Genomic DNA, 57,671 nt, shown 5'->3' on the forward strand with positions numbered 1-57,671 from the left:
CATGGCGCAGAACCTCACCAAGACCCGCTTTGCCCGCCATCCCGGCGAAGACATGGCGCGGCGCTGGCTGATGCGCAACATCCGCGTCGAACTCAATCACGCCGACTACTGGATGCACTGGAGTCGCGCCCATGGCGTCAGTCTCGAAGATCTCCAGGCCCAGCAAGTGCCGCCGGAGCTGCATGCTCTGAGTCACTGGTGCTGGCACACCAGCTCGGCGGATTCGCTGATCGTGGCGATTGCCGCGACCAATTATGCGATCGAGGGGGCGACCGGGGAGTGGTCAGCGGTGGTCTGCTCGACCGGGGTCTACGCGGCGGCGTTCCCGGAAGAGGACCGCAAGCGCGCGATGAAGTGGTTGAAGATGCATGCCCAGTACGACGACGCTCATCCGTGGGAAGCGCTGGAAATCATCTGCACCCTGGCCGGCATGAACCCGAGCAAGGCCTTGCAGGCGGAATTGCGGCAGGCGATCTGCAAGAGTTATGACTACATGTACCTGTTCCTGGAGCGGTGCATGCAGCTTGAAACTTCGGAACGCTTGCTGGTCAACCGCGAGCGCAGGACCGTAGCCGAAAGCTGATTGAACTGTGGGAGCGAGCCTGCTCGCGAAAGCGGTGGGTCATGCAACGAATCGTTGTCTGACACTCCCTCTTCGCGAGCAGGCTCGCTCCCACAATGATTTTTAGCCGGCCATCGCCAGCCGGTTCCGCCCCTCGCGCTTTGCGACATATAACGCACTGTCGGCCCGGCGCAGCAAGCTGTCTGCCGACTCGCCCGGCAACAACGTCGAGCATCCCAGGCTCACGGTGATCTCGATCAACTGGCCATCGGCAAAATATTCCTCTGACTGCGTCGCCTGGCGCAAACGCTCGCCAACCATCGCCGCTGCTTCGCGACCGGTGTTGGACAGCAGGATCAGAAACTCTTCGCCGCCATAACGGAACACCATGTCGACATTGCGCAGTTGCGCCTTGATCGACGCGGCAATGGCTCTGAGCACGTCATCACCGGCGCCATGCCCGTGGTCATCATTGACCCGTTTGAAGTGGTCGATATCGAGCATCAGTACCGACAGCGGCTGCGCATGGCGGCGCGACATGTCGATCTCGCGCTGCAAGGTCTGCTCCATGGCTACCCGGTTGCCAGCACCGGTCAACGGGTCGCGCAAGGCACTTTGCGTCGCGGCGCGATAGAGCAGGGCGTTGCGCATCGGGTACAGCAGGCAGGACAGCAGCGACTCGAGGTCGCCCTGTTCCTTGTCGTTGAAACGCTGATTGCGGCGGAAGACCAGTTCGCCCATGTGCTCGCCTTCGTGGCTCAGAATGTAGCTGACCGAGTGGTGGCCGCGTGTGCCGAACTCCAGGCGCAAGTCGCTGGCCTGATGCACATAGCTCAGGGCGTCCAGTGGCACCAGGCGTTGGATTTCGCGGAAGAACAGGCCAAGGATGCGCTGTGGCTCAAGGCTGGTTTGCAGTTGCAGGCTCATTTGCTGACGCAATTGCGCCAGGCTGGTCGGGCGCTCGATCAGCGCCGGTAGTTGACCGAAGCCCAGGCGCTGCAATTTGGCACTGTCAAAGTCAATTGCATGGGTCTGGGAAGGAGATTTCATATGGCGTGAGCCCCTAAGCAGTAAGTCTGTCTTACAGGCTGGGTGAGAGCGGCTATGGGCTGCGCGTCGTACTGATCCATCAGTCCCGTAGGACGTTTGGCGTAAGTTTAGTCTGCCGCAAGACGATCAGTCAGCTATCGAAATCGGCGTTTGCCCCATGGCCATCACACGGCATGTTTTGAGGGAATTTAGAGCGAAAGGCGTGCCATTCGGTTCGATTTTTATTTAAAGCTTTTCGAATCAATGACTTGCTGGCGAATGCCAAGCAGCCGCGCTGGGTTATTGGCGGCTTTGTGACGGTTATGAGCGGCAATGGCTTGCCGCGACAGCATTCTGCCGCGGCAACAAATGCGACGTATGGCGCTATTGGGCGTTGAACGCCTGGCCATTAACGCCTGCGCTGTCGGGGCCCATCAGGTACAGATACACCGGCATGATCTCTTCCGGTGTCGGGTTATTCAGCGGATTTTCCCCCGGATACGCCTGCGCGCGCATGCTGGTGCGCGTGCCGCCCGGGTTGATGCTGTTGGAGCGTACCGGCGCAACGCCTTCCACTTCATCGGCCAGGGTTTGCATCAGGCCCTCGGTGGCAAATTTCGACACACCGTAAGCGCCCCAGTACGCGCGACCCTTGCGCCCGACGCTGCTGGAGGTGAACACCACCGAAGCATCCTGGGACAGCTTGAGCAACGGCAGCAGGGTGCTGGTCAGCATGAACATCGCGTTGACGTTGACCTGCATGACACGCATGAAGTTTTCGCCGGACAGTTGCTCGATCGGCGTGCGCGGGCCGATGATCGAAGCGTTGTGCAGCAGGCCGTCGAGGTGGCCGAACTCGGTTTCGATCATCGCCGCCAGCTCATCGTACTGATGGGGCAGGGCGGTCTCGAGGTTGAACGGGATCACCGCTGGTTGCGGATGACCGGCAGCCTCGATTTCGTCGTAGACCTCCGTCAGATTGGCTTCGGTCTTGCCTAGCAGCAGCACGGTGGCACCGTGGGCGGCATAGGTTTTCGCCGCAGCTGCGCCAATGCCACGGCCGGCACCGGTGACCAGAATGACCCGATCCTTGAGCAATTCGGGGCGAGCGGTGTAATCAAACATAAAAACCTCATAGTCCATTTCATGAAGACCTGCTTCACCCAGTGGCGAGGGGATTTATCCCCGTTCGGCGGCGAAGCCGTCGCAAAACCTGTGTGTCACATCGCCTGGATAAAAGCGGGGGCCGCTTCGCAGCCCAGCGGGGATAAATCCCCTCGCCACACAGGGAATTTGCAACAGTCAGGTCAGCAACTGCACAGCGCGCTATCGAGCACCTTGCGCAACTCCAGCGGGTGATCTACCACAACGTCCGCGCCCCAGTGCCGTGGGTTGTCGTCCGGGTGGATATAGCCGTAAGTCACCGCAGCGGTCTTGGTGCCGGCATCGCGGCCCGATTCGATATCGCGCAGATCATCGCCGATAAACAGCACGGTCGACGGATCCAGATCAAGCATCTTGCAGGCGAGGATCAGCGGCTCCGGATCCGGCTTGCTGTTCTTCACATGATCCGGGCAGATCAGCAGCGCCGAACGCTCGGCCAGCCCCAGACGCTGCATGATCGGCTCGGCGAAACGCAACGGTTTGTTGGTGACCACGCCCCAGATCAGGTTGGCCTTTTCGATGTCAGCGAGAAGTTCGCCCATGCCGTCGAACAGCTTGCTGTGCACTGCGCAGCCGACCAGATAGCGCTCGAGAAACTCCAGACGCAGCTCCTCAAAGCCCGGCGATTCCGGATCCATCGAGAACGTCACCGCGACCATGGCCTTGGCGCCGCCGGAAATTTCGTCGCGGATGTGCTTGTCGTTGATCGGCGGCAGACCGCGATCGACGCGCATCGCCTGGCAGATGGCGATGAAGTCCGGCGCGGTGTCGAGCAGGGTGCCGTCCATGTCGAAAAGTACCGCTCTGATGGCCATCGGCTTATTCCTCGCGCAGGGTCTGGATCATGTAGTTGACGTCAACGTCGTTGGCCAGCTTGTAGTGCTTGGTCAGCGGGTTGTAGGTCAGGCCGATGATGTCCTTGACGGTCAGGCCAGCCATGCGGCTCCACGCGCCGAGCTCGGAGGGGCGGATGAATTTCTTGAAGTCGTGGGTGCCGCGCGGCAGCAGCTTCATGATGTATTCGGCGCCGATGATCGCGAACAGATACGCCTTCGGGTTGCGGTTGATGGTCGAGAAGAACACCTGGCCGCCCGGCTTGACCATACGGAAACAGGCGCGGATCACCGACGATGGATCCGGCACGTGCTCGAGCATTTCCAGGCAGGTGACCACATCAAACTGCTCGGGCATTTCGTCGGCGAGGGCTTCGGCGGTGATCTGCCGGTATTCGACGCTGACCCCGGATTCCAGCTGATGCAGTTGTGCAACCGCCAGCGGCGCTTCGCCCATGTCGATGCCCATCACGGTGGCGCCGCGCTGAGCCATGGCTTCGCTGAGGATGCCGCCGCCGCAACCGACGTCGAGGACTTTCTTGCCGGCCAGATTGACTCGTTCGTCGATCCAGTTGACCCGCAGCGGGTTGATGTCGTGCAGCGGCTTGAATTCGCTTTCACGGTCCCACCAGCGATGGGCAAGGGCCTCGAATTTGGCGATTTCGGCGTGGTCGACGTTGCTCATGTTAAATCCTCTAAAACTTGAAAAAGGCTGTAGCCGCGGATATTGCGCCGCGGTGTTTACGATTCGGTGTGGCCGCTGATGCGCTGGCCCCAGTGGCGGGCGGTCTCGCCCAGCTGTTGTTCGTCCATGCGGGTCAGACGCCGGTCGTCGAGCAGTTGCTTGCCGGCAACCCACAGGTGTTTCACGCAATCACGCCCGGTGGCATAAATCAGCTGCGACACCGGGTCATACACCGGTTGCTGCGCCAGGCCGGACAGGTCGAAAGCGACGATGTCTGCGGCTTTGCCGATCTCCAGCGAGCCGACCTGCGCCTCGATCCCCAGCGCACGGGCGCCATTGAGAGTGGCCATGCGCAAGGCGCGATGAGCGTCCAGCGCGGTGGCAGAACCGGCCACGGCTTTGGCCAGCAGGGCGGCGGTGCGGGTTTCGCCGAGCAGGTCCAGATCATTGTTGCTCGCCGCGCCATCGGTGCCGACGGCAACGTTCACCCCAGCCTGCCACAAACGTTCGACCGGGCAGAAGCCGCTGGCCAGTTTGAGGTTGGATTCCGGGCAGTGGATCACGCTGCTGTTGCTTTCTACCAGCAGCGCGAGGTCGTCATCGCTGATCTGGGTCATGTGCACCGCCTGGAAGCGCGGGCCGAGCAGGCCAAGGCGACCCAGGCGCGCCAGTGGCCGTTCGCCGGTCTGCTCGACCGCCTGCTGCACTTCAAACGCTGTTTCATGCACATGCATGTGGATCGAGGCGTCAAGCTCCTCGGCGATCACCCTGATTTTCTCCAGGTTCTCATCACCGACGGTGTAGGGTGCGTGAGGGCCGAAAGTAATCTTGATGCGTTCGTGATGCTTGAGATCCCCGAACAATTCGACGCCCTGACGAATGGCTTCGTCGGCACTGCTGGCGCCAGGGATCGGGAAATCGAGGATCGGAATGGCGATCTGCGCGCGGATACCGCTGTTGTGTACGCGCTCGCTGGCGACTTTCGGGAAGAAATACATGTCAGAGAAGCAGGTGATGCCGCCCTTGATCTGCTCGGCGATGGCCAGATCGGTGCCGTCGCGGACGAAATCCTCATCGACCCATTTGCCTTCGGCCGGCCAGATGTGGTTTTCCAGCCAGGTCATCAGCGGCAGATCGTCAGCCAGGCCACGGAACAGTGTCATCGCCGCGTGGCCGTGGGCATTGATCAGTCCCGGCGCCAACAGAACATCCGGCAGTTCACGGATTTCTGTCGCGTTACACTTCAACGCTTCGGCGCGCGGGCCGATAAACACGATGCAACCGTCACGGATGCCCAGGCCGTGCTCCTTGAGCACCACGCCTGCGGGTTCGACGGGGACCAGCCAGGTCGGCAGCAATAACAGGTCGAGCGCAATGGCAGGTTTCGGCATCGAGGGTCGGTTCCAGTGCTTTTGTAAAGGATGGCGAAGTATACCCGAGCGTCTTCGCGGGGGGATCGCTATAATCGGCGGCTTTTGTTCATGAGTGCGGGGTGTGGGATGCGCGATCGACTGTTGGCTGCGGAGAAAGTGAAGGCCATCGATTGGCGTGATGGCGCGCTGCACCTGCTGGATCAGCGTATTTTGCCGTTCGAGGAAACCTGGATCGCCTACACCAGCGCCGCCGGCGTGGCCGAGGCGATTCGCTCGATGGTCGTGCGGGGCGCGCCGGCTATTGGCATCAGTGCGGCCTATGGCATCGTCCTCGCGGCGCGGGCGCGGATTGCCGAGGGCGGCGACTGGTACGCGGCGCTGGAAGAGGATTTCGCGCTGTTGGCCGATTCGCGTCCGACCGCGGTCAATCTGTTCTGGGCGCTGGGCCGCATGCACGATCGCCTGGATCGCCTGAAAAGCAACGCCGATCCGCTGGCGGCGCTGGAAGCCGAAGCTATCGCCATTCATGAAAGCGACCGCGAGGCCAACCTGACCATGGCGCAGCTTGGTGTCGATCTGATTCGCAAACATCAGGGCAACGCTCAAGCCATCCTGACCCACTGCAACACCGGCGCGCTGGCCACCGGTGGGTTCGGAACTGCGCTGGGAGTGATCCGCGCGGCTTATATAGAAGGCATGGTCGAACGCGTCTATGCCGACGAGACCCGGCCGTGGCTGCAGGGCTCGCGGCTGACCGCGTGGGAACTGGCCAACGAAGGCATCCCGGTGACCCTGAACGCCGACTCCGCCGCCGCGCACATCATGAAAACCAAAGGCGTGACCTGGGTGATCGTCGGCGCTGACCGCATCACCGCCAATGGCGACGTGGCGAACAAGATCGGCACCTATCAACTGGCGGTCAACGCCATGCACCACGGCGTGCGCTTCATGGTGGTGGCGCCGAGTTCGACCATCGACATGAACCTCGCCAGCGGCGATGACATCCCGATCGAAGAGCGTGATGGCGCCGAACTGCTTGAAGTTGGCGGTAAACGCGTCGGTGCCGATGTTGAAGCGTTCAACCCGGTGTTTGATGTCACCCCGGCGGATCTGATCGATGCGATCGTCACCGAGAAAGGCATCGTCGAACGCCCGGACACCGCAAAAATGGCCCTGCTGATGTGTCGCAAGCGCCTGCATTGAAGGACTATTGCGTCTGAGCGGACCCCATCGCTGGCAAGCCAGCTCCCACAGGTTTTGTGCCCGGCATTGAACCTGTGGGAGCTGGCTTGCCAGCGATGAGGGCCTGAATGTCAATAAACAACTGTAAATCTGCCCCAGATTTCACATTCAAAGAAGCTCAGAGCTTCTGTCGTCCCCCTCAAGCCTGTCATCGGTCAACTAACTATGCTCCATGCGCATCTGGGGGATAGGTGCGTGGCGGCCTTTGTGATAACATCCGGCGTTTTCCGAGGCGGCTCCACGGAGCTGTCTTTACTGCGCAAATCCGCGATCCAATGTTGATTTGTCGTAAGTCGGCGCATGGCACTCGGCCGGCCCCGACGAGCTTCGTTGCTCCCACATGGATATGACGAAGTTTCACCAGAAAAAGGAATCAGGCTTCTCATGGGCGAACTGGCCAAAGAAATCCTCCCGGTCAATATCGAAGACGAGCTGAAACAGTCCTACCTCGACTACGCAATGAGCGTGATCGTCGGCCGTGCACTGCCGGATGCGCGCGATGGCCTCAAGCCCGTGCACCGTCGCGTACTGTTCGCGATGAGCGAGCTGGGCAACGACTACAACAAGCCGTACAAGAAATCTGCCCGTGTCGTCGGCGACGTGATCGGTAAGTATCACCCGCACGGTGACACTGCCGTATACGACACCATCGTTCGTATGGCCCAGCCTTTCTCCCTGCGCTACCTGCTGGTCGACGGCCAGGGCAACTTCGGTTCGGTCGACGGCGACAACGCTGCGGCCATGCGATACACCGAAGTGCGCATGACCAAGCTGGCGCACGAGCTGCTCGCTGACCTGCACAAGGAAACCGTGGACTGGGTGCCGAACTACGACGGCACCGAACTGATCCCGGCGGTCATGCCGACCCGTGTACCGAACCTGCTGGTCAACGGTTCCAGCGGTATCGCCGTGGGCATGGCGACCAACATTCCGCCGCACAACCTCGGTGAAGTCATCGACGGTTGCCTGGCCCTCATCGACAACCCTGAACTGACCGTCGATGAGCTGATGCAATACATCCCCGGCCCGGACTTCCCGACGGCCGCGATCATCAACGGTCGTGCCGGCATCATCGAAGCCTACCGCACCGGTCGCGGGCGCATTTACATGCGTGCCCGCTCGATCATCGAAGACATCGACAAGGTCGGTGGCCGTCAGCAGATCGTCATCACCGAGCTGCCTTACCAACTGAACAAGGCGCGTCTGATCGAGAAGATCGCCGAGCTGGTCAAAGAGAAGAAGCTCGAGGGCATCACCGAGCTGCGCGACGAGTCCGACAAGGACGGTATGCGTGTCGTGATCGAACTGCGTCGCGGCGAAGTGCCTGAGGTGATCCTCAACAACCTCTACGCCCAGACCCAGCTGCAATCGGTATTCGGCATCAACATCGTCGCGCTGATCGACGGCCGCCCACGCATCCTCAACCTCAAGGATCTGCTGGAAGCCTTCGTCCGTCACCGTCGCGAAGTGGTCACCCGTCGTACCGTGTTCGAACTGCGCAAGGCGCGCGAGCGCGGGCACATTCTCGAAGGCCAGGCCGTTGCGCTGTCGAACATCGACCCGGTGATCGCCCTGATCAAGGCTTCGCCAACGCCGTCGGAAGCCAAGGAAGCGCTGATCAGCACGCCTTGGGAATCCTCGGCTGTGGTGGCGATGGTTGAACGTGCCGGTGCCGATTCGTGCCGTCCGGAAAATCTCGATCCGCAATACGGCCTGCGTGAAGGCAAGTACTTCCTTTCGCCAGAACAGGCACAAGCCATTCTGGAATTGCGCCTGCACCGCCTGACCGGTCTGGAGCACGAGAAGCTGCTGGCCGAGTACCAGGAGATCCTCAACCAGATCGGCGAGCTGATCCGCATCCTCAACAGTGCCGTGCGCTTGATGGAAGTGATCCGCGAAGAACTGGAAGTGATCCGCGCCGAATACGGCGATGTGCGCCGCACCGAAATTCTCGATGCCCGTCTCGATCTGACCCTGGGTGACATGATCCCGGAAGAAGAGCGCGTCGTGACCATTTCCCACGGTGGCTACGCCAAGACCCAGCCGCTGGCTGCGTATCAGGCTCAGCGTCGTGGCGGCAAAGGCAAATCGGCTACCGGCGTCAAGGACGAGGACTACATCGCTCACCTGCTGGTCGCCAACAGCCACACCACGCTGCTGCTGTTCTCCAGCAAGGGCAAGGTGTACTGGCTCAAGACCTACGAGATTCCGGAAGCATCCCGCGCGGCCCGTGGTCGTCCGCTGGTCAACCTGTTGCCGCTGGATGACGGTGAATACATCACCACCATGCTGCCGGTCGAGGAATACACCGAAGGTCACTACATCTTCATGGCCACCGCCAACGGCACCGTGAAGAAGACCCCGCTGGAATCCTTCAGCCGTCAGCGCAGCGTCGGTCTGATCGCGCTGGAGCTGGACGAAGGCGACGTGCTGATCTCTGCGGCCATCACCGATGGCGAGCGCGAAGTGATGCTGTTCTCCGACGGCGGCAAGGTCACCCGTTTCAAAGAGTCCGACGTGCGTGCCATGGGCCGTACCGCTCGCGGCGTACGCGGCATGCGTCTGCCGGAAGGGCAGAAGCTGATTTCCATGCTGATCCCGGAAGAAGGCAGCCAGATCCTCACCGCTTCCGAGCGTGGTTATGGCAAGCGCACCGCGATCACCGAGTTCCCTGAGTACAAGCGTGGCGGCCAGGGCGTGATCGCCATGGTCAGCAACGAGCGTAACGGCCGTCTGGTCGGCGCGGTACAGGTGCTCGACGGCGAAGAAATCATGCTGATCTCCGATCAGGGCACCCTGGTGCGTACCCGTGTCGGCGAAGTGTCGAGCCTGGGCCGTAATACTCAGGGCGTGACGCTGATCAAGCTGGCCAAGGATGAAACCCTGGTCGGGCTGGAGCGGGTTCAGGAGCCTTCGGAAATCGAAGGCGAAGAGCTCGAAGGTGAAGAGGGCGAGGAAATCGCAGGCAGCGTCGGTATCGACGAGGCCGCAGACGACCAGCAACTCGACGCCGCAGCAGACGAAGAACCGCAGGAATAAGCGGACAAACGAGGGGGCGGATGAGAATTCGCCCCCTTGTTATTTGTCCGGTATGAATTTTCGACATCATGGAGATCCCCTGTGGGAGCGAGCCTGCTCGCGAAAGCAGGCGCTGCGGTACCTCTGAAGCACCGCGGTGATGCATTCGCGAGCAGGCTCGCTCCCACAGGGCCATGTTGATCGGTAGTGTGATTTATTGCGTGATACCACCAAATCAGAGCGAGATTGGATGTGAGCAAGCGAGCCTATAACTTCTGCGCCGGTCCGGCGGCGCTGCCTGAAGCTGTCCTGCAGCGCGCCCAGGGTGAACTCCTTGATTGGCACGGCAAGGGTCTGTCGGTCATGGAAATGAGCCATCGCAGCGATGAGTTCGTGTCCATCGCCACCCAGGCCGAGCAGGATCTGCGTGACCTGCTGAATATCCCGTCGAACTACAAAGTGCTGTTTCTGCAGGGCGGCGCCAGTCAGCAGTTTGCGCAGATCCCGCTGAACCTGTTGCCTGAAGGCGGCTCGGCCGACTACATCGACACCGGTATCTGGTCGCAGAAAGCCATCGAAGAAGCCTCGCGCTATGGCCACGTCAACGTTGCTGCCACTGCCAAGCCTTACGACTATTTCGCCATTCCCGGCCAGAACGAGTGGAACCTGTCGAAAGACGCCGCGTACGTTCATTACGCGCCGAACGAAACCATCGGCGGTCTGGAATTTCAGTGGATCCCGCAAACCGGTGACGTGCCACTGGTGGCGGACATGTCTTCGGACATCCTCTCGCGCCCGGTCGATATTTCGCGTTTCGGCATGATCTACGCCGGCGCGCAGAAGAACATCGGCCCGAGCGGCATTGTCGTCAACATCATCCGCGAAGACCTGCTGGGCAAGGCCCGCTCGCTGTGCCCGACCATGCTCAACTACAAGGTCGCGGCTGATAACGGTTCGATGTACAACACCCCGCCGACGCTGGCCTGGTACCTGTCCGGTCTGGTGTTCCAATGGCTGAAAGAGCAGGGCGGCGTTGAAGCGATCGCCAAACTCAACGACGTCAAGCAGCGCACCCTGTACGACTTCATCGATGCCAGCGGCCTCTACAGCAACCCGATCAACAAGTCGGATCGCTCGTGGATGAACGTGCCGTTCCGTCTGGCTGACGATCGTCTGGACAAGCCGTTCCTCGCCGGTGCTGACGAGCGCGGTCTGCTCAACCTCAAGGGGCACCGTTCGGTGGGCGGCATGCGCGCCTCCATCTACAACGCCGTCGACATCACTGCGGTCAACGCGCTGGTGGCGTACATGGCGGAATTCGAGAAGGAACACGGCTGATGTCCGAGCAAGAACTCAAGGCACTGCGCGTTCGCATCGACGCTCTGGACACCAAAGTTCTGGAGCTGATCAGTGAGCGTGCGCGTTGCGCCCAGGAAGTCGCCCGCGTGAAGATGGCCTCGCTGGCCGAAGGCGAAGTGCCGGTGTTCTATCGTCCCGAGCGCGAAGCTCAGGTGCTCAAGCGCGTGATGGAGCGCAACCAGGGGCCACTGGGCAACGAAGAAATGGCGCGGCTGTTCCGCGAAATCATGTCGTCGTGCCTGGCGCTGGAGCAGCCGCTGAAAGTGGCGTATCTCGGCCCTGAAGGTACGTTCACCCAAGCGGCAGCGATGAAACACTTCGGCCACGCTGTGGTCAGCAAGCCGATGGCGGCAATCGACGAAGTGTTCCGCGAAGTCGCCGCCGGTGCGGTGAATTTCGGCGTGGTGCCGGTGGAAAACTCCACCGAAGGCGCGGTCAACCACACGCTGGACAGCTTCCTCGAGCACGACATGGTGATCTGTGGCGAAGTCGAGCTGCGCATCCACCATCATCTGCTGGTCGGCGAAAATACCAAGACCGACAGCATCAGTCGCATCTATTCCCACGCGCAGTCGCTGGCCCAGTGCCGCAAGTGGCTGGACGCGCATTACCCGAATGTCGAACGCGTCGCGGTGTCGAGCAACGCCGAAGCGGCCAAACGGGTCAAGGGTGAGTGGAATTCGGCAGCGATCGCTGGCGACATGGCGGCAGGGCTGTATGGCCTGACGCGTCTGGCCGAGAAGATCGAAGATCGCCCGGACAACTCGACCCGCTTCCTGATGATCGGTAACCAGGAAGTGCCGCCGACCGGCGACGACAAGACCTCGATCATCGTGTCGATGAGCAACAAGCCCGGCGCGCTCCATGAGCTGCTGGTGCCGTTCCACGACAATGGCATCGACCTGACCCGCATCGAAACCCGTCCGTCGCGCAGCGGCAAATGGACCTACGTGTTCTTCATCGACTTCGTCGGCCACCACCGTGATCCGTTGATCAAAGGTGTGCTGGAAAAGATCAGTCAGGAAGCAGTAGCACTCAAAGTGCTGGGTTCCTACCCGAAAGCAGTTCTCTAAGGGGCGGTAGCAAATGAGTGGCAACTTCCTCGCTCTGGCACAGCCGGGCGTGCAACAACTTTCGCCGTATGTTCCGGGCAAGCCTGTGGACGAACTGGCGCGCGAGCTGGATCTGGATCCGGCAAAAATCGTCAAACTGGCGAGCAACGAAAACCCATTGGGCGCCAGCCCGAAGGCATTGGCGGCGATCCGCGAAGAGCTGGCCGAGCTGACCCGCTACCCGGACGGTAATGGTTTCGCCCTGAAGTCGCTGCTCGCCGAACAGTGCCGCGTCGAGCTGAATCAGGTCACGCTGGGCAATGGCTCCAACGACATTCTTGAGCTGGTTGCGCGTGCCTATCTGGCGCCGGGCCTGAATGCGGTGTTCAGTGAGCACGCCTTCGCGGTGTATCCGATCGCTACCCAAGCTGTCGGTGCGCAGGCCAAAGTCGTTCCAGCCAAAGACTGGGGCCATGACCTGCCGGCGATGCTTGCGGCCATCGATGCCAACACTCGCGTGGTGTTCATCGCCAACCCGAACAACCCGACCGGCACCTGGTTCGGCGCCGAAGCGCTGGACGAATTCCTGCAGGACGTTCCCGAGCATGTGCTGGTAGTCCTCGACGAGGCTTACATCGAGTACGCCGAAGGCAGTGATTTGCCGGACGGTCTCGACTTCCTCGCGGCGTACCCGAACCTGCTGGTGTCGCGCACCTTCTCCAAGGCCTATGGTCTGGCCGCGCTGCGCGTCGGTTATGGCTTGTCGACGCCTGTGGTGGCAGACGTGCTGAACCGCGTTCGCCAGCCGTTCAATGTCAACAGCCTCGCCTTGGCGGCGGCCTGTGCGGCATTGAAAGATGATGAATATCTGGCGCAAAGCCGTCAGCTCAACGAAGCCGGCATGCAGCAGTTGCAGGCGGGTTTCCGTGAGCTGGGGCTGAGCTGGATCGAGTCCAAAGGCAACTTCATTTGTGTCGATCTCGGCCAGGTCGCGGCGCCGATTTTCCAGGGCTTGCTGCGCGAAGGCGTGATCGTGCGTCCGGTGGCCAATTACGGCATGCCGAACCACCTGCGGGTGACCATCGGTCTGCCGGCCGAAAACAGCCGTTTCCTCGAGGCGTTGCGCAAGGTTCTGGCTCGTGGTTGATGTCACTGCGCTGCAACCTGCTGCACCTATGATCGGTCGCCTTGTGGTGGTCGGTCTTGGGTTGATCGGTGGTTCGTTTGCCAAGGGTTTGCGTGAAAGCGGCCTGTGCCGTGAAGTGGTCGGCGTCGATCTGGATCCGCAATCGCGCAAGCTCGCGGTCGAATTGGGTGTGGTTGATCGCTGCGAAGACGATTTGGCGGCGGCTTGCGTCGGTGCCGATGTGATTCAGCTGGCGGTGCCGATTCTGGCCATGGAAAAGCTGCTCGCGCGTCTGGCTGTCATGGATCTGGGGCAGGCGATTCTTACGGATGTCGGCAGCGCCAAAGGCAACGTGGTGCGCGCGGCGACCGAGGCGTTCGGCGGCATGCCGGCGCGCTTCGTCCCCGGGCACCCGATTGCCGGTTCCGAGCAGAGCGGGGTGGAAGCCTCGAATGCCGAGCTGTTCCGCCGGCACAAGGTGATCCTGACGCCGCTCGAGCAGACCGATCCTGCCGCGCTGGCGGTGGTCGATCGCCTGTGGCGCGAACTGGGCGCCGATGTCGAGCACATGCAGGTCGAGCGTCACGACGAAGTGCTGGCCGCGACCAGTCATCTGCCGCATCTGCTGGCCTTCGGTCTGGTCGATTCGTTGGCCAAGCGCAATGAAAATCTGGAGATCTTCCGTTACGCTGCCGGTGGTTTTCGCGATTTCACAAGAATCGCCGGAAGCGACCCGGTGATGTGGCACGACATCTTCCTCGCCAACCGCGAGGCTGTCCTGCGCACACTCGATACATTTCGCAGCGACCTCGACGCCTTGCGCGACGCGGTCGATGCAGGGGATGGGCACCAATTGTTGGGCGTTTTCACGCGCGCCCGGGTTGCCCGCGAGCATTTCAGTAAAATCCTGGCCCGCAGGGCCTATGTGGACGCTATGAATTCCAACGATCTGATCTTCCTGGCTCAACCTGGTGGCCGCCTGTCCGGTCGGATTCGCGTACCGGGTGACAAATCGATTTCCCACCGTTCGATCATGCTCGGCTCGCTGGCCGAAGGCGTCACCGAAGTCGAAGGCTTCCTTGAGGGCGAAGACGCCCTGGCGACCTTGCAGGCATTCCGCGACATGGGCGTGGTCATCGAAGGCCCGCACCACGGCCGCGTTACCATCCACGGTGTCGGCCTGCACGGCCTGAAACCTGCGCCGGGCCCAATCTATCTGGGCAACTCTGGCACCTCGATGCGTCTGCTCTCTGGCCTGCTGGCGGCGCAGAACTTCGACAGCACCTTGACCGGCGACGCTTCGCTGTCCAAGCGTCCGATGAATCGCGTGGCTAATCCTTTGCGAGAAATGGGCGCCGTGATCGAAACCGCTGCCGAAGGTCGTCCACCGATGACCATTCGCGGTGGCCATAAGCTCAAGGGCCTGACCTACACCATGCCGATGGCCAGTGCTCAGGTGAAATCCTGCCTGCTGCTTGCCGGTCTCTATGCTGAAGGCAAGACCACGGTGACCGAGCCAGCACCGACCCGCGATCACACCGAACGCATGCTGCGTGGCTTCGGCTACCCGGTCAGCGTCGACGGCGCCACGGCTTCGGTCGAGTCCGGCGGCAAGCTCACCGCGACTCACATCGAAGTGCCGGGCGATATCTCGTCGTCGGCGTTCTTCCTGGTCGCAGCCTCAATCGCCGAGGGCTCCGAGCTGGTGCTTGAGCACGTCGGCATCAATCTGACCCGTACTGGCGTGATCGACATCCTGCGGCTGATGGGTGCCGATATCACTCTGGAAAACCAGCGTGAGGTCGGTGGCGAACCAGTGGCTGACTTGCGCGTGCGCGCAGCTAAACTCAAAGGTATCGAGATTCCGGAGGAACTGGTGCCGCTGGCCATCGACGAATTCCCGGTACTGTTCGTCGCGGCTGCGTGCGCCGAAGGGCGGACCGTGCTGACCGGCGCCGAAGAGCTGCGAGTCAAGGAATCCGACCGGATTCAGGTCATGGCGGACGGCTTGCTGGCGCTGGGCGTCAAGTGCGAACCGACCCCGGACGGCATCATCATCGACGGCGGCCAGATCGGCGGCGGTGAAGTGCACGGTCACGGCGACCACCGTATCGCCATGGCCTTCAGCGTTGCCTCGTTGCGCGCTACCGCACCGATCCGCATCCATGATTGCGCCAACGTCGCGACCTCGTTCCCCAACTTCCTCGCGCTGTGCGGGCAAGTCGGCATTCGTGTGGCACAAGAGGCACAGTCGTGAAAAACATTGCACCGGTCATCACCATCGATGGGCCAAGCGGCTCCGGCAAAGGCACGGTCGCCGGGATTCTGGCCAAGCGTCTGGGCTGGAACCTGCTGGATTCCGGTGCGCTTTATCGCTTGCTCGCGTTTGCTGCGCATAACCATGGCGTCGACCTGACCAATGAAGAGCTGCTGAAGACATTGGCCGCTCATCTGGATGTGCAGTTCATCGCCGCGACCGAAGGTCAGCTGCAGCGGATCATTCTCGAAGGCGACGAAGTCAGCGATGTCATTCGCACCGAAAGCGTCGGTTCCGGGGCCTCGCAAGTGGCTGCGCTGCCCGCCGTACGCGAGGCGCTGCTGCAGCGCCAGCGTGCGTTTCAGGAAGCGCCGGGTCTGGTGGCGGACGGTCGCGACATGGGCACGGTGGTATTTCCGGGTGCACCGCTGAAGATTTTCCTCACCGCCAGTGCCGAGGAGCGGGCGCGCCGTCGATATTTGCAGTTGAAGGGCAAAGTCGAGGGTGTTAGTCTGTCGAGTCTGCTAGATGAGATCCGTGCACGCGATGAGCGTGACACCCAGCGCGCAGTAGCCCCGCTCAAGCCGGCGGCCGACGCGATTCAGCTGGATTCAACGGAGCTTTCCATCGATCAGGTGCTTGAACGCATCATGAGCGAGATCGCCATTCGCGATATCGCCGGGTGACCAAGAAGGCCGCAGGGGACCAGTCATAGTCCTGCGGTGCTTCTTTTAAATGAAACTAACCCACACCGTCTGGGGTGTGGAGATGGGCGTTTACTTCGCCCTCATCTACAGGAATTAAAATGAGCGAAAGCTTTGCGGAACTCTTTGAAGAAAGCCTGAAAACCCTGAACCTTCAGGCAGGCTCCATCATCACCGGTGTTATCGTTGATATCGATTACCAGGCTCGCTGGGTAACCGTTCACGCTGGTCTGAAGTCTGAAGCACTCATCCCGCTTGAGCAGTTCTACAACGATGCTGGCGAACTGAACATCAACGTTGGTGATGAAGTTCACGTTGCTCTGGATTCGGTTGAAGACGGCTTTGGCGAAACCAAGCTGTCCCGTGAAAAAGCCAAGCGCGCTGAATGCTGGATCGTTCTGGAAGCAGCCTTCGCAGCCGAGGAAGTGGTCAAGGGCGTTATCAACGGTAAGGTTAAAGGCGGCTTCACTGTCGACGTTAACGGCATCCGTGCGTTCCTGCCAGGTTCCCTGGTTGACGTCCGTCCAGTGCGCGACACCACGCACCTGGAAGGCAAAGAGCTGGAATTCAAGGTCATCAAGCTGGACCAGAAGCGCAACAACGTTGTCGTTTCCCGTCGCAGCGTCCTCGAAGCCGAGAACTCCGCCGAGCGTGAAGCTCTGCTGGAATCCCTGCAGGAAGGCCAGCAAGTCAAAGGTATCGTCAAAAACCTCACCGATTACGGCGCATTCGTCGATCTGGGTGGCGTGGACGGCCTGCTGCACATCACCGACATGGCCTGGAAGCGCATCAAGCATCCTTCCGAGATCGTCAACGTTGGTGACGAAATCGACGTCAAGGTTCTGAAATACGATCGCGAACGCAACCGTGTTTCCCTGGGCCTGAAGCAACTGGGCGAAGATCCATGGGTTGCTATCAAAGCCCGTTACCCAGAAGGCACTCGCGTTACCGCTCGTGTTACCAACCTGACCGACTACGGCTGCTTCGCTGAGCTGGAAGAAGGCGTTGAAGGTCTGGTACACGTTTCGGAAATGGACTGGACCAACAAGAACATCCACCCTTCGAAAGTCGTACAAGTCGGCGACGAAGTGGAAGTCATGGTCCTGGACATCGACGAAGAGCGTCGTCGTATCTCCCTGGGCATCAAGCAGTGCAAGTCGAACCCATGGGAAGACTTCTCTGGCCAGTTCAACAAGGGCGACAAGATCTCCGGCACCATCAAGTCGATCACCGATTTCGGTATCTTCATTGGTCTGGACGGCGGCATCGACGGTCTGGTTCACCTGTCCGACATCTCCTGGAACGAAGTGGGCGAAGAAGCCGTACGTCGTTTCAAGAAGGGCGACGAGCTGGACACTGTCATCCTGTCGGTTGACCCAGAGCGCGAGCGCATCTCCCTGGGCATCAAGCAACTGGAAAGCGATCCGTTCTCCGAGTACGTCTCGGTTAACGACAAGGGCGCTATCGTGACCGGTACCGTGAAAGAAGTTGACGCCAAAGGCGCCATCATCGTTCTGGCCGACGACATCGAAGCTACCCTGAAAGCCTCCGAAATCAGCCGTGACCGCGTTGAAGACGCGCGCAACGTTCTGAAAGAAGGCCAGGAAGTTGAAGCCAAGATCATCAGCGTTGATCGCAAGAGCCGCGTAATCCAGCTCTCGATCAAGTCGAAAGACGATGCTGAAGAGAAAGAAGCCATCCAGAGCCTGAAAGCAGCTCCGGAAGGTGAAGCAGCTGACACCACTATGGCGGCACTGCTGCGTCAAGCAATGGCCAAACAGAACTGAGTTCTGCTTGATCATTAAAAAGGGCGACTTCGGTCGCCCTTTTTTGTGCCTGCGATTTGGCTCTTGTACGTCCGTGCATGAAACCAATGGCTTCGCCTGTGGGTCTGTTTCTTTAATCGGATCAATCGCCTATTCGCGACTAAGCTTGATCTTGAGTATTAGTCGTCAGGCTTGCCTGGCATAAGGAAGTGGATGAACAAGTTATTTGTTGTTGCGGTGGTCCTGGCGCTGGCAGGTTGCACCACCAGCGCGAAAACCCATGCGGTGCGCGGCGTCAGTGGTATCGAGGTCGATTGCTCCGGGTTGGGTTCCGGTTGGGAAAAGTGCCAGAAGCGTGCAGCGAAGGAGTGCAAAGGTAAGGGCTACAAGGTCATCACCCGCTCTGATGATGCGAAAGATGAAGATGAATACCCGTTTGGCTTCAATCCCGCAGGCTTTGTAACCCGGACCATGCTGGTGATGTGTCGTTAAGTGAGCAGCGATCCGACTCGCTAGGAAATGCCCTGAAAATGGGCGTTTTGACCGCGGGAGATATATGTCAATCCCTGGGCTGTTCAAATTCTTCCGGGCATGCTAAAACCTTTCAAGCGCTGATCTAGCTGCTTGAAAAAGAAGGGAAAAATATGACGAAGTCGGAGTTGATCGAACGAATTGTCACCCATCAAGGGCTACTCTCATCCAAGGATGTGGAGCTGGCCATCAAGACCATGCTTGAACAAATGTCTCAGTGCCTCGCCACCGGTGATCGTATCGAGATCCGTGGTTTCGGCAGCTTCTCCCTGCACTACCGCGCGCCGCGCGTCGGCCGCAACCCGAAAACCGGCCAGTCGGTAAGTCTGGACGGTAAATTCGTGCCGCATTTCAAGCCGGGCAAGGAATTGCGTGATCGCGTGAACGAGGAAGAGGAGGAGGGCGCTTGATCTTCGCTATTCAAATTCGAGGGCGCGTGAATGCGTAATCTGAAACGCATACTGCTTGGCGTTTTTCTTCTGCTGATGGTTCTGGTTGTTCTAGCGTTTGTGCTGGAGAATCAGCAATCTGTTTCGCTTTTGTTTCTGGGTTTTTCCGGCCCGCAGTTGCCGGTGTCGGTTGTTGCAGTGCTAGCGTTGCTGATCGGTATGCTCATCGGTCCTGTATTGGGCTGGTTTCTAGGGCGTACATCGAGAGCGGCTCGTAAACGTCTGGTCTAAAAGCGACAGGCGCACGGCATCTGTCGAAATTGCGCCTCAGCCTGTCTTTATCCATTAGTAAAAGCATCATTAAGCTGTAAAATGCGTCCCTTGTTCGATCGTGCCTTAATGCATGTCGATTCAGACTGACTCTGACGGATGCCAACTGGTAGTGGCCTCTGCATTCATGGATTAGACCGCGCTCGCTGGCAGCGCTGTCCGCAGCTCAAGGGTATCGTTTCGCGTGAAAATTCTAGTTACCGGCGGCGCCGGCTTCATTGGCTCGGCAGTCATCCGTCACATCATCTCTAGCACTGCCGATGCGGTCGTCAACGTCGATAAGTTGACTTACGCCGGCAATCTGGAGTCGCTGGCGGAAGTCAGTCAGAGTTCTCGCTATGCCTTTGAACGCGTCGATATCTGCGATCGTGATCAGATCGACCGCGTTCTGCGTGAACATCAACCGGATGCAATCATGCACCTGGCCGCTGAATCCCACGTTGACCGCTCGATCTCCGGCCCGTCCGAGTTCATCCAGACCAACATTATTGGCACTTACACACTCCTAGAAGCTGCGCGCCATTACTGGGCTGCTCTGGATGACACCCGCAAAGCCAATTTCCGCTTCCACCACATCTCGACTGACGAAGTTTACGGAGATCTCGAAGGTCCGGAAGACCTCTTCACCGAAACCACGCCTTACCAGCCAAGCTCGCCATATTCGGCTAGTAAAGCCAGCTCCGACCACCTGGTTCGTGCCTGGGCCCGCACTTACGGCCTGCCGACACTGGTTACCAACTGCTCGAACAACTACGGCCCATGCCATTTTCCTGAGAAGCTGATCCCGCTGATCATTCTCAATGCGCTGGAAGGCAAACCCCTGCCGGTGTACGGCAAAGGCAACCAGGTTCGTGACTGGCTGTATGTCGAAGATCACGCGCGCGCGCTTTATAAAGTCGTCACTGAAGGCGTCATCGGCGAGACCTACAACATCGGCGGTCATAACGAAAAACAAAACATTGAGGTAGTGCATACCCTGTGTGCGTTGCTCGATGAGTTGCGTCCTGATTCTGCCCATCGTCCGCATGCCAGCCTGATTACTTATGTTCAGGATCGTCCTGGACATGACGTGCGTTATGCAATCGATGCGAGCAAGATTCAGCGTGAGCTGGCTTGGACTCCGAAAGAGACTTTCGAGACTGGCATTCGCAAGACTGTCGAGTGGTATCTGACTAACACCGAGTGGGTTGAGCATGTGAAGAGCGGCAGCTACCAGCAGTGGATTGATCAGAACTATACGGATCGCTCGAATAAAGCATGAAGATCCTACTCCTAGGAAAGAACGGTCAGGTGGGCTGGGAGCTGCAACGTTCCCTGGCTCCGCTAGGTGAACTGGTCGCTCTTGATCGTCACCTTGTTGATGGCCTCTGCGGTGATCTGTCGAATCTTGAATCCTTGCGTGCAACGATTCGTCAGATAAAGCCCGACGTTATTGTTAATGCTGCTGCTTATACGGCGGTTGATAAAGCTGAGTCGGAAACCGAATTGGCAGATCGCGTAAACGGACTCGCGAGCGGCGTCATGGCGGAAGAAGCCGCAGCGTCGGGCGCATGGCTGGTTCACTACTCAACGGATTACGTCTTCAGTGGCCAAGGCGTCACGCCATGGCAGGAAACAGACGCTGTTGCGCCAGTGAACCATTACGGCGCCAGCAAGCTCGCCGGCGAGCAGGCAATTATCGCGGCGGGTTGTAAGTATCTGATCTTTCGTACTAGCTGGGTTTACGGAGCTGGCGGCAACAACTTTGCGAAGACCATGCTGCGCTTGGCCAAGAATCGCGAAACATTAAATGTGATTGCGGATCAGATTGGTGCTCCAACCGGTGCTGATCTGATTGCTGACGTTTCGGCGTTGGCTATTCAGCGAGTTATCAGTCGTCCAGAGTTGGCTGGCCTCTATCACTTGGCCGCTGCGGGCGAAGTGTCTTGGCATGGGTATGCCAGTCACGTCATAGACTTCGCTAAAGCCCAAGGTGAGGAGTTAGCTGTAACGGCGGTCAACCCGATTGAAACCACAGCCTATCCTACACCTGCACGTCGCCCTCTGAACTCACGATTGAATACTCAGAAGCTGCGCGACAATTTTTCTCTACACTTGCCGGATTGGCAAAGTGGTGTAACCCGAATGCTTAGGGAAGTTCTGAACAAATGACCACGACAAATCGTAAAGGCATCATCCTCGCTGGTGGTTCGGGCACGCGCCTGCACCCGCTGACTCTTGGTGTTTCCAAGCAAATGTTGCCTATTTACGACAAGCCGATGATTTTTTATCCGCTGTCCGTTTTGATGCTGGCGGGTATGCGAGAAATCCTAATTATTTCCACGCCGGAAGATTTGCCGTGCTTCCGTAAACTGCTGGGTAATGGAAGCGTGTACGGGATCAAGCTTACTTATGCCGAGCAGCCTAGTCCGGACGGCCTGGCCCAGGCGTTCATTATTGGTGAAGAGTTCATCGGTCAGGATCCATGCTGTCTGATTCTGGGGGACAACATCTTCTACGGTCAGCATTTCTCGGACAACTTGCGCTCCGCCAGTACCCAACAAAAGGGAGCTACCGTATTTGGCTACCACGTCTCCGATCCTGAACGCTTTGGTGTCGTCGAGTTTGATAAAAGTGGCAAGGCTTTGAGTATCGAAGAGAAGCCGCTGAAGCCAAAATCGAACTATGCGGTCACCGGTCTGTATTTCTATGATAACGATGTGGTCGAGATCGCCAAGAACATCAAGCCCTCCGAGCGTGGCGAGCTGGAAATCACCGACGTCAACCGTGCGTATCTGGAGCGCCAGACCCTGAGCGTGGAAATGCTCGGTCGCGGGTTTGCCTGGCTGGATACCGGTACTCACGACTCTCTGCTTGAAGCCAGTCACTTCGTTCACACGATCGAACAGCGTCAGGGTCTGAAAGTGGCGTGTCTGGAAGAGATCGCCTATCACAATGGCTGGATTTCTGCCGAGCAGCTTAACGCACAAGCGCAAGCACTGAAGAAGACGGGTTACGGTCAATACCTTCAGAAGTTGCTGGACTCGCCGTCTGCCTGATCGAAAGTTCTGACTTTCGCAATGCTATGTTTAACGCTGCAAGCAGGAATGGCATGCCAGTAGAACATCCCAAGGTTGCGATTTTGCTGGCCGCCTACAATGGCATGCAGTGGATCGAGGAGCAGTTGGCCTCGATCCTCGGTCAGACAGCTGTCGACGTAACCGTTTATATAAGTATTGATCCCTCCACTGACGGTACTGAGGCATGGTGCGCCGATTATGCTGCACAGCATCCGAACGTAATCGTCCTGCCCGACGCCGGTGCGTTTGGTGGGGCCTCCCGCAACTTCTTCCGTTTGCTTCGAGATGTTGATCTTGAAGGCTACGATTTCATCGCGTTCGCTGATCAGGATGACGTCTGGTATCTGGACAAGATCGAGCGCGCTATCCGGTCGATCAAATCTCTTGGCGTGGATGCTTACTCGAGTAACGTAGTTGCGTTCTGGCCTGATGGTCGTAACCAGGTACTGGACAAGGCCCAGCCGCAAACCCGCTGGGACTTTCTCTTTGAGGCTGCCGGACCGGGCTGTACGTATGTCATGAGCCAAAGGATGATGCAGTTGCTGAAGGTCTCATTGTTGAAACATTGGGATGCCTTGCAACAGGTCAGTCTGCATGACTGGTATTGCTATGCGTTCGCACGCAGTCGTGGTGTACGCTGGTTCATTGATCCGCAGCCATCCATGTGTTATCGCCAGCACGAAAGTAATCAGGTCGGGGCCAATTCAGGTATAAATTCACTGATTGCGCGTTATAAAATTATCCATGACGGTTGGTGGTTTTCTCAGATTCGAATGATTGCGCAGTTGGTGGGTCTCGCCGATGATCCATTCGTCCGGCAATGGTTACCTTTGGGGCGTCGACAATTATTGCGGCTGTCGTTAAAAGCCGGTGAATGTCGTCGTCGAACCAGGGACAAGCTGTTCTTTTTCTTTATTTGTTGCGCGACTGCCGTGATCGGGAAGAAAAACAAATGAAAGGTGCTCGGGTATTGGTGACCGGGGCGACGGGGTTTGTCGGCGAGGCCGTGGTGTTCCGCCTGCTTCTCGACAAGATCTACACACCAGTTGCGGCTGCACGTAGCGAAACTCGGTTGAGTGGTTTGTGTGATGTCGTGCCTTTTGATTTGGATGAGCGCGTTTTATTGCCGCCATTGAATAATATCCAGACGGTGATTCATTGTGCGGCCAGGGTTCATGTAATGAACGAGTGTGAGGCTGATCCGCTTGCCATGTTTCGGCAAATGAATGTGCAGGGCACTGCGCGGCTGGCCCGTCATGCGGCAGCGTCCGGGGTAAAGCGCTTCATCTTTGTCAGTTCGATCAAGGTCAATGGCGAAGAGTCACCCGCCGGGAGACCCTTTACCGCAGCCGATATTCCCGCGCCTGTTGATCCTTACGGTATTTCCAAGTGCGAGGCAGAGGAAGTCGTGCGTCAAATAGCACTGGAAACCGCAATGGAGCTGGTAATTATTCGACCGCCCTTGGTTTACGGGCCGGGCGTCAAAGCTAACTTCCTAAATATGATGCGCTGGTTGCAAAAAGGATTGCCACTGCCATTGGGCGCATTGGGCAATCGCCGCAGCTTGGTGGCAATCAGTAATCTGGTGGATCTTTTGGTGACCTGCATCGATCATCCACAAGCAGCCAATCAAACTTTTCTGGTAAGTGATGGCGAAGATCTTTCGACCACTCAATTGCTTCAAAGGATGTCGAGCGCCCTGACTGTGCGAGCGCGATTGTTGCCCGTGCCTCCGTTTGTTCTGCGCCTTGGGGCAGCTTTATTGGGTAGGAGAGCCTTAGCTCAGCGACTCTGCGGCTCGTTACAGGTCGACATGGAAAAGACGCGCACAATACTGGAGTGGACGCCGCCCATCAGCGTGAGCCAGGCACTTCAGGCCACTGCCAACCATCTCCGGGAGCGCTAAATGTGTCAGTATTCTTTATGGATGTCACTTTTTCGCTAAGGCTTGCTCGATAAAGCACAGCAATTGATCTGACCCTCGATGGATTGGCAGATTGCCACCCTTTTGCCAATTAGGGCGCCTTGATACCCTACGCAGCCCAAATCCGTACGCCTTGGCAGGATTTTTCCGGCTCAAGGCAACATTCTGATTACTCTTTTCATACCATGACCACCGCCTTGTGCTGTTGAAGGTGGTGATGTCACTGGGCTATCAAATTGGTATGACTTATAATGGCAAATTTTTCGCTGTCGGGAGCGGTCCATGAGAGGGGCATGTAATTTTCATGCTGCCAAGGCTGTACCTCTTGATGTTGAGCGAAACGACATCGTCATTATTTTTTCTTCAATGCAATGGAGTGCTCGGTGGTAGCCCCTCTTCCACAATTTGATCAGACAGGCGAGCAGCCTGGCGGCGATTCTGACTTTAGTATTCAAGGTCATGAAACGCAATCGGCCCGCGTAACGATTCTGATGTGTACCTACAACGGTGAACGCTTTCTCGCACAACAACTGGATTCGATAGCTCGCCAGAGTTATCGCGAATGGACCGTCGTTGTTTCTGATGACGGTTCTACCGACGCGACACTGGATATTCTGCGCCAGTACAGCGCGATCTGGGGAGAAGGCCGGTTGACCATTCTGCAAGGGCCCAAGCGAGGGTTCGCGGCTAACTTCATGTCCGTTGCCTGCGATGCGCCCGTGCAATCGCAATTTTATGCGTGGGCCGACCAGGACGATATCTGGCAAGCCAATAAACTTGAGTCTGCCGTAAAGGTATTGGAGGCGCTGCCGTCCGGTCTTCCTGCTTTGTATTGCGGCCGGACCGAGTTGATTGGTGACTCGGGAACGGTCATCGGTCGCTCGCCGCTATTTTCTCGCCCCGCCAGTTTTGGCAATGCACTGGTACAAAGTCTGGCCGGGGGGAATACTATGGTATTCAATCATTTGGCTCGGGACGTACTCTGTCATGCTGGCGGCCAAGTGGATATCGTTTCCCATGACTGGTGGGCCTATCTACTGATTACCGGGGTGGGTGGCGAGGTCGTCTATGACGCCTCGCCTTCCATTCTGTACAGGCAGCATGAAGCGAATCTGATTGGCGCCAACTCAGGAGTGCGCGCACGGATCATGCGCTTGCGGATGATGTCTACGGGTCGCTTTCGTGACTGGAATGACAAAAATATCGCTGCACTTGAAACGGTTCGCTCAAGCTTGAGTGCAGACAGCCTGCAGACCTTTGAGCAATTCAAGAAAGCCCGTGATTCAAAAGGATTCGGCCGTTTCGTCTGGCTTTACCGCGCGAAGGTCTATCGGCAGACGTGTTTGGGTAATCTTGGGCTGCTGCTGGCCGCGGTGCTCAACAGAATTTGATGCCCTCATCGTGCAAGGCAGGACGTGAAATTGCTCCGTGGCGTCCTCCCGGTATCTCAACAAGAGAGTTTTTGTATGAAGTCTGTCTCCCTCGATTTATCTCAGGTGTGTGCATAATGCTTAATTTTTCCACGTCGCCAAAGGAAATGGTCAACAGTTTCTGGCGTAATCGGAGCCTGATCGCGGCGCTTGTACAGCGAGAAGTCGTTGGGCGTTATCGTGGATCGTTCATGGGAATTCTCTGGTCGTTTTTTAACCCCGTGTTCATGTTGGTTGTCTACACCTTTGTCTTTAGCGTCGTTTTCAAGGCACGCTGGAGCGGCGGAAGTGACTCGAAAACCGAGTTTGCACTTATTCTGTTTGCGGGACTTATCGTCTTCAACTTCTTTGCGGAGTGTTTCAATCGAAGCCCGACGCTGATTCTCTCGAACGCCAACTATGTGAAGAAAGTCGTGTTTCCATTGGAGATCCTTCCTTGGATCACAGTCGGTTCGGCGCTCTTTCACATGGTGATCAGCCTGACTGTGTGGTTGCTGGCCTATTTGATACTGTTTGGCACGCCGCACCTGACCGTCCTGTTGTTCCCGTTGATTATCCTGCCGTTGATGCTGATGATCATGGGTTTGACGTGGGCCTTGGCGTCGCTCGGCGTTTACTTAAGAGATGTCGCGCAATTCATCGGCATCCTGACCACAGTCCTGATGTTTCTGTCGCCTATTTTTTACCCTGCCAGTGCGCTACCTGAGAAGTATCAACATCTACTGATGCTCAATCCGCTGACGCCTGCAATCGAGTACGCCCGGGACATTCTGTTTTGGGGAAAACTGCCTGACTTTACCGTATTGGGCATTTATCTCGCCGGCTCGGCGTTGATTGCATGGCTTGGATTCGCCTGGTTTCAGAAAACACGAAAAGGATTCGCCGATGTCATCTGAGGTCGCTATCAAGGTTCAAAATCTCAGTAAGTGCTATGAGATTTACGACAAACCGCGCGACAGACTGCTTCAGATGCTCAGTCGCGGGAAGAAAAAATATTGCCGTGAGTTCTGGGCGCTACGCGACGTTTCCTTCGAAATTCGCAAAGGCGAGACGGTCGGTATCGTTGGCCGCAACGGCAGTGGCAAGTCCACCTTGCTGCAAATTCTTTGCGGTACGTTGAATCCAACCAGTGGTACGGTTGAAACCCATGGCCGGATCGCTGCATTGCTCGAACTGGGCTCCGGATTCAATCCCGAGTTTACTGGACGCGAGAACGTCTACCTGAACGCCTCGATTCTGGGTTTGAGCAAAGAAGAAATCGACGCACGATATGATGCGATCATCGAATTCGCGGACATTGGCGATTTCATCAATCAACCGGTCAAGACATATTCGAGCGGTATGTTGGTGCGACTGGCGTTTTCCGTTCAGGCGCAAGTCGAGCCCGATATTCTTATTGTCGATGAAGCGCTGGCAGTGGGGGACGCAAAATTTCAGGCCCGTTGCTTTGATCGGTTGAAAAAGCTCAAGGAAAACGGCACGAGCATTCTGCTGGTAACGCACTCCAGCGAACAAATCGTTACGCACTGTGACCACGCCTTTCTTTTGAACAACGGTGTGCAGCTCGCTGAAGGCGAGCCGCGCATGGTCGTCAACCGTTACCTTGATTTGTTGTTCGGCAAGACTCAGCAATCGGCCTCTGTCGAAAGTGCAGAAGCGTCTGACCAGTTGGCAGCGTATCAAACGCCTGAAGGCGGCCTCGATGTATTTGAAACGCATCCGAACTACAACCCGAACGAATATCGTTGGGGTGACAGATCGGCCACTATCATCGACTTCCACCTGAGCGCAGAAGGGCTTGAGTACCCGATTGCCCTAGACACTGGCGTGCAGATCAAACTATCGGTATTTGTACGGTTTGATACTGATCTGGTGTGTCCGATTCTCGGGATGACGATCAAGACCAAAGAGGGCGTTACCCTCTATGGCGTGAATAGTGAAACGCTGGATTGCCTGGAATTTAGAACGTGCGGGCGCAAGGGCGAGATCGTCGAAGTTGAGGTACTTATATCTTGTGATCTGGCCCCAGGTGACTACTTCATTTCTGTCGGAGTGTCGACCAAAGATGGCGAAGAGGTTACTCCCCGTGACAGGCGTTATGATTCGATCCACTTCCAGGTTCGTCCGACTGACAAATTTTTTGGGCTTGTAAATCTGGACTCCAGCATTCGTGCCAAGAAGGTTTCAAATTGAATATTTTATTGAAACAAGCGGGCTATCAGCTTAATGACGAGCTCAACATCTGGTCGAGGCCGGATTATTCGAGCATCAACTACAGCGATGGTGATAGCACCGAACTGCGCATAAAATTCTTGATCGATCAGGCCAGTGACGTCAGTGTTTTTTCTGATGAGCTGCGAAGATCGTGCACCGATTGGCCATCGCTTTATTACCTCTCAAGTACCCGTTCGAACTTGTTGCGGGTGTTCGATGCCGATCTGCGTGGCGATGTGCTCGAGATCGGCGCCGGTTGTGGTGCAATTACCCGGTATTTAGGTGAGCAGGGCGGCAGGGTGCTGGCGCTGGAAGGTAGCTCGCGTCGCGCCAGCATCGCCCGTGCACGCACCCGAGACTTGCCAAACGTCTCGGTTCTGGCTGAGTCGTTCGAGAAGTTCAGCATTGATACCCAATTCGATGTCATCACCCTGATCGGCGTTTTTGAATATGCCAACCTGTTCGTAGCCGGTGATAACCCGGGTGCGAGAATGCTTGAGAAAGTTCGCTCACTGCTTAAGCCTGACGGTTTGCTCATCATCGCGATCGAAAACCAGCTCGGCTTGAAATATTTTGCTGGAGCGCCTGAAGATCACGTGACGACGCCGATGTACGGTGTCGAGGGGCGCTATAACAGCGCTACCGTGCAGACCTACGGGAAAAAAGCTCTCGCGTCGTTGTTGGCGACAGCCGGGTTTACCTCGAGTGAGTTCTTTGCGCCGTTTCCCGATTACAAGTTGCCCGTTTCGATCATCACCGAAGAGGGGTTCAAAGATCCTGATTTCGATGCCAGTGCATTCGCATCGCAAAGTGTACAGAGAGATCCGCAATTGCCGGATCTGTGCACCTTCTCACTGGAATTAGCCTGGTCGCAGATTTTCAGGAACGGCTTGGGCATGGATATGGCCAACTCCTTTCTTGTAGGTGCTTCGACGGTCTCGCGCAGCGCAGTCGACCCGCAGACCCTGGCGTATCATTACAGCTGCGATCGACGCTCGACGTATTGCAAACGTTCGGAATTTCGTCGCGATTTCGAAGATGCGATCAATGTGCATTACCAAAAACTCGGGAAGACTATCGATGAGGGTGAAGGGCAATCGCTCGTCACTTTTAATCTTGCTGCGTCCGAGCCTTACATCAATGGTTATGTGCTTGGCACTAAGCTGATCGATATAGTCAACGCCGAGGGCTGGACTTACGCAGGTATCGGCGCCTTCCTCAAAAATTACCTGAGCATGCTAAACGTGCTCTGTGATAACGCCGAGAGCCAGCCGGGTGAGGTGTCGGGAGCGTTGATCGATGCGGTCCCGCAAAATATTGTGATTGATCTGGACGGCCGTCCGCAGTTGATCGACAAAGAGTGGACGCTCAACACGAATGTTCGCTACGAGTACCTGCTGTTCAAAGCGCTAACGCAGTTGCTGGGTTCGATTACACGTATCAGCAAGGGCGCAGAGGCTGGCCCGGTTACACGCAAAGACTTTGTATTCCGAGCTTGCGAAGCCGCCGGGTACCCACTTTGCGAAAAAGATGTGGAAGAGTTTCTGGCCATCGAGGCGCAGATACAGAATGCGATTAACGGCCGAAGCCCGAGTGAATTTACGGCGTGGGGCGAAGATCGATTGATTGTCGAAGACAATCTGTTTTCTGCTTTCAGCAGTTCGCAGATTGCATTGGCTCAAACCCGTGAAGCGCTTGCAAGCGCTGTCACTGACGCCAGGCAGAAAATCGAAACGCTGAGTGCAAAACTGGACCAGCGTGAAGCTGACTATAATCAAGTCATTAACTCCAACTCTTGGTTCATCACGAAACCTGTACGCTTCCTTGTGCGCTCGTTGCGGCAGGGGAAAGGCGTGTTGCGCAGCAAAGTGGAGACTTCCAAGCAGGCGCTGACGGCCTATCTGCGCGGCCAGGAAGCCAATCTGCCACAGCCGGTTGACGACGTAATTGAAGCGCCTGTCGCGCGCACTCGCTCGGTCAGCGTCATTCTGCCAATCTATAAAGATGTCGAAATGACTCGTCGCTGCATCCTTGCCGCGATGCCAGGGATTATTGCTTTCGACTCCAAACTGGTCGCGATCAATGATGCGAGCCCAGATGCAGGCATGCAGGCCATGTTGATCGAATTGCAAATGCAATGGCCGCAGGTGATGACCGTTCTCGAAAACGAAGTCAATCTTGGCTTTGTCAAAACCGTCAATCGCGGCATGCGCCATGCCAGCCAGGACGATATCGTTTTCCTTAACAGTGATGTCATCGTGCCTGTTGACTGGCTGGAGCGGCTGACCGCTGAGGCGTACATCGCGCCAAACATCGGTACCGTTACACCGTTTTCCAACAACGCGACTATTTGTAGCTTCCCGGCGTTTCTTTACGAAAACCAGCCAGCCTTTGGTTTAAGCGTCGAGCAGATCGATGCTGTGTTTTCCGGCCCGCGTTTGCCGGTCAGCCAGGCACCGACAGGTGTAGGTTTCTGCATGTACATTCGCCGCGATTGTCTGGATGTCGTGGGGCTGCTGAACGAGGACAAGTTCGGCAAAGGTTATGGTGAAGAGAACGATCTGTGCCAGCGCGGGCTAAAAGCCGGTTGGCTCAACATCGTGACCCCTAACCTGTATGCATTTCATGAGGGCGGGGTCAGCTTCTCCTCTTCCAAGCAGGCGTTGACCGAGCATGCAACCAAGGCCATCACCGAGCTGCATCCGGATTATCACTTGGATATCCAGAGGTTCATCGCAGCTGATCCGCTGAAAGCATTACGGGTAAAACGTCTTGCGCAATTGATCGCATCGTTGGACCGGCCAAAGGTCTTGCACATTTCGCATGAGGCTGGAGGCGGTGTGCAGCAGCATCTGGACGAGTTGGCAGACGCTCTTGAGTCCGATGTTTGCTGCCTGTTCCTGGCGCCTCGTCGTGGCCAGTCCGCCGTTACTTTGCGGATGGGGAGTTTCCCGGGGGCTGACGAGCTTCTTTTCCAGTTGCCGGAAGAGCACAACCTTTTGGTCGAGTTCTTGAAGGGCTGTGGTGTCGGCTTCGTGCACTTCCATCACACGCTCGGTCTGAATTCGCAACTGGTTCAATTGCCCGCTGAGTTGGGCACTGAATATGCATTGACGGTTCATGATTATTACTGGCTATGCGGCAACCCTACACTGACCGATGCGCAGGGCGTTTATCCGGGCAGTTATGCCGACGACATCGTCAATCCTGACTTCCCTCTGCCGGATGGTGTATCGCCGGCACAATGGCGTGAGCAATTGCGCGGCTTTATCGACGGGGCGAAAGCGGTAATTTTCCCTTCGGCGTACACCCTCGCCAATTATCGACTCAACTTCGAGTTACGTAACGCTGTCGTTGCAGGTCACGTAGAGCACAAACGCAATATTGGGCAGGGTGTCGCGGCTGTCGCGCAAAAGATCCGCTACAACGTGGGTGTTATTGGTGCTCTTGGTAAAGAAAAGGGTGCCGATTATCTGGAACAAGTGGCGGAGGCGGCAGCGACGGTCAATGCACCAATCAACTTCCGGCTGGTCGGTTTCGGCTACAGAGAGTTGGGCGGTGTCCTGACTACAGGTCGTTACGATGCCAGTGAGCTGTCTTCCCTAATGGCCGCAAATGAGTTTGATGTCGTCCTGTTTCCAAGTCTGTGCCCGGAAACCTACAGCTATACCCTCAGCTATGCGCTGGAAGCCGGGTTGCCAATTATTGCGCCAAACATTGGGGCATTCCCGGAACGATTGTCCGGACGTGAAAACACTCTTGTTTATGATTATGGGCTCGAGCCAGCCGAGTTGATGCGGCGAATCAGCGACTTTGTGAAAAGGCTCGCTGCCGGTGAGCAGTTGACTGCGCCTGTCGTGGACACCCACCTGCAGCAGCCAGCGTTTTATAGCGTTGATTACCCGGCCTTATGCGGCGTGGGCAGTGATAAGCACAGCAAACCAAAAAACGGTTTCGAACTGCCGAAATTCTCGGCCCCGACAACTGTGTATGAGGCGCCGCTGACGACCAAGGAAATCGCGCTATTGGCCATCTGGACGCTTTACCGTCATCCACGCATGGAGCGCATCAGCCATGCGGTGCCTTACTCACTACGGCAAAAAATCAAACGCGTGCTGAGCAAGCGTCCGCTGCATGAGATCGTGGATGTGAACAAAAACTGATGCAGTGCGCCCGCCTGGCTTATCGAACCCCTTGATCGGCCAGGCGGGTGCAATGGTTTTTGTTTGCCAGTGACGAATGCTGGCTTTTATTTGGAGCTACTGCCGCGATGAATTTCAGCTGGTTTGTGCTGATCGCTTTAATTATTTCGTTCCTTCTGACTGCTGTTTTGCGCCGGTATGCCCTTGCCAGAAGTCTGATGGATATTCCCAATGCCCGTAGTTCGCATACGGTCCCCACGCCAAGGGGAGGGGGGGTTGCGATCGTCGTGACGTTCCTTATCGCCATGTGCTCGCTGTATGCTGCTGACTTGATCGCATTCAGAGATTTCGCTGCGATCGTCGGTGCTGGCAGCCTGGTGGCGATCATCGGATTCATGGATGATCATGGCCATATTGCTGCGCGCTGGCGTTTACTTGGGCACTTTTGCGCGGCGATCTGGGCGTTGGCCTGGTTGGGTGGCCTACCGCCCGTCAGTGTGTTCGGACAGGTCTTCGATCTGGGCTGGGGCGGGTTTGTATTGGCTAGCCTCTACCTCGTCTGGATGCTCAATCTCTACAATTTTATGGACGGTATCGACGGGATTGCCGGGGTCGAGGCGGTAACTGCGTGTGTCGGGGCGTGCGTGCTGTACGCCCTGGACGGGTATGTCGGGCTGATGGGGCCGGCCCTGCTACTGGCTGGTTGTGCGGGAGGATTCCTGTTGTGGAACTTTCCGCCAGCGAAGATTTTCATGGGCGATGCGGGCAGCGGCTTTCTGGGTATCGTCTTGGGCATTTTGTCGATACAGGCCGCCAATGCCTCATTTGAGTACTTCTGGGGTTGGTTGATCCTGCTCGGGGTGTTCATCGTCGACGCAACTTTCACCTTGTTGCGTCGATTGCTGCGCGGCGAGAAAGTGTATGAAGCGCATCGCAGTCATGCTTACCAATTCGCCTCGCGCCGTTATGGCAAGCACCTGCCGGTGACCCTTGTCGTGGGCTTGATCAATGTGTTTTGGCTCCTGCCGATTGCAGTGGCTGTCACGCACTTCAAGCTGAATGGCTTTGTCGGTGCCGTGGTGGCTTACGTGCCACTATTCATTCTGGCGTTGCGGTTCAGCGCGGGAAAATCCGAAAAGGATGTTGCGGCATGAACATCGAGGCGGGATCAGCCTGATTGCGCTGATAGCGTTCAGCAATTAAAAAAGGCAGACGGATTATTCCGTCTGCCTTTTTTTAGCGAGTAATCGCTCCGGGTTTGACGAATACCAGCTTCGTCAATACGTATGTAAGTGGTAGCGACAGAATGATCGCCGCCAGTGGAGCCAGGTATTCAGGCAGCGACAGCTGTTTGACCCAGAACCAGACGACAAACATCCCCAATACGTATTGCGCGACGTAGACGAGTGGGAACAGCAGGATCGATTTGATCCCCTGGTGTTCTTTGAAGACAAGGAACCGGCTCATCACGAACGCGAAAACAATCCCGCAAACATAGCTGATCGAATAAGCCCATGTGTAGGGAAGTACACTGAGCAATATAAGATACAGCGCATACGTAATTCCGGTGTTCAGCCCGCCTGTCAGGAGGAACCGGAAAAACCTGATTTCCATCAGTTCGGAAATTTTCACGGCTATTAACCAATCTGCGCTTTTTTCTCGATCAGGAATTGATCGTAATCGCGGATGTAGTCGTCAGCAGCGTAATGCTCGGAAGCGAAAACCAGCAGAACCGCGTCCGCCGAGTACTTGTACTGGATACCCCAGGTCATTGCTGGCAGGAACAGGCCCAGTGTGTGGTGGTCCAGAACAAACTCCTGGCGGTGCTTTCCATTGTCGGCAACTACGTGAACGGTGCCTTTGACCGCTACCAGAAACTGGTGGCATTCGCGGTGAGCATGTTCACCACGTGTTTCAGCAGTCGGAACGTTGGTTACCAGGAAGTAACGCTTCACTTCGAACGGAACGTCCTTGCCGCATTCGCCAACGCTCAGGCTGCCGCGCATATCGACGGCTTCCATCATGCGGTGCAGCGTAACGCCACAAGGATGGACATCTGATTGGCCGACTTTTACCGGGTTGTCTACGACTGTGCCTTCGGTAGGCTTGGCATCGACGTAGCCGATGATCTTCGCCGGGTTACCGACCACGATAGCATTCGGTGGAACGGATTTGGTGACGACCGCGCCTGCGCCGACCATTGCCGAGGTGCCAATGGTAATTCCGGGCAGGATCGTCGAATTGGCGCCCAGAGATGCACCTTTGCGGATGATGGTGCGAGAAAACGCTTCCGGATAGATTTTGCTGCGTGGAAACTTGTCATTGGTGAACGTGACGTTCGGTCCCACGAAAACATCGTCTTCTATGGTGATGCCGTCCCAAACCTGAACGCCGCATTTGAGTGTTACCCGGTCACCAATGATGACGTCGTTCTCGACAAACACGTTGTCGCACACGTTGCACTCAGCGCCGATACGAGCGTTCGGTAATACGTGTGCAAACGCCCAGATACGCGAGCCTTTACCGATAGTGGACGATTCACAAATCGCACGGTCATGAACAAAAAAATCGCGCGAATCAATCATTTATTGGCTCCAAACTCAGAAACTTTCATAGGGATCGCCAAAGGGCGCCCTTTGGTATTTTCATATGTACGCCAGGCGTACGAACCGATCACGCCGAGCCCCAGCAGATTGAGGCTGCCCAGCAGGGTAATGGTAAACAGTGTCATGGCATAACCAGGGACATCGATCAGGCCGCCTATCTTCGCGAGGATTACACTGACGCCGTATAACGCCGAGAGTGCTGAGCCGGCTGCACCTACACGAATAAGCAGGCGAATGGGCAAGTCCGTGAACGAGAAGACACTGTCCATCAGATAGTTCACTTTCTTTCGCAATGTCCACGCCGACTTGCCGTGTTCCCGGGCAACTCGAGTGTAACTGACTACCTGTCGGCGGAAACCCAGCCAGAAAATCTGCGCGATCAAAGAGCTGTGGCGTTCTTCGAGTTTGAGCAGGTTGTCGCGAAACTCCAGGTTGCAGCCGAACATGTCGACGCCGCCGTCAGGCATTTCCGGGATAACGTAACGTTTGTACAGACCCCAGAAGGTTTTCGATGCCAGTTTCGACAGGAATGGGTCGTCACGACCCTCGCGGACACCGACTACTACATCCACCGGCTCGGTATTCAACACCCGGTTCATGGTCAGCACCAGGCTTGGCGGCTCTTGCAGGTCGGCGGCCATTACGGCAAACGTGCGACCCTTGCCATGCTGCAAACCTGTACGTATCGCCATGAAAGAACCGAAGTTCTTCGACAGTAGAATCAGCTGGGAGGCAAAACGTTGCTCGGGCAGGCGGTCTCGCAGGATCTCGTAACAGCGATCCGGGCTGCCATCGACCACGAAAACCACCTCAAGCGCGCCTTGAAGCTCGACGTTCAAATCATCGACGGCTTTGAGCAATGACGGCAGCGATTCCTCGTTACGGTAAACCGGAATAACCAGCGAAAGCACCCTAAATCTCCTGCTTGAAGTAGGCGCAAACCACTTCAATGACACGATCGACTTGCTGATCGGTCAGCCCAGGGAAGCAAGGTAAGGAGACCAGTCGGGTGCATGCTGACTCGGTCACCGGAAGATTGAATGTTTCGCGCGGTGTGTACGCTGTTTGCCAGTGGTCTGGAACTGGATAGTGAATGTCGGTACTGACGCCATACTCTTTTAGGTAGGCAGTGAACGCTTCACGATTTTCGACACGCATTACAAACAGGTGGGCAACGAAGTCGTCGCCCAGACTTGCAGGCAATTTGACTGGCAGTTGGCTGAAGGCTGCACAGTAGCGGCTGGCAATCGAGCGGCGCTGCTCGTTCCATTGGTCGAGTAGAGGCAGTTTGACCCGCAGGATTGCAGCCTGCATTTCATCGAGTCTGCTGTTACGTCCGTGCGGAACGGTAACGTGATATTTGGTCGACCAGCCGTATTGGCGAAGCGTGAGCAGGCGGGCGGCAATCTCGGAGGATGAAGTTACGATCGCGCCACCGTCGCCCAGTGCGCCGAGGTTTTTGGTGGGGTAAAAGCTGAAGCAGGCCAGGTCGCCGAACGATCCACAAAGCCGATTATCAGAGCGCGCACCGTGGGACTGGGCGCAATCTTCGAGCACGACCGCCCCGGCCGAGCGAGAAATGGCTGCCAGAGTTTCGATGTCTGCCAACTGTCCGTAAAGGTGCGTGACAATCACGACCTTCGCCGGTTGGGCCAGCGCCTTCTCCAGTGATTTCGGGCACATGGTCAAGGTGCTCTCATCGACATCGACATATACCGGCTCGGCGCCGACAGCGTGGATGGCGGTGCTGCTATAAAACCCGGCGTTGGCAACGGTGACAACACGATCACCCGGGCCCACACCCATGCCCAACAAGGCGATTTCCAGTGCTTCCGAGCCGTTCGCGACCGAGATGCAATGTTCTGCGCCGACATAGTTGGCGAACTCTCGTTCGAAGTCCTTTACTTCTTCACCCAAAATGTACCAGTGCCGATTAACGACGCGCATAAGCGGTTCGGAAAAATCAATACCGGAATTCGCCGCTACTGCAGAAAACAAAGGAATTTGATGATTTGCGTCCATGATCCATCCAGAATTTTTGACTGCGCACATGATAATGGCCGCAATTTTACTACACATTCAGACAGTGATGTCGGCTCAATCTGGCAGGTCTGAGCCGACGTAATCCGCCGATTTAGGGGTGGTTGGCCGTGTCAGCCACCATGCAGCCATGAAGATCATGCACGCAATCGCAGTGATCAGGTACGTCGAATGCGACATCCATGGTCCCTGACGCCCAAAGTACAGCTGCCACAATGGATCACTCATGGGTAAGCCCGATGCAAAGGCGCTGGCTATGGACTTGGCCAGCCAGAATAATGGGGTCGCCATCAGCAGGGAAAAATAAAGAATCAGCTTCGTGGTTTTATCCGAAACTCCGGATTGCGCAACGTACGCTACCAGAAATGGAAGAATGGCGATCCATTGGCGGCTTTCGGAACCGACGACCAACAGTGGCAAGAATCCCAATATGGCAATTTGTACGGCGCGCACCGTGCGCGCGCTTCGATTGCTGGTCCACACTAGCTGCAAGGCAATAAGCAAGCATGGGCCAAAATAACTAAAGTGCGAGAGGATGGGTTTGAATGGCGTATTCAAACCTTGATAAAACATGTTCTGCACTAAGTCCGGGCCTCGGAATCCCTGGCTCCAGTCCAGTCCGAAGTAGAGAATGGCATGGCCGCACGCCGTCGCAATGGCGGCCAGGAAAAACCACTTGATGGACAATACTGGCAACGCACCATCACGCCCCAGAAGTCGACTCCAAAGCCAGGCAACGCCAATCAGGGCCAGAATCAAGTAAGTGGAGCTAAGCCATCTGAGTCCAGGAATGCCCGAGGCAAGTGTAGAACCGACATGTAATAGTTCGCTGTCTTCGATACGTGTGAACCACAGGCACGCATAACCTACCATGGCGGCAGCCAGACCTAGAAAAACCAGCATCCTGACTTTCATGCCGAAAGTCAGACGGTTGATGAAGGAAGCTTGCGTTTCTGGCTGTGAGAAGGTGAGAAGCGTCAGCGGCAGGAGAAACAAGCCTGGCATGATCAATGGTGCTATCAGGCAGGTTGCCAGTAGCCATTTGAAGTGTTTGTGCGAAAAGCACCACAAGCTCCAGCACGACAGCACTATTGCCAAATGGTCGCTTAAAAGGGGGTAGTAAGTCGACATGACCAGGATTGGCCACGTCAAAAGTAAGGCAGTTGTGTAGTGCACTGCCCGCCTGGTCGGGATGCCGGACTTCATCAAGTAGTCAGTAAATAGCCCGGCGGCTGCGCTGATACCGAGCACATTGAAAGACATCTGTACATATAAAAGCTGTTGTCTGGTCAGATCTAGCAGGAACTCTGCTACTACTGTTGGAAAAAAGCCGGTGAGGCGACTGATACGGTAGGGATCCGTGACAGGAATATGCCCGGAATTTTTCCAGTCGAACAGAAGATTCAAATAGGCGTTGCCGTCCCAGCCCGCACCATCGCCCACCGCAATAAGTCCGGTTAATTGATATACGGCTATCAAAAGAAGCGCCGCTAATACCGACATGCGATAGGCGATGCTTTCGTCGAAAATTATTTTCCCGAGGATGAACAGCGTGCAGCTCAGGATCAGCCAATAAGCGAAAGTCAGCAGCGCTGCGCTATAAGCTATTTCCTTGAACCTGACCGACTCGCTGATTTCGAACTTGATTTGCGGGTCGTCATTATCAAACGTCAATGTGACCGAAGACGCTTCGGTCGACAATGACGTTGGTGCATTGGCAGGAGCCAGAACGCTTAGCGGCAGCGCTTGCCGCAGCCCCCAAAAGTTTATTTCGCCTTGGCTGACACGCATCTCGGACGCAACGTTGTTAGGATCCCAGCGCAGGAAGCGCTGACCTGTCGCGACCGAGAAGCAAACACGCTGAGTACCGGCGTCGATTCTGTGCGAATCCGATTGTGATTCACTGAAAGCGCCAGATTCGCTGGGCCAGAACAGTTGCGTCACGCCTTTGGATGACGAATCAATGCTCAAGCAAATGTTGTGTCTGGTGGCGTCGAACGTACCGGTTGCCTTGGCGAGATAAAGGGACGCAAGTGCTGCCAGCAAAGACAGCCCGGCAAGCGCAAGGTAGGCGAAAAAGGGTCGCATGCCTGCCTTGTTAATCATTGCGACTCGACTCGCTTGTACTGTGCGTGCGTCGGGTCGGCAACTTCGCTCAACTTGACAAGATAAACGCCGTTTTCATATCGCACGGAGCCTTCTGCCGGCCATACCGGCATGTTGTCAAAGTGCGGCGTCAACGGAATACGCAGCGCGTTGCCCATGGCATAAACATTCGAGAAACCGATCAGGCGCATGTATTCCAGCATGCGATAGACGTTGCCTTGGTCCCAATCGAAAAACGAAGAACTCATGGTCGAGGTTTCCGGGCCTGGATAGCGGCTCGCGAATGGCATTCGCCCATAAACATCGACCATGATGCGTTCATTCTTGTCAAATTCGGGGTTGGCCTTGCTGATTCGATCGTAAAGCGCCTCGGCGGTGAATCGGTCGTGGGTCGTGGCCATCATTGTGCTTGCCGAGTATTGACCATTTACCGAAATCATCTGGAATAGCAGTGTGACTGCGAGCGCAGCGCCGAGGATCCGCAACAGCCCCTGTTTTTCCAGAACGATGATCGTGGTGAACCACGCAACAAAGGAAATGGCCAGCATGGCGCGCAGAGGCAAATAAATACCTCCGGCGACGAAGTTCAGCAGGAATGGGGAGATCAACAATGCTCCGATGAGGAGAGTCATCCACAAAGCAGCTTTCCAAGTATTCTGTGTGACTAGGAAGAGGGCTGCAAATCCCAATGCGACGGCCGCACTGAAGAATGAAACGCCGTAGCTCAGAGGGGAGCCTGAGTAAAGTTTCCACGCTTCTAACAAAACCAGTTTGGTAATTAGAACAGGATCCGCGATCAGTTCGTTGATACGTAGAAAATTATCGATGTAACCACGGTCGGAAGGGTAAGCCAGTTGGGCAAGCTTGTTTATGATGACATAGAAAGCAACGCCGCCAACGAGGGTGCCGAGCAACAAGGCTGCACGCTGGATTGTCGGATAAATTGATAGTACGGCTGTCGGGTTGTCTTTTCGGAAGTTGAAAAGAACGACACCGAGACCGGCAACAATATAGAACATGACCAGTGATTGGTAGGCGCCGATTGCCACGGACAGCAATACGCTGGAAAGCAACGCCAAGCGGGCAGTTTTGCCTTTCAAGTCGTCGCCGATACGGCATTTTGAAAATACAAAGATGCCGATCGACAGTGCCAGTACGCCTACACCGATCGAAGGAATGTTGGAGTAGAACTCGCCAATGAACCACCAAATCGGGTGCGCAATGAAAATGCAGTAGGCCAGGGCGGCAATCCAGCCGAATGTAAGACGGTGTGCCCTGATCAGGAACATGTACGCCAGCGCTACGCAGGCGTAAAAGAAAAGATTAGGAACGAAAGGCATTACTGGCTGAGGGAAGATAAACTTCTCTACCAGATAGGCTGTCCATCGGCCATCGGCGATCCAGATGGATGGGTCGGTACGGAAGGCGCCCCGTTCATCATCAACAGACAAAAAGAAATTGACGACCGGGATTATATTAAGAAAAACCCCGATGCCGAGTAACTTTGTGAATTCGTTAAGACTGAAGTTTTCTTGTCTGAAGAATGATTTCAATTGTGCGGTACAACCGCGATCACCCTGCAGGAAGTCTAGGATCCGTGAATGCCATTTGATCCAGGAAAGAATGGCAAATGCGCTGGCCAGTCCGAGCAAGAGCGCGAAAACGTAGCGCACTTTGTCGAGTAGCTTGTAGTTAAGGTGAATGTTTATCTGTGGGTCAGTCGCACCCGACGGCGTTGTGAATTTGACAATTGTCGTTTCGCGGGCGGACGCCTCAATCTGTGCCATCGGCGTCAGGTTGTCGAGTTCAATAGAGCGGGTATAAACCAGCACGCTGATTGTCACAGCCTTGACATAGAAGGAACCGGATTTTTCCAATGGGTCCCAGCGCAGATTCTCATCGTACTTTGGCAACGCAAAGCTAAAGGTATGGTTCTCCATATCCAGTTTGCTGATTTTGGAATTTCTTTCCTTATAGTCATCCATGCGTTTGTAAAACAACTGGGACTGCGTCGCAGGGAATTGGCTGGTGCTAATACTGACGACAGGATCCAGTGCAGGGCTTTTCAACAGAATAAAAGCGATGACCAACGTCATGAAAATGCAGGGAAGGACCCATTTGACAATGTTTTTCAAGTTAATGCCGCGCCCTGTTGTCGTCACTTGCTTTCACTTCCTTTTCGTCATTCTGATTGTAATGTCTTCACTTTCGCTGTTACTGGCCGTACACCAGCGAGCAGTCGCGTCAACAACAAAGCCTTTTCGTGCCCGGGGCATTGGAAAAATCATCCCAGGTCGGGTTTTCTTTTTTGATCCCGAATTCGCGGTGGCGAGGTGCAGGAAATTTGCTGCGCAGTATACTCACTCGATCATGATGTCGCAGCACAGACATCGCATGGTGCAGGTGACGGGTGATAAACGAATGGGGGCGGTGAGATCACCGTAAGATTCAGTGATGGCGGCTCGTTAGGGGCCACGTCCTCATCACATTCTTTTTTCTGTAACGAAGTTCACTACCTCCGTACAATGTACCCGCCGATTAACCAAAGGGAGCAGGCCAGATTGGTACAGGGGAATATGGACAGAATGCGCGAGTTCTTGCTGGGTTTACCGCGCCGCCAGAAGCGATTGATTCAGGTGCTTACAGATGTTTTGCTCGTCTGGGTAGCCTTGTGGTTGGCGTTTATCGTCCGTCTGGGTATCGACGAGATGGTCAATCCGTTGAAAGTGCACTTGTGGTTGTTTGTCTGTGCTCCGCTCGTCGCCATTCCTCTATTCATACGGTTCGGCATGTACCGGGCAGTGATGCGTTATTTCGGTAATGACGCGCTGGTGGTGATCATTAAAGCAGTCAGTCTGTCCTCGCTGATCCTGGCTTTGGTGGTCTATTGGTACAGTAATCACGAAGCCATCGTGCCGCGCTCGATCATCTTCAATTATTGGTGGCTCAGCCTTGTGATCATCGGCGGGCTTCGTCTCTGCATGCGCCAGTACTTCATGGGGGACTGGTTCACCGCCGCTCAGCACGTTCCTTTTGCCAATCGTGATGATGGTCTGACCAAAGTGGCGATCTACGGGGCGGGCGTAGCTGGCAATCAGCTTGTCGCTGCGTTGCGCATGGGAAGGGCGATGCGTCCCGTAGCCTTTATCGATGATGACTCAGGAATCTCGGACCGCTCAATCTCCGGTCTCCAAGTCTATAAACCCAAACATATTCAACAAATGATCGACGTCACCGGTGCGCAAGAAATTTTGCTGGCACTGCCGTCTTCGACCCGTGCTCGACGCAGGGAAATCCTCAATATGCTGGAGGGCTTTCCTTTGCACGTGCGCAGTGTTCCTAATTTTACCGACCTGGCCAGCGGTCGCGTGAAGGTCGATGACATTCAGGAAGTCGATATTGCGGACTTGCTCGGGCGGGACGCGGTCCCGGCGCAGCATGATTTGCTTGAGCGCTGCATTAAGGGCAAAACGGTGATGGTGACTGGGGCGGGGGGATCAATAGGTTCCGAGTTGTGCCGGCAGATCTTTTCACTGGGGCCAAAATCGCTTTTGCTGTTCGAGCACAGCGAATTTAACCTTTACAGCATTCTTTCCGAGTTGGAGCAGCGTGCGGATCGTGAGTCGGTATCGACAAAGTTGCTGCCCATTCTGGGTTCGATTCGCCACCCGGAAAAAATACTGGATGTCATGAAGACCTGGAGCGTGGACACGGTCTACCACGCTGCGGCTTACAAGCATGTGCCGATGGTGGAGCACAACATTGCCGAAGGCGTGCTGAACAATGTGATGGGAACACTTAATACGGCTCAAGCCGCATTGCAGGCCGGTGTTTCGAACTTTGTGCTGATTTCGACCGACAAGGCTGTCCGGCCCACCAACGTGATGGGCAGCACCAAGCGTTTGGCCGAATTGATCCTTCAAGCCTTGAGTCACGAAATCGCCCCTGTCCTGTTTGGCGACAAGGCCAATATTTCCCGGGTCAACAAAACCCGCTTCACCATGGTCCGTTTCGGCAACGTACTGGGCTCGTCCGGCTCGGTGATCCCGCTGTTTCACAGTCAAATTAAGTCCGGCGGTCCGCTGACGGTTACCCACCCGAAAATCACTCGCTACTTCATGACGATTCCGGAAGCTGCGCAACTGGTGATTCAGGCAGGATCCATGGGGCAGGGCGGTGATGTGTTCGTGCTGGACATGGGCGAACCGGTGAGAATCGTGGAACTGGCCGAGAAAATGATTCATCTGTCCGGTTTGAGTATTCGTTCCGAGCGAAACCCTCAGGGCGATATTTCCATCGAGTTCACAGGGTTGCGTCCCGGAGAGAAACTCTACGAGGAACTGCTGATCGGCGACAATGTTGCAGCCACGCCGCATCCGATGATCATGACCGCCAATGAGGATCATCTGCCATGGGATGTTCTGAAGTCACGTTTGGGTGAGCTGCTCGCGGCTGTCGACGTGGATGACTACTCCCGCGTCCGCCAGGTTCTGCGCGAAACGGTGAGCGGCTACACCCCGGACGGCGAGATTGTCGACTGGATCTACCAGCAACGCCGCCTCGAACCCTGATTATTTCACATCCTGTAACGCTCGCATTTTTGACTTCCCTCCGTCATGACCTACGTTTAGAGAGCAGCTTGGGAAAAGCTGCTTTCTAAAACGATGATGGAGCGTCACTTATGCGTACCGGTTATTTCTACTCGCTGATCTTTGCTTTCCTCACCAGCGCCTCGATCGCTGCCATTGCTGCGCCTGTAGCGCCGACCGAGTCAACAAAAGCGCCGTTGCTGATGGATGCGGCTGCGCCCTCGGCAAGCGCCAAGGTCGATCTCAACGGCGCGGATGCGGCGACGTTGCAGAAGGAGTTGGCGGGTGTGGGTGAGGCGAAGGCGCAGGCGATTGTTGCGTATCGCGATACAAACGGGCCGTTTGCGTCGGTGGATGAGTTGCTGGAAGTGAAGGGGATTGGCAAGGCGATTCTGGATCGCAACCGTGACAAGCTGGAAGTGAACTAAGCTGACAGTTCAACGCCGAGAGGCCGGTCATTGACCGGCCTTTTTATTGGGTGCCGATCTGTTGGATGTCTGAATGCTAAAAATTACGGGTATCATATTGTGTCTTGATTATGCCTATAATAATTTCGCTCGGGACTGATTCAGCAGCCGAATCGCAGCACACCGATGCACGTCGAATTTTGAATTGATAAGGGGTAACCACGATATGAACCAACGTCGAGTCGTCGTCACGGGCATGGGCCTGGTTTCACCCTTGGGCAGTGATGTTGAAATCGTCTGGCAGCGTTTGCTGGCCGGTCGTTCCGGGTTGCGCAACTTGCCAGATGCAGTCGTGGCTGATCTGCCGACCCGGGTCGGCGGCAGTGTGCCGACGGTGGAGGAGGATGCCGAGGCCGGGTTTGATCCGGATCGTGCGACGCCGCCCAAGGAACAGAAGAAGATGGATCGCTTCATCATGTTTGCCATGGAAGCGGCGCGGCAGGCGCTGGAGCAGGCCGGCTGGCATCCGGCGGACGCTGAAAGCCAGGAGCGCACTGCAACAATCATCGGCTCGGGTGTCGGTGGTTTCGGTGCGATTGCCGATGCGGTGCGTACCACTGACAGCCGTGGTCCTCGGCGTTTGTCGCCGTTCACCATTCCATCGTTTCTGGTCAATCTCGCGGCGGGTCATGTCTCGATCCAGCATGGCCTTAAAGGGCCGTTGGGCGCTCCGGTTACCGCATGTGCCGCCGGGGTTCAGGCGATCGGCGATGCAGCGCGGTTGATCAGGGCGGGGGAGGCGGACATCGCTGTATGTGGCGGTGCGGAAGCTTCGATTGATCGCGTCAGTCTCGCCGGTTTCGCGGCGGCGCGGGCGCTGTCCAGCGGCTACAACGACACCCCGGAAAAAGCTTCGCGTCCCTTCGACAGTGGGCGCGATGGTTTCGTGATGGGCGAGGGCGCCGGTCTATTGGTCATCGAGTCGCTGGAGCATGCGCTTGCACGCGGTGCGAAGCCGCTGGCCGAACTGGTCGGTTACGGCACCACCGCCGACGCCTATCACCTGACCGCCGGTCCGGAAGACGGCAGTGGCGCTCGCAGGGCGATGCAATTGGCACTGGCTCAGGGCGGTGTGACGCCGGAGCAGGTGCAGCATCTCAACGCACATGCGACGTCGACGCCGGTCGGCGATTTGGGCGAGTTGGCGGCGATCAAGGCGTTGTTTGGCACGGAGAACAAGATCGCCGTGACTTCGACCAAATCCGCTACCGGTCATTTGCTCGGCGCGGCGGGTGGGCTGGAGGCGATTTTCACGCTGCTGGCGATTCGTGATCAGGTGGTGCCACCAACGCTCAACTTCGAAAACCCGGATCCGGCGAGCGAAGGGGTAGACATCGTGCATGGCGAGGCGCGCTCCATGTCAATCGAATATGCCTTGTCCAACGGCTTTGGTTTTGGCGGGGTCAATGCGAGCGTGTTGTTCAAACGCTGGGAAGGTTAATCGCTCGATTGCTTGAGATGTTCGCGGGTGACGTCGAGGATGCGCTGAGCGAAGTCGGCATCCGCGACGCTGCGTGACAGCAGCAATGCGCCAGCCAGGGTGGCCATGATGACAATGCTGCGATCGGCGCTGTTCTCGCCTTCGAGCGTGCCTTGAATTTGTTCGAGGCGAGCATTGAGGACTTCGTCGCTGGTGGGGCTTGGTTGGCCGCGCAGGCCCAGCTCCGAGGAAATGGTCAGCAGCGGGCAGCCTTCGTCGGGCGAGGTCTGATGCCACTCTGACAGGTAGGTGTCGATGAACACTTGCAGAGGGTTTTCCTGCGCGAAGATTTCTTCGCACAGGCCCGCGACTTGCTCGCCGGCCTCTTGCAGGGCTTTTTCGACCAACTCTTCCTTGGATTTGAAGTGCGAGTAGAAACCGCCATGGGTCAAGCCCAGGGCTTTCATCAAAGGCTGCAGGCCGGTGCCGCCGATACCGTCCTTGCGAAATCGGGCGGAAGCCTCCTTGATGATGCGTTGATGGGTCTGGGCTTTGTGATCTGGCGAGTAACGCATGTGGAGCTCTCCGCGACGATGCTGCCATCTTAACCACGGAAGATTAAATGGTGACTGTACTTCTAAAATCTAAACAGCCTGCGGGTAAGTCCCATTGTGCTGAAAAAACAAACCCCGCCATTGCGGCGGGGTTGGTATCAGCGGTCTTGCGCATCCTTGGCATCCGCTTCGGCATTGCGCTGTGCGACGCGCTTGCGTTCTTCATCGGTCAGTTCGACCTTGTTGGCGGTGTCGCGCAACATCATCAATCCGCCGACAATCGAGCCGATCGCAACGACCAGAATCAACCAGGCATACCAGGGCATAACGGCTCTCCTTAATGGCAGCTCGACGGGCGAGGACTTCGCCGTGCGATGCTGCATACCACCTTTGAGCGAAACGACTTCGCAGTGGTTCCATTCTAGGCCGCTTATGCCCGGCACACCCGAACCGTGTTACAGACCGGTCAACATCGCATCCGCCGGCGCATCGGCGCGCAGTTGCCCGGTGAGCATGAAGTAGCAGAACCCCACCGCCATGAAACCGAGGAAAATCAGCCCGATCAGTGTGTTGAACCACGCCATCGCTACCAGGCAAACCACCGCTAGCACCAGCGCGATCAGTGGAACCAGCGGATAGCACGGCGCGCGGAAGGTGCGCTCCAGGTTTGGCTCGGATTTACGCAGTTTGAACAGGCTGAGCATGCTCATGATGTACATCACGATGGCGCCGAACACGGCCATGGTGATCATCGCGGCGGTGAGTGTCATGCCGCCGAGGTTGATCAGACCGTCGCTGTAGATCGCCGCGATGCCGATAAGGCCGCCAGCGATGATTGCGCGGTGCGGGGTCTGGAAGCGCGACAGTTTTGCCAATGAGGCGGGCAGGTAACCGGCGCGGGCGAGGGCGAAGAATTGCCGCGAATAACCAAGGATGATGCCGTGGAAACTGGCGACCAGGCCGAACAGGCCGATCCAGACCAGCATGTGCAGCCAGCCGGAGTTGTCGCCGACCACGGTTTTCATCGCCTGCGGCAGTGGGTCGTTGATGTTGGACAAGGTGCGCCAGTCGCCGACGCCGCCAGCGAAGAACATCACGCCCATTGCCAGCAGCACCAGCGTCAGGATGCCGCTTATGTAGGCTTTTGGGATCGTGCGTTTCGGGTCCTTGGCTTCCTCGGCGGCCATGGCGGCGCCTTCGATGGCGAGGAAGAACCAGATTGCAAATGGAATTGCCGCGAACATCCCGGCAATTGCCGGCGCGCCGAAGACGTCGGAACCGGCCCAACCATTCAGCGCGAAGTTGCTGAAGCTGAACGCCGGCGCGACCACGCCCATGAACACCAGCAACTCAGCCACCGCCAGCACGCAGACGATCAGCTCGAACGTCGCGGCCAGTTTCACCCCGAGAATGTTCAGGCCCATGAACACGATGTACGCCCCGACCGCCGCGTGTTTCGGGTCGAGTGCCGGAAATTGCACATTGAGATACGCGCCAATCGCCAAGGCAATCGCTGGCGGGGCGAAGACGAATTCGATCAGTGTGGCCAGTCCGGCGATCAATCCGCCTTTTTCGCCAAACGCGCGGCGGCTGTAGGCAAACGGCCCGCCGGCATGGGGAATCGCGGTGGTCAGTTCGGTAAAGCTGAAGATAAAGCAGGTGTACATGGTCGCGACCATGAATGAGGTCACCAGAAAACCCAGCGTACCGGCCACGCCCCAGCCGTAACTCCAGCCGAAATATTCCCCGGAAATCACCAGCCCCACGGCAATACCCCACAGGTGGAACGTGCCCAGCGTGGGTTTGAGTTGTGTGTTCATGCGCTTGCTCCCGCAATGGTTGGAAAGCTCGAGGGAGAGCGTGTGCAGTGGGCGTGCCACTACCGTGAAACAAGTCGTAATGAGTTCAAAGCTGTCGCAGGGGGGATGTTCGGGTGGGGATAGCTGCTTTTTGTGCGCCAGTTGGGTGCGATGTTGTCGGTGATGCCGTCTTCGCGAGCAGGCTCGCTCCCACATTTTGAAATGCGTTGCCCCGGTGGGAGCGAGCCTGCTCGCGAAGGCGCAGCCCAAACACCACGAAACTCAGCCGTAAAGCCCGCATAAACCCACTCTTTACGCTTTCTTTATGACCCACGCCGCGCCTCGCTCTCGTTCCTTTACAGCCTCCTTCCCGACAATCGCTGCACACACGGCAATACGCCGTTACACGGAGATCTTCCATGAGCGTTCTGGACGGGGTGTCACTGCTGTTGGCAGTGGGGCTGTTCATTTATCTGTTGGTTGCGCTGTTGCGCGCGGACCGGAACTAGGAGCGGCTATGCACAGTTATGACTATTGGCTGATCCTCGGGTTTTTTGCGCTGGTCCTGCTGCCGGCGCCGTTCCTTGGGCGCTTCTATTACAAGGTGATGGAGGGCCAGCGCACCTGGCTGACGCCGATTCTCGGCCCGGTCGAGCGCGGTTGCTATCGTCTTGCCGGGGTCGATGCGCAGGCGGAGCAGAGCTGGCAGAAGTACACGCTGGCGCTGCTGGCGTTCAACCTTGCAGGTTTCCTGTTGCTGTTTGCGATTCTGCTGTTCCAGGATCACCTGCCGCTGAACCCGCAAAACCTGCCGGGCCAGGAATGGACCCAGGCGTTCAACACCGCGGTCAGTTTCATGACCAATACCAACTGGCAGTCCTACAGCGGCGAAGCGACCCTCAGCTACCTGAGCCAGATGGTCGGTCTCACCGTGCAGAACTTCGTCAGCGCCGCCACCGGCCTCGCCGTACTTGTCGCGCTGTGCCGTGGGATCGGCCGTAAGTCGGCGCAGACCCTCGGCAACTTCTGGGTCGACATGACCCGCGCCACCCTCTATGGCCTGCTGCCGCTGTGCCTGCTGTTGGCGCTGTACCTGGTCTGGCAGGGCGTGCCGCAAACCTTCGCCCAGTATGTAAATGCCGTGACCCTGCAAGGCGTCGATCAGGTGATCCCGCTCGGCCCGGCCGCCAGCCAGATTGCGATCAAGCAACTGGGCACCAACGGTGGCGGTTTCTTCGGGGTCAACTCGGCGCACCCGTTCGAGAACCCGACCGCGTGGAGCAACCTGTTCGAAGTCGCTTCGATCATCCTGATCCCGGTGGCGCTGGTGTTCACCTTCGGCCATTACGTCAAGGATCTGCGCCAGAGCCGCGCGATCATCGCCTGCATGCTGGCGCTGTTCCTGATCGGCGGTGCGACATCGTTGTGGGCTGAGTATCAGCCGAATCCGACCCTGAACAATGCCGCCGTCGAGCAGACTGCGCCGCTGGAAGGCAAGGAAGCGCGCTTCGGTACTACCGCGACGGTGCTGTGGTCGGTGACTACCACGGCGGCGTCGAACGGCTCGGTGAACGGCATGCACGACAGCCTCAACCCGCTCAGCGGCATGGTCGCGCTGGTCAACATGATGGTCGGCGAAGTGATCTTCGGCGGTGTCGGTGCCGGGCTCTACGGCATGTTGCTCAACGTGCTGATCGCGGTGTTCCTCGCCGGTCTGATGATCGGTCGTACGCCGGAATACCTCGGCAAGAAACTCCAGGCCCGCGAAGTGCAATTGCTGGTGGTGACGCTGCTGGTGATGCCGGTCGGCGTGCTGGTGCTCGGCGCGATTGCCGCCACGGTTCCCAGCGCTGCGGCAACCATCAGCAACCCCGGCCCGCATGGCTTCAGTCAGTTGCTCTATGCCTACACCTCGGCGAGCGCCAACAACGGTTCGGCATTTGGTGGCCTGGGCGCGAACACGCCGTTCCACAACCTGATGCTCGGCCTGGGCATGTTGATCGGCCGCTTCGGCTACATCCTGCCGGTGCTGGCACTGGCCGGTAGCCTGGCGATGAAGAAAAGCGCACCGGTCGGCCAGAACAGCTTCCCGACCCACGGCCCGCTGTTCGTGACCCTGTTGACCGTGACCATTTTGCTGGTGGGCGGCCTGACGTTCTTGCCGACGCTGGCGCTCGGTCCTGTCGCCGAACATTTAAGTATGGGCTTCTAAGGAATCCATCATGAATATGCCTGCAATCAAACCCGCCGCCGTCAAAGCGCCGGAACAAGCCAAAACCGCGATCTCGGCCCTGTGGCGTCCGGCGCTGGTGCAAGCCTTCGTCAAGCTCGACCCTCGGCAATTGGCGCGTTCGCCAGTGATGCTGGTGGTCGAACTGACGGCGATTTTCACCACCGTGCTGTGCTTCATTCCGGACGCTGATGTGCCGACCTTTGTCGCCGCACAAATCGCCCTGTGGCTGTGGTTCACCGTGCTGTTCGCCAACTTTGCCGAGGCCCTGGCCGAAGGTCGTGGCAAGGCCCGCGCCGACAGCCTCAAGGCCGGCAGCGAAGGCCTCAGCGCCCGCTGCCGCCAAGCCGATGGCAGCTTCAAGATCGTGCCGGCTGCCAATCTGCGCAAGGGCGACGTGGTGCGAGTCGAAGCCGGGGAGATGATCCCCGGTGACGGCGAAGTCATCGAAGGTATCGCGGCGGTCAACGAAGCGGCGATCACTGGCGAATCGGCGCCGGTGATCCGCGAGTCCGGCGGCGACCGTTCCGCCGTCACCGGCAACACGCGGTTGGTGTCCGACTGGCTGCTGGTGAAGATCACCACCAACCCTGGCGAATCGACCCTCGACCGCATGATCGCCCTGGTCGAAGGCGCCAAGCGTCAGAAGACCCCCAACGAAGTCGCGCTGGATATCCTGCTGATCGGCCTGACCCTGATCTTTCTGCTGGTGGTCGTCACCCTGCAACCGTTCGCGCATTTCGCCAATGGCAGCCTGCCGCTGGTGTTCCTTGTCGCGTTATTGGTCACGCTGATCCCGACCACCATCGGCGGTCTGCTGTCGGCTATCGGTATCGCCGGGATGGATCGGCTGGTGCGCCTGAATGTGATCGCCAAGTCCGGCCGCGCGGTGGAGGCGGCGGGTGACGTGCATGTGCTGTTGCTCGACAAGACCGGCACCATCACCTTCGGCAACCGTCGTTGCAGCGCGGTGTATGCCGCGCCGGGTGTGAGCGGCCGTGAGCTGGCCGAAGGCGCGTTGTTTGCTTCGCTGGCCGACGAAACCGCTGAAGGCAAGTCGATCGTCGAGTTCCTTCGTGGTCTGCATCCACAACCTGAGCCGGCCCCGGAAACCCTGACCGCCGTGCCGTTCAGCGCGGAAACCCGCTTGTCTGGCGTCGATTATCAGGGCCGCGTATATCGCAAAGGGGCGGTGGATTCGCTGCTGGCGTTTCTCGGTCAGCAGCGCACCGATCTGGCCCCGGCGCTGGCGCGGGAAATCGACAAGATCGCCCAAAGTGGTGGCACGCCGTTGCTGGTCTGCGCTGACGGCAAATTGCTTGGTGCGATCCATCTCAAGGACGTGGTCAAGCCAGGCATCCGTGAGCGTTTTGCCGAGTTGCGCAAACTGGGAATTCGTACGGTGATGGTCACCGGCGACAACCCGCTGACCGCTGCTGCGATCGCCGCTGAAGCAGGCGTCGATGATGTGCTCGCCGAAGCCACGCCGGAGAAGAAACTCGCGCGCATTCGTCACGAGCAGAACGACGGTCGCCTGGTCGCCATGTGCGGCGACGGCGCCAACGACGCCCCGGCGCTGGCCCAGGCAGACGTCGGCATGGCGATGAACGATGGCACACAAGCAGCACGCGAAGCGGCGAACATGGTCGATCTCGATAGCGACCCGACCAAGCTGCTCGACGTGGTGCAGATCGGTAAGGAATTGCTGGTGACCCGTGGCGCGCTGACGACCTTTTCCATCGCCAACGACATCGCCAAATACTTCGCAATTCTGCCGGCGCTGTTCGCCTCGATTTACCCGCAGCTGGGCGTGCTGAACATCATGCATCTGAGCAGTCCGCAGAGCGCGATTCTCTCGGCCATCGTGTTCAACGCTTTGATCATCGTTGTGCTGATTCCACTGGCATTGCGCGGCGTGCGTGTGCAAGCAGCGAGTGCGGCGGCGTTGCTGCGGCGCAATCTGCTGATCTATGGCGTCGGCGGGATTGTCGTGCCGTTCGTGGGGATCAAGGTGATCGACATGCTGCTTACGGCGTTGCATCTGGTGTAAGGCTCAAAAGAGCCCCTCACCCTAGCCCTCTCCCAAAGGGAGAGGGGACTGACCGAGGTGTTTGTGCGAGGTTCGCCGACCTGAAATTCCGAGCCTAACTCAGGTTTTGAACAGCGCAAGGATCGGCTCCCTTTCCCCCTCGCCCCCTTGGGGGAGAGGGCTGGGGTGAGGGGGGAAAATCTCCCTGACACCCCGCAAAAGTTTGTCCAACGAATTCGAGGATCTTGAAATGTCCACAATGATACGCCCGGCCCTGACCCTGTTGGCGCTGATGACCCTGATCACCGGCGTCGCCTATCCACTCGCGGTCACCGGCATCGCCCAGGTCGCTTTCCCGGATCAGGCCAATGGCAGCCTGATCCACGACGCCGACGGCAAAGTCCGCGGCTCGGCGCTGATTGCTCAGGATTTCAGCGGCGACAACTGGTTCCACCCACGGCCGTCCGCCGGGGCTTTTGCCACCGTCGCCAGCGGCGCCAGCAACCTCGCGCCGAGCAATCCGGCCCTCGCGACCCGCGTAATCGAAGACGCGCAAAAACAACAAGTCGCTGGGCAGGGGCCGGTGCCATTGGCCTTGCTGACCACCTCCGCCAGCGGCCTCGATCCGCACTTGCCACCGGCGGCAATTGCCTATCAACTGGCGCGTGTCGCAGCAGCGCGTAACCTGCCGGTGTCGACCTTGCAGCAATTGCTCGATAAGCACATCGAACAGCCGCTGGTTGGGCCGCCGGTGGTGAATGTGCTGGAGCTGAATCTGGCACTGCAAAACCTGTAATTCAGTTGATACCGATCGTTCCCACGCTCTGCGTGGGAATGCATCAATAGACGCTCTGCGTCTGCTTTTATGGGACGCAGAGCGTCCCGGACTGCATTCCCACGCAGAGCGTGGGAACGATCATTCGTAAGAGAGAACATCAAGCATGAGCGACTCCGGCCGCGCCGACGCACTGTTAGCAGACCTGCCCCGCGATGGCCGTGGCCGGCTCAAGGTTTTTCTCGGCGCCGCCCCCGGGGTCGGCAAGACCTACGCCATGCTCCAGGCTGCCCACACGCAACTGCGCCAGGGCGTGAAGGTCCTGGCCGGCGTGGTCGAAACCCATGGCCGCGCCGAAACCGAAGCCTTGCTCGGTGGCCTGCCGCAGCAGCCGTTGGTGCGCAGCGAATACCGTGGCGTGCTGCTTGAGGAAATGGACCTCGACGGCATTCTCGCCGCCAAGCCGAAGCTTGTGCTGGTCGATGAACTGGCCCACAGCAACGCCCCCGGCAGTCGTCACGCCAAGCGCTGGCAAGACATTCAGGAACTGCTCGCCGCCGGCATCGACGTGTACACCACGGTCAACGTCCAGCACCTGGAAAGCCTCAACGATCAGGTGCGCGGCATCACCGGCGTACAGGTGCGCGAAACCCTGCCGGACTGGGTCCTGCAGGAAGCCTTCGAGCTGCTGCTGATCGACCTGCCGCCGCGTGAATTGCTCGAGCGTCTGCGCGAAGGCAAGGTCTACGTGCCGGAACAGGCCCGCGCTGCGATCGACGCTTTTTTCACCCAGACCAACCTTACCGCCCTGCGTGAACTGGCGATGCAGACCGCCGCCGCGCAGGTCGACAACGACCTCGCCCAAGGCTATCGCCAACTCGGCCAGGCCGCGCCGGCGGTGCGCGGGCGTTTGCTGGTCGGTATCGATGGCGATGCGCAGGCCGAACGGCTGGTGCGTCACGCCAGCCGCGTCGCCCAGCGCCGACATCTGCCGTGGAGTCTGGTACATGTCGACAACGGCAGTGCGCGGGATGAGCAATCACGGTTGCGCCTGCAAAGCGCCCAGCAACTGGCCGAACGCCTCGGTGGCGAAGTGGTGCTGTTGCGGGCCGGCGAAGTGGCGAAAACCCTGATTCAACACGCCGCCGAACGCCGCGCCAGTCTGTTGCTGGTCGGCCAGTCGCGGCCACGTCTGCGCCGTCGACTGTTCGGCGGTGGTCTGGCGGCGCGCCTGCTGCGTCAGGCGCACGGTCTGGAAATCAACGTGCTCGACAGTGACCACGAGCAGCGCCAACCGCGCCCGCGCAATTCAGTCACGCTGGTGTGGTTCGACTACGCGCTGGCGCTGGTCGCGACGTTGTTGGCCACGGCCCTGGCCTGGGCGGTGTCGAGTGTGTTGCCGCTGCCGAACATCTCGCTGGTTTTTCTCGCGGCGGTGTTGCTGGTGGCGGTGCGCAGTAGCCTCGGCCCGGCGCTGGCCTGTGCGGCGCTGTCGTTTCTGACCTACGATTTTCTGTTCATTCCACCGAATTTCTCCTTCAGCATTCAGCGCGAAGAAGACGTGCTGACGCTGCTGTTCTTCCTGTTGATGGCGGCGCTCACCGGCAACCTCGCGGCGCGTCAGCGGCGGCAGTTGCAGGCCTTGCGCGATACGCAGGAAGAGACCAGCGAACTGCTCGACCTGTCGCGCAAACTCACCGCCGCGACGGATCGCCAAGCCGTGATTAGCGCTGCCGCGCAACACCTCGAAGGCTGGAGCGATGTGCAATTGTGCTTGCTCAACCGCGACGGCCAGGGCGGCTGGAAAGTCGAAACCGGCGGGCCGCTGCAATTCACCGAGGCCGAACGCGCCGCCGCCGATTGGGCCTGGCAACACGATCAACCGGCGGGCAAGGGCACCGGCACCTTGCCGCTGGGGCGTTGGTGGTGGTGGCCGTTGTCGGTCGAGGACGGGCCGCTGGCGTTGCTTGGTGTTTGCGCCAAGGAAGGCCAGAGCTTGAGCGGTCAGCGCCGGCGCTTGCTCACTGCGCTGAGCCAGCCGCTGGCGCAAGCCTTGGCTCGTGCGCAATTGGCCGATGACCTCGAAGCGGCGCGTCTGCACGGCGAAACCGAACAATTGCGCAGCGCCTTGCTGGCCTCGGTGTCCCACGATTTGCGCACGCCGCTGACGGCCATGCGCGGCAGCATCGACAGCCTGCTGGCCCTCGGCGAAGCGATCCCGCTGGAGGATCGCCGCGAGCTGCTCGAAGGCACCCGCGATGAGGCCGAACGCCTCGACCGCTACATCCAGAACCTGCTCGACATGACCCGCCTCGGCCACGGCGCCTTGAAGCTGGCGCGCGACTGGGTATCGCCGGCCGATATCGTCGGCAGCTCGCTCAATCGCCTTCGCGCCGTGCTGGCGCCGCTGCAGGTCAGCACCGAAGTGCCGGCCGAGTTGCCGCTGCTGTATGTGCACGCGGCGCTGATCGAACAGGCGCTGGTTAACGTGCTGGAAAACGCCGCGCGATTTTCGCCCAGCCACGGTCGCCTGCAACTGCGCGCGGGTGCCGATGAGCAGGAGATTTTCTTTTCGGTCAGCGATGAAGGCCCGGGGATCCCTGAAGAGGACCGAGCGAAGATTTTCGACATGTTCTACACCGCCGCGCGCGGTGATCGCGGCGGGCAGGGCACGGGGTTGGGGCTGGCGATCTGTCAGGGCATGGTCGGCGCGCACGGCGGGCGTATTTCTGTGGCTGACGGCATCGACGGGCGCGGCACCTGCATCACCTTGCACCTGCCGTTGCAGGCGCAACCGGGGATGGACGGTGAAGCTTGAAGTCGACTGCGCTACTCTCTTGCCAATCTATTGTGTTGATGTGAATTCATGAGCCAGACCGCGACCATTTTGGTCATCGACGACGAACCGCAGATCCGCAAATTCCTGCGCATCAGCCTCGCTTCACAAGGCTACAAAGTGCTCGAAGCCGGCACTGGCGCTGAAGGCCTGGCACAAGCCGCGCTGAGCAAACCTGACCTGGTGGTGCTCGACCTCGGGTTGCCGGACATGGACGGTCAGCAGGTCCTGCGCGAGTTGCGCGAATGGGCGACCACGCCGGTACTGGTGCTGTCGGTGCGCGCCAGTGAAGGGCAAAAGGTCGAAGCGCTGGATGGCGGCGCGAACGACTACGTGACCAAACCGTTCGGCATTCAGGAATTTCTCGCCCGGGTTCGCGCGTTGTTGCGCCAGGCACCGGCGGGGGAGGCGCAGCCAGCGGCGCTGAGTTTCGGCCCTCTGACCGTGGATCTGGCCTATCGGCGCGTGCTGCTCGACGGCGCCGAAGTCGCCCTGACCCGCAAGGAATATGCGGTGCTGGCGCAACTGGCGCGGCATCCGGGGCGGGTGATCACCCAGCAGCAGTTGCTCAAGGATATCTGGGGGCCGACGCACACCGAGGACAGTCATTATCTGCGCATCGTGGTCGGGCACCTGCGGCAGAAACTGGCGGATGACCCGACCCGGCCGCGGTTTATCGTGACTGAGGCGGGGGTGGGGTATCGGTTGTTGAGTGCTGATGGGTTGTAGTTTTGTGTTGTATGGTCGGGCGCCATCGCGGGCAAGCCCGCTCCCACAGTGAGCTATGTATCACCCAGATTTCATTCCCCCCGAGAACCCTGTGGGAGCGGGCTTGCCCGCGATGAGGCCGGAACATTCACCCACAGCCTTCAGGTAATCAACCCTGCTCCTGCTCATACCGATCCAGCGTATCACTGGCAATCTCCCGCCCCAGCGCGATCAACTCCGGCGCTTTGTAGAACTCGAAAAACCGGCACACCCGCTTCGGCACGTTGATCAGGATATCCGGCGGATACCCGGCAATCTTGTACTGCGCCAGTGAGGTCTGCATCACCTCGAAACTCTGGTTGATCAGATCCAGCAGCGACGCCGGCCCGACGTTATCGATGATGAACGAGCCGGTGGCGGATTTCGGCGCGCCTTCGCGTTCCGGGGCGGAGGCCGGTTGCTGGCTTTCCGGCTCGACGCCCTCAAGCCACGGATTGATCTCCGCCGCCTCGGCGCGCAAGGCTTCCTGTTCCAGCTTCAACAATTGCTCGGCCTGTTTACGGCGGAACGGCAACTTCGAACCCATGGATTTGATCAGACTGTCGAAGCGCGAACGGAACGCCGCCGGCCGCTCGATCACCGGCAACTTGTACTGGCGCTGATTGGTGGCGTTGAGGTTGACCGCGATGATCAGGTCGCAATGGCTCGACACCACCGGAACGATCGGCAACGGATTGAGAATGCCGCCGTCGACCAGCATGCGGTTGCCCTGCATCACCGGGGTAAACAGGCTGGGAATCGCCGCCGAGGCGCGCATGGCCTGATGCAGGCAGCCTTCCTGAAACCAGATTTCCTGCTGATTGGTCAGGTCGGCGGCGACGGCGGTGTAGGGGATGCGCAGGTCTTCGATGTTGATCTCGCCGACGATCTTGCGAATCTGCCCGAAGACCTTTTCACCGCGAATCGCGCCGAGACGGAAACTCACATCGACCAGACGCAGCACGTCGAGGTAATCAAGGCTTTCGATCCAGCGGCGGTACTCATCCAGTTTGCCGGCGGCATAGATCCCGCCGACCACCGCGCCCATCGAACAACCGGCAATGCAGGCGATATCGTAGCCGCGTCTTTCAATTTCTTCGATAACGCCGATATGGGCATAGCCCCGGGCGCCACCGGAGCCCAGCACCAGTGCGACACGCTTTTTCATCAAACTTCCTCCGGACAAGCCTGCACAATGCACGCATCGGCCAAGCGGCTCAATCGCCAAGGTCGTTGCGCGAAGCGGTGACGTCGTTTTCCGTTCGCGGCGCACGCTTGCGCGCT

The 57,671-nt window shown here is 57.8% G+C and carries 47 protein-coding genes (1 of these 47 only partly in view); 32 read left to right on the forward strand and 15 right to left on the reverse strand.

The genetic code is table 11. The features are described from left to right. On the forward strand, positions 1 to 583 hold the 3' portion of the coding sequence (locus tag AC0Z5Z_RS19940; protein ID WP_406226932.1) for an iron-containing redox enzyme family protein. Its footprint begins 179 nt before the window's first position; only the last 583 of its 762 coding nucleotides appear in the window; the start codon falls outside the window, past its left edge; it ends in the stop codon at positions 581 to 583. A gap of 102 nt (positions 584 to 685) precedes the next feature. Here the strand turns inward: AC0Z5Z_RS19940 and AC0Z5Z_RS19945 are convergent, their stop codons facing one another. From AC0Z5Z_RS19945 to AC0Z5Z_RS19965, 5 genes are all read right to left on the reverse strand, one after another. Continuing rightward, the gene (locus AC0Z5Z_RS19945; protein WP_151552915.1) at positions 686 to 1,612 is read right to left on the reverse strand and encodes a GGDEF domain-containing protein; all 927 of its coding nucleotides are present in this window, start codon (positions 1,610 to 1,612) and stop codon (positions 686 to 688) included. A gap of 363 nt (positions 1,613 to 1,975) precedes the next feature. Further along, positions 1,976 to 2,716, reverse strand: a complete 741-nt coding sequence (locus tag AC0Z5Z_RS19950; protein ID WP_024013876.1) for a YciK family oxidoreductase — start codon at positions 2,714 to 2,716, stop codon at positions 1,976 to 1,978. A 182-nt stretch (positions 2,717 to 2,898) separates the two neighbouring features. Further along, positions 2,899 to 3,570, reverse strand: coding sequence for an N-acetylmuramic acid 6-phosphate phosphatase MupP (gene mupP / locus AC0Z5Z_RS19955; RefSeq protein WP_056788340.1), 672 nt, complete (start codon positions 3,568 to 3,570; stop codon positions 2,899 to 2,901). A gap of 4 nt (positions 3,571 to 3,574) precedes the next feature. Next, complete coding sequence (gene ubiG, locus AC0Z5Z_RS19960; protein WP_024013875.1) at positions 3,575 to 4,273, reverse strand: bifunctional 2-polyprenyl-6-hydroxyphenol methylase/3-demethylubiquinol 3-O-methyltransferase UbiG; 699 nt, start codon at positions 4,271 to 4,273, stop codon at positions 3,575 to 3,577. Between the two features lie 56 nt (positions 4,274 to 4,329). Then, a complete protein-coding gene (locus AC0Z5Z_RS19965) occupies positions 4,330 to 5,664 on the reverse strand; it encodes a TRZ/ATZ family hydrolase (protein WP_041478271.1) in 1,335 nt (444 codons plus the stop codon). Between the two features lie 108 nt (positions 5,665 to 5,772). Between AC0Z5Z_RS19965 and mtnA the strand changes: the two genes are divergently transcribed. The 21 genes from mtnA (at position 5,773) to AC0Z5Z_RS20070 (ending at position 33,343) form a co-directional block, all read left to right on the forward strand. Further along, the gene (gene mtnA, locus AC0Z5Z_RS19970; RefSeq protein WP_056788343.1) at positions 5,773 to 6,849 is read left to right on the forward strand and encodes an S-methyl-5-thioribose-1-phosphate isomerase; all 1,077 of its coding nucleotides are present in this window, start codon (positions 5,773 to 5,775) and stop codon (positions 6,847 to 6,849) included. A gap of 423 nt (positions 6,850 to 7,272) precedes the next feature. Then, positions 7,273 to 9,927, forward strand: a complete 2,655-nt coding sequence (gyrA, locus tag AC0Z5Z_RS19975; RefSeq protein ID WP_056788344.1) for a DNA gyrase subunit A — start codon at positions 7,273 to 7,275, stop codon at positions 9,925 to 9,927. Positions 9,928 to 10,158: 231 nt separating this feature from the next. Beyond that, positions 10,159 to 11,244, forward strand: coding sequence for a 3-phosphoserine/phosphohydroxythreonine transaminase (serC, locus tag AC0Z5Z_RS19980; protein ID WP_038860448.1), 1,086 nt, complete (start codon positions 10,159 to 10,161; stop codon positions 11,242 to 11,244). Further along, positions 11,244 to 12,338, forward strand: a complete 1,095-nt coding sequence (gene pheA, locus AC0Z5Z_RS19985; protein ID WP_485611562.1) for a prephenate dehydratase — start codon at positions 11,244 to 11,246, stop codon at positions 12,336 to 12,338. The genes serC and pheA overlap by 1 nt, the downstream gene beginning before the upstream one ends. 13 nt (positions 12,339 to 12,351) lie before the next feature. Further along, on the forward strand, positions 12,352 to 13,464 hold the full coding sequence (hisC, locus tag AC0Z5Z_RS19990; protein WP_252878672.1) for a histidinol-phosphate transaminase: 1,113 nt from the start codon (positions 12,352 to 12,354) through the stop codon (positions 13,462 to 13,464). A gap of 28 nt (positions 13,465 to 13,492) precedes the next feature. Beyond that, positions 13,493 to 15,700, forward strand: a complete 2,208-nt coding sequence (locus tag AC0Z5Z_RS19995; protein ID WP_485611576.1) for a bifunctional prephenate dehydrogenase/3-phosphoshikimate 1-carboxyvinyltransferase — start codon at positions 13,493 to 13,495, stop codon at positions 15,698 to 15,700. After that, positions 15,697 to 16,386, forward strand: a complete 690-nt coding sequence (gene cmk / locus AC0Z5Z_RS20000; RefSeq protein ID WP_056788351.1) for a (d)CMP kinase — start codon at positions 15,697 to 15,699, stop codon at positions 16,384 to 16,386. Before AC0Z5Z_RS19995 ends, cmk begins: the two co-directional genes overlap by 4 nt. A 119-nt stretch (positions 16,387 to 16,505) precedes the next feature. After that, a complete protein-coding gene (rpsA, locus tag AC0Z5Z_RS20005) occupies positions 16,506 to 18,191 on the forward strand; it encodes a 30S ribosomal protein S1 (RefSeq protein ID WP_016770920.1) in 1,686 nt (561 codons plus the stop codon). 192 nt (positions 18,192 to 18,383) lie between these two features. Further along, entirely contained in the window at positions 18,384 to 18,662 is a 279-nt protein-coding gene (locus AC0Z5Z_RS20010) for a hypothetical protein (RefSeq protein ID WP_073472356.1), read from the forward strand. 152 nt (positions 18,663 to 18,814) lie between these two features. Continuing rightward, positions 18,815 to 19,111 carry an integration host factor subunit beta gene (ihfB, locus tag AC0Z5Z_RS20015; protein ID WP_007950920.1) on the forward strand — a complete coding sequence of 99 codons (297 nt, stop codon included), beginning with the start codon at positions 18,815 to 18,817 and terminating at the stop codon, positions 19,109 to 19,111. A 30-nt stretch (positions 19,112 to 19,141) separates the two neighbouring features. Then, entirely contained in the window at positions 19,142 to 19,381 is a 240-nt protein-coding gene (locus AC0Z5Z_RS20020) for a LapA family protein (RefSeq protein WP_095182239.1), read from the forward strand. A gap of 223 nt (positions 19,382 to 19,604) precedes the next feature. Then, positions 19,605 to 20,681: a dTDP-glucose 4,6-dehydratase gene (gene rfbB, locus AC0Z5Z_RS20025; protein ID WP_095182238.1), complete on the forward strand. Its 1,077-nt coding sequence runs from the start codon at positions 19,605 to 19,607 to the stop codon at positions 20,679 to 20,681. Next, positions 20,678 to 21,571 carry a dTDP-4-dehydrorhamnose reductase gene (gene rfbD / locus AC0Z5Z_RS20030; RefSeq protein WP_095182237.1) on the forward strand — a complete coding sequence of 298 codons (894 nt, stop codon included), beginning with the start codon at positions 20,678 to 20,680 and terminating at the stop codon, positions 21,569 to 21,571. The genes rfbB and rfbD overlap by 4 nt, the downstream gene beginning before the upstream one ends. After that, the gene (gene rfbA, locus AC0Z5Z_RS20035) at positions 21,568 to 22,458 is read left to right on the forward strand and encodes a glucose-1-phosphate thymidylyltransferase RfbA (RefSeq protein ID WP_095182236.1); all 891 of its coding nucleotides are present in this window, start codon (positions 21,568 to 21,570) and stop codon (positions 22,456 to 22,458) included. The genes rfbD and rfbA overlap by 4 nt, the downstream gene beginning before the upstream one ends. A gap of 53 nt (positions 22,459 to 22,511) precedes the next feature. Beyond that, a complete protein-coding gene (locus tag AC0Z5Z_RS20040; RefSeq protein ID WP_095182235.1) occupies positions 22,512 to 23,435 on the forward strand; it encodes a glycosyltransferase in 924 nt (307 codons plus the stop codon). Continuing rightward, entirely contained in the window at positions 23,432 to 24,385 is a 954-nt protein-coding gene (locus AC0Z5Z_RS20045; RefSeq protein ID WP_095182234.1) for a UDP-glucose 4-epimerase family protein, read from the forward strand. Before AC0Z5Z_RS20040 ends, AC0Z5Z_RS20045 begins: the two co-directional genes overlap by 4 nt. 401 nt (positions 24,386 to 24,786) lie before the next feature. Next, entirely contained in the window at positions 24,787 to 25,794 is a 1,008-nt protein-coding gene (locus tag AC0Z5Z_RS20050; RefSeq protein ID WP_256584405.1) for a glycosyltransferase family 2 protein, read from the forward strand. 116 nt (positions 25,795 to 25,910) lie between these two features. Further along, the gene (locus AC0Z5Z_RS20055) at positions 25,911 to 26,729 is read left to right on the forward strand and encodes an ABC transporter permease (RefSeq protein WP_095182233.1); all 819 of its coding nucleotides are present in this window, start codon (positions 25,911 to 25,913) and stop codon (positions 26,727 to 26,729) included. Continuing rightward, positions 26,719 to 28,026 (forward strand): ABC transporter ATP-binding protein, encoded by a 1,308-nt coding sequence (locus tag AC0Z5Z_RS20060; protein ID WP_095182232.1) that lies wholly within the window; start codon positions 26,719 to 26,721, stop codon positions 28,024 to 28,026. The genes AC0Z5Z_RS20055 and AC0Z5Z_RS20060 overlap by 11 nt, the downstream gene beginning before the upstream one ends. Beyond that, entirely contained in the window at positions 28,023 to 32,210 is a 4,188-nt protein-coding gene (locus AC0Z5Z_RS20065) for a methyltransferase (RefSeq protein WP_095182231.1), read from the forward strand. Before AC0Z5Z_RS20060 ends, AC0Z5Z_RS20065 begins: the two co-directional genes overlap by 4 nt. 107 nt (positions 32,211 to 32,317) lie before the next feature. Then, complete coding sequence (locus AC0Z5Z_RS20070; protein WP_252876709.1) at positions 32,318 to 33,343, forward strand: MraY family glycosyltransferase; 1,026 nt, start codon at positions 32,318 to 32,320, stop codon at positions 33,341 to 33,343. A gap of 82 nt (positions 33,344 to 33,425) precedes the next feature. Here AC0Z5Z_RS20070 and AC0Z5Z_RS20075 read toward each other — a convergent pair whose 3' ends face one another. The 6 genes from AC0Z5Z_RS20075 to AC0Z5Z_RS20100 form a co-directional block, all read right to left on the reverse strand. After that, positions 33,426 to 33,821: a GtrA family protein gene (locus AC0Z5Z_RS20075; protein ID WP_252876708.1), complete on the reverse strand. Its 396-nt coding sequence runs from the start codon at positions 33,819 to 33,821 to the stop codon at positions 33,426 to 33,428. Positions 33,822 to 33,826: 5 nt separating this feature from the next. Then, positions 33,827 to 34,774: a WxcM-like domain-containing protein gene (locus AC0Z5Z_RS20080; RefSeq protein WP_085607208.1), complete on the reverse strand. Its 948-nt coding sequence runs from the start codon at positions 34,772 to 34,774 to the stop codon at positions 33,827 to 33,829. After that, complete coding sequence (locus tag AC0Z5Z_RS20085) at positions 34,771 to 35,706, reverse strand: glycosyltransferase family 2 protein (protein WP_095182229.1); 936 nt, start codon at positions 35,704 to 35,706, stop codon at positions 34,771 to 34,773. Before AC0Z5Z_RS20085 ends, AC0Z5Z_RS20080 begins: the two co-directional genes overlap by 4 nt. Before the next feature lies 1 nt (position 35,707). Continuing rightward, positions 35,708 to 36,817 (reverse strand): DegT/DnrJ/EryC1/StrS family aminotransferase, encoded by a 1,110-nt coding sequence (locus AC0Z5Z_RS20090; RefSeq protein ID WP_095182228.1) that lies wholly within the window; start codon positions 36,815 to 36,817, stop codon positions 35,708 to 35,710. Positions 36,818 to 36,892: 75 nt separating this feature from the next. Then, a complete protein-coding gene (locus AC0Z5Z_RS20095) occupies positions 36,893 to 38,941 on the reverse strand; it encodes a hypothetical protein (RefSeq protein ID WP_095182227.1) in 2,049 nt (682 codons plus the stop codon). After that, positions 38,938 to 41,037, reverse strand: coding sequence for a glucosyltransferase domain-containing protein (locus tag AC0Z5Z_RS20100; RefSeq protein WP_485611563.1), 2,100 nt, complete (start codon positions 41,035 to 41,037; stop codon positions 38,938 to 38,940). Before AC0Z5Z_RS20100 ends, AC0Z5Z_RS20095 begins: the two co-directional genes overlap by 4 nt. On the opposite strand from AC0Z5Z_RS20100, the gene AC0Z5Z_RS20105 reads away from it, so the two are divergent. The 4 genes from AC0Z5Z_RS20105 to fabF all read left to right on the forward strand — a co-directional run bounded on the left by AC0Z5Z_RS20105 (position 41,024) and on the right by fabF (position 45,438). Continuing rightward, the gene (locus tag AC0Z5Z_RS20105) at positions 41,024 to 41,386 is read left to right on the forward strand and encodes a hypothetical protein (protein ID WP_143498031.1); all 363 of its coding nucleotides are present in this window, start codon (positions 41,024 to 41,026) and stop codon (positions 41,384 to 41,386) included. The genes AC0Z5Z_RS20100 and AC0Z5Z_RS20105 overlap by 14 nt on opposite strands. A 131-nt stretch (positions 41,387 to 41,517) precedes the next feature. Next, entirely contained in the window at positions 41,518 to 43,512 is a 1,995-nt protein-coding gene (locus tag AC0Z5Z_RS20110; RefSeq protein WP_095182225.1) for a polysaccharide biosynthesis protein, read from the forward strand. Positions 43,513 to 43,622: 110 nt separating this feature from the next. After that, positions 43,623 to 43,958 (forward strand): ComEA family DNA-binding protein, encoded by a 336-nt coding sequence (locus AC0Z5Z_RS20115; RefSeq protein ID WP_305381250.1) that lies wholly within the window; start codon positions 43,623 to 43,625, stop codon positions 43,956 to 43,958. Between the two features lie 205 nt (positions 43,959 to 44,163). Further along, positions 44,164 to 45,438, forward strand: coding sequence for a beta-ketoacyl-ACP synthase II (fabF, locus tag AC0Z5Z_RS20120; protein ID WP_375122490.1), 1,275 nt, complete (start codon positions 44,164 to 44,166; stop codon positions 45,436 to 45,438). Here the strand turns inward: fabF and AC0Z5Z_RS20125 are convergent. From AC0Z5Z_RS20125 to eat, 3 genes are all read right to left on the reverse strand, one after another. Next, positions 45,435 to 45,992: a TetR/AcrR family transcriptional regulator gene (locus tag AC0Z5Z_RS20125; protein ID WP_041478311.1), complete on the reverse strand. Its 558-nt coding sequence runs from the start codon at positions 45,990 to 45,992 to the stop codon at positions 45,435 to 45,437. The genes fabF and AC0Z5Z_RS20125 overlap by 4 nt on opposite strands. A 137-nt stretch (positions 45,993 to 46,129) precedes the next feature. Further along, positions 46,130 to 46,297, reverse strand: a complete 168-nt coding sequence (locus AC0Z5Z_RS20130; protein WP_016770901.1) for a DUF2897 family protein — start codon at positions 46,295 to 46,297, stop codon at positions 46,130 to 46,132. A 129-nt stretch (positions 46,298 to 46,426) separates the two neighbouring features. Continuing rightward, a complete protein-coding gene (eat, locus tag AC0Z5Z_RS20135) occupies positions 46,427 to 47,791 on the reverse strand; it encodes an ethanolamine permease (RefSeq protein ID WP_375122488.1) in 1,365 nt (454 codons plus the stop codon). Positions 47,792 to 48,189: 398 nt separating this feature from the next. Between eat and kdpF the strand changes: the two genes are divergently transcribed. The 6 genes from kdpF to AC0Z5Z_RS20165 all read left to right on the forward strand — a co-directional run bounded on the left by kdpF (position 48,190) and on the right by AC0Z5Z_RS20165 (position 56,369). After that, positions 48,190 to 48,279 carry a K(+)-transporting ATPase subunit F gene (gene kdpF, locus AC0Z5Z_RS20140; RefSeq protein WP_007899818.1) on the forward strand — a complete coding sequence of 30 codons (90 nt, stop codon included), beginning with the start codon at positions 48,190 to 48,192 and terminating at the stop codon, positions 48,277 to 48,279. A gap of 8 nt (positions 48,280 to 48,287) precedes the next feature. Then, entirely contained in the window at positions 48,288 to 49,982 is a 1,695-nt protein-coding gene (gene kdpA, locus AC0Z5Z_RS20145; RefSeq protein ID WP_016770899.1) for a potassium-transporting ATPase subunit KdpA, read from the forward strand. Positions 49,983 to 49,992: 10 nt separating this feature from the next. After that, positions 49,993 to 52,050 (forward strand): potassium-transporting ATPase subunit KdpB, encoded by a 2,058-nt coding sequence (gene kdpB, locus AC0Z5Z_RS20150; protein WP_252878661.1) that lies wholly within the window; start codon positions 49,993 to 49,995, stop codon positions 52,048 to 52,050. Positions 52,051 to 52,279: 229 nt separating this feature from the next. Then, the gene (gene kdpC, locus AC0Z5Z_RS20155; RefSeq protein WP_073472403.1) at positions 52,280 to 52,825 is read left to right on the forward strand and encodes a potassium-transporting ATPase subunit KdpC; all 546 of its coding nucleotides are present in this window, start codon (positions 52,280 to 52,282) and stop codon (positions 52,823 to 52,825) included. Between the two features lie 145 nt (positions 52,826 to 52,970). Further along, positions 52,971 to 55,622, forward strand: a complete 2,652-nt coding sequence (locus AC0Z5Z_RS20160; RefSeq protein WP_256809712.1) for a sensor histidine kinase — start codon at positions 52,971 to 52,973, stop codon at positions 55,620 to 55,622. Between the two features lie 48 nt (positions 55,623 to 55,670). Then, on the forward strand, positions 55,671 to 56,369 hold the full coding sequence (locus AC0Z5Z_RS20165; RefSeq protein ID WP_056788412.1) for a response regulator: 699 nt from the start codon (positions 55,671 to 55,673) through the stop codon (positions 56,367 to 56,369). 148 nt (positions 56,370 to 56,517) lie between these two features. Here AC0Z5Z_RS20165 and AC0Z5Z_RS20170 read toward each other — a convergent pair whose 3' ends face one another. Then, positions 56,518 to 57,555: a patatin-like phospholipase family protein gene (locus AC0Z5Z_RS20170; protein WP_110601565.1), complete on the reverse strand. Its 1,038-nt coding sequence runs from the start codon at positions 57,553 to 57,555 to the stop codon at positions 56,518 to 56,520. Positions 57,556 to 57,671 lie beyond the last annotated feature (116 nt).

It is taken from the genome of Pseudomonas sp. 1L-E-NC-VB-C3, from assembly GCF_057291535.1.

Bases quoted from the DNA above. Each gene is read 5' to 3' on its own strand.
- kdpB (WP_252878661.1), top strand. From the start codon at position 49,993: ATGAATATGCCTGCAATCAAACCCGCCGCCGTCAAAGCGCCGGAACAA.
- AC0Z5Z_RS20130 (WP_016770901.1), bottom strand. From the start codon at position 46,297: ATGCCCTGGTATGCCTGGTTGATTCTGGTCGTTGCGATCGGCTCGATT.
- AC0Z5Z_RS19950 (WP_024013876.1), bottom strand. From the start codon at position 2,716: ATGTTTGATTACACCGCTCGCCCCGAATTGCTCAAGGATCGGGTCATT.
- AC0Z5Z_RS20060 (WP_095182232.1), top strand. From the start codon at position 26,719: ATGTCATCTGAGGTCGCTATCAAGGTTCAAAATCTCAGTAAGTGCTAT.
- AC0Z5Z_RS20100 (WP_485611563.1), bottom strand. From the start codon at position 41,037: ATGACGTTGGTCATCGCTTTTATTCTGTTGAAAAGCCCTGCACTGGAT.
- AC0Z5Z_RS20045 (WP_095182234.1), top strand. From the start codon at position 23,432: ATGAAAGGTGCTCGGGTATTGGTGACCGGGGCGACGGGGTTTGTCGGC.
- AC0Z5Z_RS20170 (WP_110601565.1), bottom strand. From the start codon at position 57,555: ATGAAAAAGCGTGTCGCACTGGTGCTGGGCTCCGGTGGCGCCCGGGGC.
- AC0Z5Z_RS20010 (WP_073472356.1), top strand. From the start codon at position 18,384: ATGAACAAGTTATTTGTTGTTGCGGTGGTCCTGGCGCTGGCAGGTTGC.
- AC0Z5Z_RS20160 (WP_256809712.1), top strand. From the start codon at position 52,971: ATGAGCGACTCCGGCCGCGCCGACGCACTGTTAGCAGACCTGCCCCGC.
- AC0Z5Z_RS20040 (WP_095182235.1), top strand. From the start codon at position 22,512: ATGCCAGTAGAACATCCCAAGGTTGCGATTTTGCTGGCCGCCTACAAT.
- eat (WP_375122488.1), bottom strand. From the start codon at position 47,791: ATGAACACACAACTCAAACCCACGCTGGGCACGTTCCACCTGTGGGGT.
- AC0Z5Z_RS20055 (WP_095182233.1), top strand. From the start codon at position 25,911: ATGCTTAATTTTTCCACGTCGCCAAAGGAAATGGTCAACAGTTTCTGG.
- mupP (WP_056788340.1), bottom strand. From the start codon at position 3,570: ATGGCCATCAGAGCGGTACTTTTCGACATGGACGGCACCCTGCTCGAC.
- AC0Z5Z_RS20110 (WP_095182225.1), top strand. From the start codon at position 41,518: ATGGACAGAATGCGCGAGTTCTTGCTGGGTTTACCGCGCCGCCAGAAG.
- ihfB (WP_007950920.1), top strand. From the start codon at position 18,815: ATGACGAAGTCGGAGTTGATCGAACGAATTGTCACCCATCAAGGGCTA.
- AC0Z5Z_RS20095 (WP_095182227.1), bottom strand. From the start codon at position 38,941: ATGATTAACAAGGCAGGCATGCGACCCTTTTTCGCCTACCTTGCGCTT.
- AC0Z5Z_RS20125 (WP_041478311.1), bottom strand. From the start codon at position 45,992: ATGCGTTACTCGCCAGATCACAAAGCCCAGACCCATCAACGCATCATC.
- AC0Z5Z_RS20020 (WP_095182239.1), top strand. From the start codon at position 19,142: ATGCGTAATCTGAAACGCATACTGCTTGGCGTTTTTCTTCTGCTGATG.
- hisC (WP_252878672.1), top strand. From the start codon at position 12,352: ATGAGTGGCAACTTCCTCGCTCTGGCACAGCCGGGCGTGCAACAACTT.
- AC0Z5Z_RS20105 (WP_143498031.1), top strand. From the start codon at position 41,024: ATGACCAACGTCATGAAAATGCAGGGAAGGACCCATTTGACAATGTTT.
- AC0Z5Z_RS19965 (WP_041478271.1), bottom strand. From the start codon at position 5,664: ATGCCGAAACCTGCCATTGCGCTCGACCTGTTATTGCTGCCGACCTGG.
- kdpA (WP_016770899.1), top strand. From the start codon at position 48,288: ATGCACAGTTATGACTATTGGCTGATCCTCGGGTTTTTTGCGCTGGTC.
- rfbD (WP_095182237.1), top strand. From the start codon at position 20,678: ATGAAGATCCTACTCCTAGGAAAGAACGGTCAGGTGGGCTGGGAGCTG.
- AC0Z5Z_RS20165 (WP_056788412.1), top strand. From the start codon at position 55,671: ATGAGCCAGACCGCGACCATTTTGGTCATCGACGACGAACCGCAGATC.
- AC0Z5Z_RS19945 (WP_151552915.1), bottom strand. From the start codon at position 1,612: ATGAAATCTCCTTCCCAGACCCATGCAATTGACTTTGACAGTGCCAAA.
- fabF (WP_375122490.1), top strand. From the start codon at position 44,164: ATGAACCAACGTCGAGTCGTCGTCACGGGCATGGGCCTGGTTTCACCC.
- rpsA (WP_016770920.1), top strand. From the start codon at position 16,506: ATGAGCGAAAGCTTTGCGGAACTCTTTGAAGAAAGCCTGAAAACCCTG.
- rfbA (WP_095182236.1), top strand. From the start codon at position 21,568: ATGACCACGACAAATCGTAAAGGCATCATCCTCGCTGGTGGTTCGGGC.
- kdpF (WP_007899818.1), top strand. From the start codon at position 48,190: ATGAGCGTTCTGGACGGGGTGTCACTGCTGTTGGCAGTGGGGCTGTTC.
- mtnA (WP_056788343.1), top strand. From the start codon at position 5,773: ATGCGCGATCGACTGTTGGCTGCGGAGAAAGTGAAGGCCATCGATTGG.
- AC0Z5Z_RS20080 (WP_085607208.1), bottom strand. From the start codon at position 34,774: ATGATTGATTCGCGCGATTTTTTTGTTCATGACCGTGCGATTTGTGAA.
- gyrA (WP_056788344.1), top strand. From the start codon at position 7,273: ATGGGCGAACTGGCCAAAGAAATCCTCCCGGTCAATATCGAAGACGAG.
- AC0Z5Z_RS20070 (WP_252876709.1), top strand. From the start codon at position 32,318: ATGAATTTCAGCTGGTTTGTGCTGATCGCTTTAATTATTTCGTTCCTT.
- AC0Z5Z_RS20115 (WP_305381250.1), top strand. From the start codon at position 43,623: ATGCGTACCGGTTATTTCTACTCGCTGATCTTTGCTTTCCTCACCAGC.
- AC0Z5Z_RS19995 (WP_485611576.1), top strand. From the start codon at position 13,493: ATGATCGGTCGCCTTGTGGTGGTCGGTCTTGGGTTGATCGGTGGTTCG.
- ubiG (WP_024013875.1), bottom strand. From the start codon at position 4,273: ATGAGCAACGTCGACCACGCCGAAATCGCCAAATTCGAGGCCCTTGCC.
- kdpC (WP_073472403.1), top strand. From the start codon at position 52,280: ATGTCCACAATGATACGCCCGGCCCTGACCCTGTTGGCGCTGATGACC.
- AC0Z5Z_RS20090 (WP_095182228.1), bottom strand. From the start codon at position 36,817: ATGGACGCAAATCATCAAATTCCTTTGTTTTCTGCAGTAGCGGCGAAT.
- pheA (WP_485611562.1), top strand. From the start codon at position 11,244: ATGTCCGAGCAAGAACTCAAGGCACTGCGCGTTCGCATCGACGCTCTG.